This window comes from Vibrio sp. IB15 (assembly GCF_016406055.1).
GTDB lineage: Bacteria > Pseudomonadota > Gammaproteobacteria > Enterobacterales > Vibrionaceae > Vibrio > Vibrio chagasii.
In genome coordinates, this window is record NZ_JAEFCE010000022.1 from 1 (window position 1) to 57,671 (window position 57,671).

47 protein-coding genes, 2 pseudogenes and 1 riboswitch are annotated in these 57,671 nt (G+C 43.5%); of the genes and pseudogenes, 30 read left to right on the plus strand and 19 right to left on the minus strand.

Annotated elements, in window-relative coordinates; translation table 11 throughout:
- The 12 genes and pseudogenes from JC606_RS10330 to JC606_RS10385 all read left to right on the plus strand — a co-directional run.
- A pseudogene (locus JC606_RS10330) lies at positions 1 to 230 on the plus strand (IS5/IS1182 family transposase); the annotation flags it as partial.
- A gap of 67 nt (positions 231 to 297) precedes the next feature.
- A complete protein-coding gene (locus tag JC606_RS10335) occupies positions 298 to 684 on the plus strand; it encodes an NUDIX hydrolase (protein ID WP_137408546.1) in 387 nt (128 codons plus the stop codon).
- A 209-nt stretch (positions 685 to 893) separates the two neighbouring features.
- Positions 894 to 1,658: a 3-methyl-2-oxobutanoate hydroxymethyltransferase gene (panB, locus tag JC606_RS10340; RefSeq protein WP_198778541.1), complete on the plus strand. Its 765-nt coding sequence runs from the start codon at positions 894 to 896 to the stop codon at positions 1,656 to 1,658.
- 141 nt (positions 1,659 to 1,799) lie between these two features.
- The gene (locus JC606_RS10345; protein ID WP_137408548.1) at positions 1,800 to 2,696 is read left to right on the plus strand and encodes a hypothetical protein; all 897 of its coding nucleotides are present in this window, start codon (positions 1,800 to 1,802) and stop codon (positions 2,694 to 2,696) included.
- A 50-nt stretch (positions 2,697 to 2,746) separates the two neighbouring features.
- Positions 2,747 to 3,622, plus strand: a complete 876-nt coding sequence (locus JC606_RS10350; protein ID WP_137408549.1) for an MBL fold metallo-hydrolase — start codon at positions 2,747 to 2,749, stop codon at positions 3,620 to 3,622.
- 132 nt (positions 3,623 to 3,754) lie between these two features.
- Entirely contained in the window at positions 3,755 to 4,591 is an 837-nt protein-coding gene (locus tag JC606_RS10355; protein ID WP_198778542.1) for a DUF3626 domain-containing protein, read from the plus strand.
- Positions 4,592 to 4,695: 104 nt separating this feature from the next.
- On the plus strand, positions 4,696 to 5,196 hold the full coding sequence (locus JC606_RS10360; RefSeq protein WP_137408551.1) for an opioid growth factor receptor-related protein: 501 nt from the start codon (positions 4,696 to 4,698) through the stop codon (positions 5,194 to 5,196).
- A gap of 195 nt (positions 5,197 to 5,391) precedes the next feature.
- Entirely contained in the window at positions 5,392 to 5,829 is a 438-nt protein-coding gene (locus JC606_RS10365) for a hypothetical protein (protein WP_137408552.1), read from the plus strand.
- A 38-nt stretch (positions 5,830 to 5,867) separates the two neighbouring features.
- On the plus strand, positions 5,868 to 6,386 hold the full coding sequence (locus tag JC606_RS10370) for a GNAT family N-acetyltransferase (RefSeq protein ID WP_137408553.1): 519 nt from the start codon (positions 5,868 to 5,870) through the stop codon (positions 6,384 to 6,386).
- Positions 6,387 to 6,458: 72 nt separating this feature from the next.
- Positions 6,459 to 6,890: a GNAT family N-acetyltransferase gene (locus JC606_RS10375; protein WP_116871968.1), complete on the plus strand. Its 432-nt coding sequence runs from the start codon at positions 6,459 to 6,461 to the stop codon at positions 6,888 to 6,890.
- 10 nt (positions 6,891 to 6,900) lie between these two features.
- The gene (locus JC606_RS10380; protein WP_198778543.1) at positions 6,901 to 7,272 is read left to right on the plus strand and encodes a RidA family protein; all 372 of its coding nucleotides are present in this window, start codon (positions 6,901 to 6,903) and stop codon (positions 7,270 to 7,272) included.
- Positions 7,273 to 7,503: 231 nt separating this feature from the next.
- Positions 7,504 to 7,986, plus strand: a complete 483-nt coding sequence (locus JC606_RS10385; RefSeq protein ID WP_198778544.1) for a tetratricopeptide repeat protein — start codon at positions 7,504 to 7,506, stop codon at positions 7,984 to 7,986.
- 98 nt (positions 7,987 to 8,084) lie between these two features.
- Here JC606_RS10385 and JC606_RS10390 read toward each other — a convergent pair whose 3' ends face one another.
- Together JC606_RS10390 and JC606_RS10395 are read right to left on the minus strand one after the other, a co-directional pair.
- A complete protein-coding gene (locus tag JC606_RS10390; protein ID WP_114633623.1) occupies positions 8,085 to 9,113 on the minus strand; it encodes a methionine synthase in 1,029 nt (342 codons plus the stop codon).
- Between the two features lie 69 nt (positions 9,114 to 9,182).
- Positions 9,183 to 10,160, minus strand: coding sequence for a DUF1852 domain-containing protein (locus JC606_RS10395; protein WP_198778545.1), 978 nt, complete (start codon positions 10,158 to 10,160; stop codon positions 9,183 to 9,185).
- Positions 10,161 to 10,478: 318 nt separating this feature from the next.
- Between JC606_RS10395 and JC606_RS10400 the strand changes: the two genes are divergently transcribed.
- Positions 10,479 to 11,288: a sulfite exporter TauE/SafE family protein gene (locus tag JC606_RS10400; protein ID WP_137408558.1), complete on the plus strand. Its 810-nt coding sequence runs from the start codon at positions 10,479 to 10,481 to the stop codon at positions 11,286 to 11,288.
- Between the two features lie 225 nt (positions 11,289 to 11,513).
- Positions 11,514 to 12,515 carry a metal-dependent hydrolase gene (locus JC606_RS10405; protein WP_198778546.1) on the plus strand — a complete coding sequence of 334 codons (1,002 nt, stop codon included), beginning with the start codon at positions 11,514 to 11,516 and terminating at the stop codon, positions 12,513 to 12,515.
- Between the two features lie 122 nt (positions 12,516 to 12,637).
- Here JC606_RS10405 and JC606_RS10410 read toward each other — a convergent pair whose 3' ends face one another.
- Positions 12,638 to 14,110: a carboxypeptidase M32 gene (locus tag JC606_RS10410; protein WP_198778547.1), complete on the minus strand. Its 1,473-nt coding sequence runs from the start codon at positions 14,108 to 14,110 to the stop codon at positions 12,638 to 12,640.
- A gap of 294 nt (positions 14,111 to 14,404) precedes the next feature.
- Here JC606_RS10410 and JC606_RS10415 point away from each other — a divergent pair, with 294 nt between their 5' ends.
- A complete protein-coding gene (locus JC606_RS10415; RefSeq protein ID WP_137408561.1) occupies positions 14,405 to 15,040 on the plus strand; it encodes a LysE family translocator in 636 nt (211 codons plus the stop codon).
- A gap of 117 nt (positions 15,041 to 15,157) precedes the next feature.
- Here JC606_RS10415 and JC606_RS10420 read toward each other — a convergent pair whose 3' ends face one another.
- The 4 genes from JC606_RS10420 to JC606_RS10435 form a co-directional block, all read right to left on the minus strand.
- On the minus strand, positions 15,158 to 16,639 hold the full coding sequence (locus tag JC606_RS10420) for an aerolysin family beta-barrel pore-forming toxin (RefSeq protein ID WP_137408562.1): 1,482 nt from the start codon (positions 16,637 to 16,639) through the stop codon (positions 15,158 to 15,160).
- A gap of 660 nt (positions 16,640 to 17,299) precedes the next feature.
- Positions 17,300 to 17,761 carry a hypothetical protein gene (locus JC606_RS10425; protein WP_137408563.1) on the minus strand — a complete coding sequence of 154 codons (462 nt, stop codon included), beginning with the start codon at positions 17,759 to 17,761 and terminating at the stop codon, positions 17,300 to 17,302.
- Complete coding sequence (locus JC606_RS10430; protein ID WP_137408564.1) at positions 17,758 to 18,558, minus strand: winged helix-turn-helix domain-containing protein; 801 nt, start codon at positions 18,556 to 18,558, stop codon at positions 17,758 to 17,760. The genes JC606_RS10425 and JC606_RS10430 overlap by 4 nt, the downstream gene beginning before the upstream one ends.
- A gap of 314 nt (positions 18,559 to 18,872) precedes the next feature.
- Positions 18,873 to 20,243, minus strand: a complete 1,371-nt coding sequence (locus JC606_RS10435) for an alanine/glycine:cation symporter family protein (protein ID WP_137408565.1) — start codon at positions 20,241 to 20,243, stop codon at positions 18,873 to 18,875.
- A gap of 129 nt (positions 20,244 to 20,372) precedes the next feature.
- A riboswitch (glycine riboswitch) is annotated at positions 20,373 to 20,492 on the minus strand.
- A 608-nt stretch (positions 20,493 to 21,100) separates the two neighbouring features.
- Here JC606_RS10435 and JC606_RS10440 point away from each other — a divergent pair.
- Together JC606_RS10440 and JC606_RS23660 are read left to right on the plus strand one after the other, a co-directional pair.
- Positions 21,101 to 21,835, plus strand: coding sequence for a chromosome partitioning protein ParA (locus JC606_RS10440; protein WP_198778548.1), 735 nt, complete (start codon positions 21,101 to 21,103; stop codon positions 21,833 to 21,835).
- A 324-nt stretch (positions 21,836 to 22,159) separates the two neighbouring features.
- Positions 22,160 to 22,344 (plus strand): annotated as a pseudogene (locus JC606_RS23660) (hypothetical protein).
- 88 nt (positions 22,345 to 22,432) lie between these two features.
- Here the strand turns inward: JC606_RS23660 and JC606_RS10445 are convergent.
- The 6 genes from JC606_RS10445 to JC606_RS10470 form a co-directional block, all read right to left on the minus strand.
- The gene (locus JC606_RS10445; RefSeq protein WP_137408567.1) at positions 22,433 to 23,974 is read right to left on the minus strand and encodes an alanine/glycine:cation symporter family protein; all 1,542 of its coding nucleotides are present in this window, start codon (positions 23,972 to 23,974) and stop codon (positions 22,433 to 22,435) included.
- A 485-nt stretch (positions 23,975 to 24,459) separates the two neighbouring features.
- Positions 24,460 to 25,629, minus strand: coding sequence for an ABC transporter permease (locus JC606_RS10450; RefSeq protein ID WP_137408568.1), 1,170 nt, complete (start codon positions 25,627 to 25,629; stop codon positions 24,460 to 24,462).
- Entirely contained in the window at positions 25,626 to 26,834 is a 1,209-nt protein-coding gene (locus tag JC606_RS10455) for an ABC transporter permease (RefSeq protein WP_137408569.1), read from the minus strand. Before JC606_RS10455 ends, JC606_RS10450 begins: the two co-directional genes overlap by 4 nt.
- 7 nt (positions 26,835 to 26,841) lie before the next feature.
- The gene (locus JC606_RS10460) at positions 26,842 to 27,816 is read right to left on the minus strand and encodes an HlyD family secretion protein (RefSeq protein ID WP_137408570.1); all 975 of its coding nucleotides are present in this window, start codon (positions 27,814 to 27,816) and stop codon (positions 26,842 to 26,844) included.
- Positions 27,817 to 27,819: 3 nt separating this feature from the next.
- The gene (locus JC606_RS10465) at positions 27,820 to 29,268 is read right to left on the minus strand and encodes a TolC family protein (RefSeq protein ID WP_198778549.1); all 1,449 of its coding nucleotides are present in this window, start codon (positions 29,266 to 29,268) and stop codon (positions 27,820 to 27,822) included.
- Positions 29,269 to 29,483: 215 nt separating this feature from the next.
- Positions 29,484 to 29,711: a hypothetical protein gene (locus JC606_RS10470; RefSeq protein WP_061033495.1), complete on the minus strand. Its 228-nt coding sequence runs from the start codon at positions 29,709 to 29,711 to the stop codon at positions 29,484 to 29,486.
- Positions 29,712 to 30,326: 615 nt separating this feature from the next.
- On the opposite strand from JC606_RS10470, the gene JC606_RS10475 reads away from it, so the two are divergent.
- The 5 genes from JC606_RS10475 (at position 30,327) to gnd (ending at position 36,856) form a co-directional block, all read left to right on the plus strand.
- A complete protein-coding gene (locus JC606_RS10475; protein ID WP_443083682.1) occupies positions 30,327 to 31,979 on the plus strand; it encodes an ATP-binding protein in 1,653 nt (550 codons plus the stop codon).
- 62 nt (positions 31,980 to 32,041) lie between these two features.
- Entirely contained in the window at positions 32,042 to 32,737 is a 696-nt protein-coding gene (locus JC606_RS10480; protein ID WP_198778551.1) for a response regulator, read from the plus strand.
- A gap of 425 nt (positions 32,738 to 33,162) precedes the next feature.
- Positions 33,163 to 34,665: a glucose-6-phosphate dehydrogenase gene (gene zwf, locus JC606_RS10485; RefSeq protein WP_009846580.1), complete on the plus strand. Its 1,503-nt coding sequence runs from the start codon at positions 33,163 to 33,165 to the stop codon at positions 34,663 to 34,665.
- Positions 34,662 to 35,378, plus strand: a complete 717-nt coding sequence (gene pgl, locus JC606_RS10490; protein ID WP_137408577.1) for a 6-phosphogluconolactonase — start codon at positions 34,662 to 34,664, stop codon at positions 35,376 to 35,378. The genes zwf and pgl overlap by 4 nt, the downstream gene beginning before the upstream one ends.
- A 29-nt stretch (positions 35,379 to 35,407) precedes the next feature.
- The gene (gene gnd / locus JC606_RS10495) at positions 35,408 to 36,856 is read left to right on the plus strand and encodes a decarboxylating NADP(+)-dependent phosphogluconate dehydrogenase (RefSeq protein WP_017069357.1); all 1,449 of its coding nucleotides are present in this window, start codon (positions 35,408 to 35,410) and stop codon (positions 36,854 to 36,856) included.
- 144 nt (positions 36,857 to 37,000) lie between these two features.
- On the opposite strand, the gene JC606_RS10500 is transcribed toward gnd, so the two are convergent.
- On the minus strand, positions 37,001 to 38,149 hold the full coding sequence (locus JC606_RS10500) for an HD-GYP domain-containing protein (protein ID WP_233090249.1): 1,149 nt from the start codon (positions 38,147 to 38,149) through the stop codon (positions 37,001 to 37,003).
- 401 nt (positions 38,150 to 38,550) lie between these two features.
- Between JC606_RS10500 and JC606_RS10505 the strand changes: the two genes are divergently transcribed.
- Positions 38,551 to 38,964, plus strand: coding sequence for a VF530 family DNA-binding protein (locus tag JC606_RS10505; protein ID WP_061033489.1), 414 nt, complete (start codon positions 38,551 to 38,553; stop codon positions 38,962 to 38,964).
- Between the two features lie 180 nt (positions 38,965 to 39,144).
- Here JC606_RS10505 and JC606_RS10510 read toward each other — a convergent pair whose 3' ends face one another.
- From JC606_RS10510 to JC606_RS10530, 5 genes are all read right to left on the minus strand, one after another.
- Positions 39,145 to 39,336, minus strand: coding sequence for a hypothetical protein (locus tag JC606_RS10510; protein WP_061033488.1), 192 nt, complete (start codon positions 39,334 to 39,336; stop codon positions 39,145 to 39,147).
- Between the two features lie 238 nt (positions 39,337 to 39,574).
- On the minus strand, positions 39,575 to 40,333 hold the full coding sequence (locus JC606_RS10515; RefSeq protein ID WP_198778553.1) for a sulfite exporter TauE/SafE family protein: 759 nt from the start codon (positions 40,331 to 40,333) through the stop codon (positions 39,575 to 39,577).
- Between the two features lie 191 nt (positions 40,334 to 40,524).
- Positions 40,525 to 42,045 carry a tripartite tricarboxylate transporter permease gene (locus JC606_RS10520; RefSeq protein WP_137406501.1) on the minus strand — a complete coding sequence of 507 codons (1,521 nt, stop codon included), beginning with the start codon at positions 42,043 to 42,045 and terminating at the stop codon, positions 40,525 to 40,527.
- A gap of 10 nt (positions 42,046 to 42,055) precedes the next feature.
- Positions 42,056 to 42,556 carry a tripartite tricarboxylate transporter TctB family protein gene (locus tag JC606_RS10525; protein WP_004738327.1) on the minus strand — a complete coding sequence of 167 codons (501 nt, stop codon included), beginning with the start codon at positions 42,554 to 42,556 and terminating at the stop codon, positions 42,056 to 42,058.
- Positions 42,557 to 42,798: 242 nt separating this feature from the next.
- Positions 42,799 to 43,770: a tripartite tricarboxylate transporter substrate binding protein gene (locus JC606_RS10530; protein ID WP_004738325.1), complete on the minus strand. Its 972-nt coding sequence runs from the start codon at positions 43,768 to 43,770 to the stop codon at positions 42,799 to 42,801.
- Between the two features lie 384 nt (positions 43,771 to 44,154).
- On the opposite strand from JC606_RS10530, the gene JC606_RS10535 reads away from it, so the two are divergent.
- The 7 genes from JC606_RS10535 to JC606_RS10565 all read left to right on the plus strand — a co-directional run bounded on the left by JC606_RS10535 (position 44,155) and on the right by JC606_RS10565 (position 57,383).
- Positions 44,155 to 47,325: an HD domain-containing phosphohydrolase gene (locus tag JC606_RS10535; protein WP_198778554.1), complete on the plus strand. Its 3,171-nt coding sequence runs from the start codon at positions 44,155 to 44,157 to the stop codon at positions 47,323 to 47,325.
- 395 nt (positions 47,326 to 47,720) lie between these two features.
- Positions 47,721 to 49,967: an inverse autotransporter beta domain-containing protein gene (locus tag JC606_RS10540; protein WP_198778555.1), complete on the plus strand. Its 2,247-nt coding sequence runs from the start codon at positions 47,721 to 47,723 to the stop codon at positions 49,965 to 49,967.
- 50 nt (positions 49,968 to 50,017) lie between these two features.
- Complete coding sequence (locus tag JC606_RS10545) at positions 50,018 to 50,749, plus strand: hypothetical protein (RefSeq protein WP_137406498.1); 732 nt, start codon at positions 50,018 to 50,020, stop codon at positions 50,747 to 50,749.
- Between the two features lie 73 nt (positions 50,750 to 50,822).
- Positions 50,823 to 51,746: a hypothetical protein gene (locus JC606_RS10550; RefSeq protein WP_198778556.1), complete on the plus strand. Its 924-nt coding sequence runs from the start codon at positions 50,823 to 50,825 to the stop codon at positions 51,744 to 51,746.
- A gap of 283 nt (positions 51,747 to 52,029) precedes the next feature.
- Complete coding sequence (locus tag JC606_RS10555; RefSeq protein WP_198778557.1) at positions 52,030 to 52,719, plus strand: hypothetical protein; 690 nt, start codon at positions 52,030 to 52,032, stop codon at positions 52,717 to 52,719.
- Between the two features lie 341 nt (positions 52,720 to 53,060).
- On the plus strand, positions 53,061 to 55,658 hold the full coding sequence (locus tag JC606_RS10560; RefSeq protein WP_198778558.1) for a hypothetical protein: 2,598 nt from the start codon (positions 53,061 to 53,063) through the stop codon (positions 55,656 to 55,658).
- A gap of 90 nt (positions 55,659 to 55,748) precedes the next feature.
- Positions 55,749 to 57,383, plus strand: coding sequence for a carboxylesterase family protein (locus tag JC606_RS10565; protein WP_198778559.1), 1,635 nt, complete (start codon positions 55,749 to 55,751; stop codon positions 57,381 to 57,383).
- Positions 57,384 to 57,671: the final 288 nt, after the last annotated feature.

Genomic DNA, 57,671 nt, shown 5'->3' on the forward strand with positions numbered 1-57,671 from the left:
TCGCCGTGGGTTGCCAGAAGCTATACGGTTCAAATAAGTATTGGAAAGAGCGGTATGGATACCACAGACGTTCATTGTCAGAAACAGCGATGTATCGAGTTAAACAGTTGCTAGGAGGCCGATTGAGCTTAAGAAATTACAATGCACAGGTGGGGGAAACTTACGCGATGATAAAAGCGTTGAACAAGCTTACTGGGTTAGGTATGCCTGAAACTTGTCGTATTGACTAAAAAGCATGCGAAACAGGGTGGCTCTGTCTCTAAACTGAATTACGCAACAAAGCCAAGGAAAGCTCACATGAAAAACATAGCTATGGCGGTGGTTGTAAGAGAAGGGAAAGTCTTAATCCAAAAGCGTTTTAGACATCGCCAAGGAATTGTTTTTGAGTTCCCTGGAGGTTCAGTTGATCCCGGAGAGTCGGGGCGCGAAGCCGCAATTAGAGAGTTGTGGGAAGAAACGGGTCTTAAAGATTTAAAACTCCTCGGCACTCATCAAGGGCAGAACAACTTCGGTGGTGAGATTCATTACTTCGTTTTGCGCGCGGATCTAAATCATGAACCGAAAATGGTCGACGCAGAAAGACAGCAAACTTTCTATTGGCTAGAACCCTCAGCGATACCTCTTGGTGATTTTTTTCGCGCAGATATCGAGTTTATAGAGAAGCATTTGAGCCACTACACATAGTTTGAGGTTGGGTTACGGATTTATAGACGAAAACTTAATTCCTCTTAATCATTACTCTTCGTGAGTTTAACGCCCACTAACTCAGCGCATTTTCTGAATTTAACCTAATTTGTGGGCGTTTAATCAACACCACATTTTCTCTTCCATAGCTCAATTAAAACTAATAGTATCAGTGCTTTAATAACGCATGATTTTATGAGAGCAAGAACATGAAACACACTCCAAGTTCTTTTATGGAAATGAAAGGGAAACAACGTATTCCGATGTTGACCGCTTATACATTCCCTGTGGCTGCAAGTATCGAATCTGCTGGGATACCTATTATTCTCGTTGGTGACACGGTCGGCATGGTTGAAATGGGCTTCAGTAGTACGAGAGATGTGACCATTGAGCACATGGAATATCATGTAGGGGCGGTGCGTCGAGGTGATCCAAATACTCACATTATTGGCGACCTCCCATACTTAACCGATCGTTCTCCTGAAGTTGCGTTAGTTAATGCTAAAAGGCTGATGCAGGCTGGTGCCGACAGCATAAAGCTGGAAGGGGCAAAACTCGATGTTATTGCTCACCTTGTCGCAAACAATATCCCAGTTGTTGGCCACACGGGGTTAACACCGCAAACGGCAACAAACTTCAAGAAAGTAGGGCAATCTGCTGAAGATGCTCAAACCGTAAGCGAAGAAGCAAAAGCGATTCAAGAAGCGGGTGCGTTTATGTTGGTGCTTGAGCACATACCTTCTTCACTTGGCGAATCGATTACTCAAGAGATTAGCATCCCTACGATTGGAATTGGCGCGGGTGCCTATTGTGATGGTCAGGTATTAGTGATCAATGATGCGCTTGGGCTTGGTAACCGGTGGCCTCCATTTTCAAAACAGTACGCACATTGCAGCCAAACTATCTTTGACGCAGCAAATGAGTTTGCTACGGAAGTAAAAACTAACGTATTTCCAAACAACCTGAGCAAATAACCCCCTTAGTTAATGGCTTTAGGTTGAATCGTAATGCATGGCATTTTCCCGTGCATTACGATAAGCATATGATGTGTATTTGGACGTTCGGTGTTGAGCAATCTTGATTCTCTCACCAAACGTCACTTTCACGGAGGAAACATGACAAGCGACCAACTATTGGAAAAGGCACTTTATAGCAGTGCCAGCATCCATCAACCTCATTCTTTAAAAGCTTATTTGGCTGCGAATTATCTGAATGCTTATTTCGCTAAATCAGACAATGTCTGGCTTAAAACGAGTGAGTTGATAGACCAAACTGAGATTGAGGTTTTAGGCGAGTATTCTGCAACGGTGCTGGCGCCGAAGTTTACGGATTTTCGTATTCATAGGATATTGGAAAGTGGGGTATACCCAGCGGCGTATGTTGCTTTAATGCAGTGGCATGAGAATAAGGGCTTTCAAGATATCTTCTCGCATTACGTTTCGCAGGCTTCTCAAATAAGTGAATATCTTTCCCACAATGTGACCATCTTATTAGCGCTGAATCGTGTTTACCGTGAGTTAGAGCCGTCTCAGATTCCAGCATTCCTTAACCGCTTTACTGAATTTGTCACATCGACCCGCTCTGGTGGCGATCGAAGCACTGACACAAGCGAAGTCGTAGAGCTCGACAAGGTATTACAAGCATGCCTCAAACAGTTTGGTTTCTTTGGGCACAACCTAATTACGCTTACATGGATATTGCGTTGCAAAGAAGAACTGTCGAAAGAGCAATATGACTCGATGCTTTCTAATCTTTATCGACAGGCCAAGAGCCCATTGGAAGATCCAGACGATGAGCTTGATCAAGCTATCTTGGCACAGTGTCAAAGTTCAGATAGCTCCGATGAGTTCTATGACAATGTCCACCGATTGGTTTTCGGGTATACGTCGAATCTACATCAAATAACGTTAGCGGATGCATTGTGTTTTCTTCACGAACAATTCCCTGCACATACTGCTGAGCTAAAATGTGTCGCAGAGTATCAGTGTCGTTTATTAGAAAGGTTAATTTAATTAAGGTGTTGCAGCTAAAATTATGCAACGTCAGCAATCTAGGAGGGGACATGAAAAAGCTATTTATTGGCTTATTTTTACTGGTTTCGACGAGTGTAATAGCATCTGAAAACGTTCCGGAAATGTCGATTAAAAATGGCTATGTTGAACCTTTCCAAATGTTCGATAATGTTTATTACGTTGGTGATAGGTGGGTGTCGTCTTATGCGGTAAAGACTTCAAAGGGATTAGTTCTGATTGATACACTCGATTTCCCTTATTCGCTATGGATACCAATTAATTTAGAAAAGCTTGGATTACAAGATAAGGCAATCACGCATATTTTGGTCACTCACGGCCATTCTGATCATGCTGGTGGAGCGCAATATCTTCAGTCTGAATATGGCTCAAAAGTTGTGATGACGCAGAAGGGCTACGAATTAGCCATTGCTCAAGCCAATAAAAGCAGCGGTAAGAATACCTTTTTGCCTCCCCAAGTAGAGTTATTTGTGCAAGACAGTAGCAGCCTTAGCGTTGGTGAAGACGAGTTTAAGTTTTACCTTACACCCGGCCACACGGAAGGGGACTATTCAATAGATCTTATGGTGAAGGACAAGGGTATATCGTATCGCGCATTTGTTGTTGGCGGACACAGTATAAATACACGAGATCCAAAGCTAGCGAAGCAGTTCTTCGAGAGCATGGACAGAGTCCGAGAGATCGCTTTGCAGCCGCCTGTAGTGAGTGTGAATTTGTCTAACCATCCACATAAGAATCATTTATTCGCTAATCGTGAGAAACGAAATGTCGATGATTCGAATAACCCGTTCATTAGCGAGAGCAACTTCTTTAGCTTCATAGAGCAGCAAGAGGCTTTAGCGAAAGAGAAGCTTAGCCAAGCGGAATTTCGGGTTAGCTCGGAAGCTTCATCCCCTGAGGCGCAGTAGGTCATTTGCCGCTGTCTGCATATCTTGTCTAAGTTGAACTTTGTGTTCATATCTTAATAGGTTAAGTTTATTGTCTGTGTCGTACTATTTGTTTAGTCGGCGCAGTATTCTTTCTCGAAAACAGGAGATTTCATGGCTGACAACGCAGTAGAGCAAGCAATCGAAAACATCCGATTGAAATCACAAGGTACGGATTGTTTAACGAGTTGCTCGGTGACGATCAACTTCCACTCCGATCGTTATACGTCTGACAATAAACCTTTGCTCGAAGTAATTGCTGACGATGGGTGTTTGAAGTCTCAATTTGAAACAGGTACCAGTAACGGTGGTATGACGGCTTATCCCGGTGGTGACCGTTGGTTATGGGAAAAACGTGTATTTGACGGTGCTTACGACAGTGCTCCCGATGCGCTTAGGCCTAAATATGGTGCATTGAACTACAGAAACTACGAAACAGGTGCGTCACCTCGTTTTGGATCCTGTTACTTCCAACTGAAAGCGGAGACCTTGGAACGAACCACGTTTTGCTATCCCGACAGTTTCTTTGAGCCAGAGGACTTCGCCGTTTCTAGGCGTGTGCAGGCATTAGTTGATAAAGCATTGTCATCCGATGTTGATTTACTTGATGATTATATCGAGGCACATGTTCATGGGGTTATCTCTCTGAAAGACGATATTGAATGTCTTGTATTAGACCCTATTTACCGCTCGACGATTATTGAAGAACGCGCGGTGAAATTGGGCGTTCCGATAAAGTGGCACAATGGCTACGAATTAAGCCTAGAAGAGATGAGTCGCTACCCAGATTATCGCGGCCAGTCGTTTATAGAACTCGCAAAAAAGTTAGCGGTAAACGGCAAGATCAATGCGAAAATACTGGGGCTAGCCGTGACAGAGCAAGGTTATGACCAACAAGACGTAAAGAAGGTTTGGCATTACTTGGCTCGGTTTGGTTATAAATCAGAATAAGCTTCTCTAATAGCAAGAGTAGATTGAATTGGGAGGTTGTTAATCGTACCTCCCAGTATTTAGCGGAAACCCGCAAGCAAAAACTATAGTCGGTAGGATTTTAAATGAGTGAGATTGCTCGCTTTATCTCTGGAGAAGTGCCAGACAAAATTGGTCGTAATATTGAACAGTTGTTAGCTTACAATCACTTCTGGTTGGAACACGACCATAAGTACATTCAAGTGTTTTTCCCAATAGATGAAGGGACCAAGTTCAATCAACATGCACCGTTTGTTACTCAAGAAGATAGGAGTATCTTTGCTAATTCAGAAGAGCTTCGCACTGCTCATCTACAAGTGCTTGACCTGATGCTTGAGTTTTGGGGAATGCAGCGAGATGGAAGTGAGATATCGTCATTATTGCCACTTAGCGCTGCCAACCATGTATGGTTGAAGAATCACGACCATAACCAACTTCGACTAACGCGAGCCATTCGCAGTTTATACTTGTTAGGCAATGAAGAGGTTGCAACCAACTTATGTGACTTCTTGATCGCAGCGGCCAATGAAACGGGTTCTGTCTCTGATAAAACGGTGCAATATTGGCGGAATGCCTTGGAAGGTTAGTTTTTCTGTCCAGAGCTTTCGGTACTGCACATAATTGATTCCCAATGCGTGGCAATTTCGTGCGATGCCGCTGTCTCTATATTCAACATTGGAATGCAATTTGTGGTATACATCAAAGTTGATATTATCTCGGTTAACTTATTATTTTTCATTATGTTAGGGTGCTTCTAGTTTTTGTAAGAAGGCGGCTAGATTATGAAAAAGGGATTTGTCATCGCTGTATCAATTGGCTTTGTTGTCTTCTTCCTCGTTGGCCGCGAACTTCAATGGTTCGGGTCCAGTAATTCTGAGTCATTTCCTAAACTGCCGAATAGCCCTCAATTTGTACCATCTACTGACTTTGACGGTGAGTGGCTAGGTCGCCGTGTTAACACCACTGGCAATAATATGTGTGAGCGAACAACCATCACAGGAAACATTCGTGAAGGTAAAGCCACTTTGAGGCTTACCTACAGCGGAACAGCATTAGAGGGTTGGGTTTCAGAAAGCGGTGAATTACGGTTATATGCCAAACATCGCCAATGGGACTATCGCTTTTCAGCAACAGGCAGCGGCATGCGGTTTGATGGTCGTTGGTATTTAACCAATGGCCCGTGCCAAGGGACTTGGTTTATAGAAAAGGTCGATGCTTAGTCCTAATCGCGAATCAGTGAGAACCGAAAGGGTATTAAATGAAAATTAGAACTGCAGAGTTGTCCGATATAGCCGCAATTACTTGCATCTTCAATTTCTATATTGAGAACACTAACGCGCGCTTTGAAGAAGAGAGGTTTTCGTTGGAAAATCGACAGCAATGGTTCTCTCAATTCTCGAGTGATAGTAAATATCAACTTTATGTCGCAACCGAAAACGACTCGCTACTTGGTTTCGCATGCTCTCAACCGTACAGAGCAACATCCGCATTTGAAGATACAGCCGAAGTCACAATTTATTTAGCTGAAGATGCAAAAGGTAAAGGGATAGGCTCTAAGTTGTATTCTCAGCTCTTCGCATCAATCATTGATTTCGGTGTTCATCGCGTTCTTTCCGGTGTGGCATTACCCAATGAGGCATCGATCGCACTACATAAGCATTTTGGTTTTCGAGAAGTTGGTGTGTTCAATGAATATGCAAAGAAAAATGGCAAATACATCAGTTCAATGTGGTTGGAAAAGGCTTTAGATGCGGATATGTCCCTTAAATCCTCTTAACGTTTTTGATTCAATACTTATAACATTTTTTGATGCAGTATTAGGAAGCAACTTGAAAACAAAGGACACAATATGGAAGTAAAGTTGGTCAAAGGTTCAGACCCTAAGTTCGCTGAATCGATCACCAAAACGAATATGGCGCCTTACTACGATACGCGCGGGATCGTTTGGGGTCATGAGCAGTTTTTACGCAGTTGGGACGAGTTAGATAACTATGAAGTTTATGTAGGTGATATGCGTATTGGTGTTGTCCGCTTTAGTTATACCAGTGACATCACGTTCCTTCGAGATTTACAGATATTAGCCGAATACCAAGGTAAAGGTTTTGGCTCTAAGTGTTTGGATTTAGTGATTGCACATGCGAGCAGTCAGGCATCGAATCAGTTAGTGCTGCGTGTATTCAGTGAGAACCCTGCGATTAAGCTTTACCAATCAAAAGGTTTTACAAAAATTTCTGAAGTGAAGGGGCTTGTTGAAATGGAGCTGCAATTAACTGGACTATAAAGGAAACGAAATGGTTGAACGTATAAATTATCAAGGCTTGCCATCAATTGCTGGGCCTTATGTTCACGCGACAAAGCACAACGGTACGCTCTATGTCTCTGGTTTGACTGCTTACGGCACAAGTTCACAGGATCAAGGAATTGGTGAGCAGACGAACGAGATACTTAGTCAGATCAAGCAAATACTAGAGCATGAACAGCGAGCAGTCAGTGATCTTATTAAGCTGACGATCTTTATCTGTGATATGTCTGAACTAGGCAGTCTTCGAGAATTATTGTTCGACTTTTATGGAGAGTATCTTCCAGCTTGTACCCTAGTCGAGGTATCTAAATTGATTCACTCTGATTTAAGAATTGAGATTGAGGCGACAGTGGCCCTGTAATAACTAAAATATATAAAAGCGTCCATAACTTAAGAAGAGTCGAATCACTTTCGCGTGTCGAACTTGGTGTTGTTTTTTGGGTTAGGTTGTACGTAAACCAATATTTCAAACTCTGCTTGTGTGCTAGCATCGTTTACTTCGTGCACTAATCTGCTTATGCTGCCTAGGTAACTCATTAGGCTTAAATTAGAAGCGCGTGTATCCCAACCGCAGAGCTATCAGGTATTAAGAATGGAAACAACTATCTCACAAGCCATTGCGCTTCGAAAAGAACAGAAATATCAAGAGTCGCGAGACTTGTTGGCGACACTATTAAGTGATGAAAACTATGCAGCAAAGGCGCACTTGCAGATAGCTTGGTCTTACGACAACCAAAGTCAAGAACAGCAGGCGATTGAGCATTATGTTTTGTCTTTGCAAGGGAAGCTCTCTTCCGTAGAGCGCTTTGATGCGTTGTTTGGCTTAGCAAGCACTTACCGAAGCCTAGGTCAGTATACTGAGGCTTTAAGCCATTTCGAACAGACGATGGCTGAGTATCCAAATTCGATAGAAGTGAAGCCTTTCTACGCAATGTGTCTGTACAACTTAGGTCGACATAAAGAGGCGACGTCTCTGTTGCTTGAGTTGTTGGTTTCTACGACCAATAGTGAGGCGATTAAAGAGTACCAACGAGCGATCTCCTTATACGCTCAAGACTTGGATAAAACTTGGTAAGCGACTGCGAGTAACACGCTTCACTTAAAAGGAGAAAAGCCTAAGCATCAATGTGATACTTAGGCTTCAAAATTTAATTTTTGTATTCAGAACAGCCGTTACGCTGAAAGTTCTTTACGAACGATCTCTGCGCCAGCACTGAGTGCATTTAGCTTCGCTGAGGCAATTTCGCGAGGTAGAGGAGCCATGCCGCAGTTGGTGCAAGGGTAGAGCTTGTCTGCATCAACATACTTAAGTGTTTCTCTTAGAGTGCTAGCCACTTCTTCCGGTGTCTCAATAGAATCTGTAGCAACATCAATAGCGCCAACCATCACTTTCTTGCCTCGCACTAGTTCAAGCAGCTCAAGAGGTACATGAGAGTTGTGACACTCTAAAGAGATAATATCGATATTCGATTGCTGCAGCTTAGGAAATACCTCTTCGTACTGGCGCCACTCAGTGCCTAATGTCTTCTTCCAATCTGTGTTTGCTTTGATGCCGTAGCCATAGCAAATGTGTACTGCGGTTTCGCATTTAAGCCCTTCAATGGCCCTTTCTAAACAAGCGATACCCCAATCATTCACTTCATCAAAGAACACGTTAAAGGCGGGTTCATCGAACTGGATAATATCAACGCCTGCAGCTTCTAATTCTTTGGCTTCTTCGTTGAGGATCTTTGCGAATTCCCACGCCAGTTTTTCACGGCTTTGGTAATGTGCATCGTAAAGTGTATCTATCATGGTCATAGGACCAGGCAGAGCCCATTTGATCGGTTGGTCAGTTTGCTGACGTAAGAATTTCGCATCTTCAACAAACACGGATTTCTGACGAGAAACTGGGCCAACCACTGTCGGTACACTTGCATCGTATCGGTCGCGGATTTTAACGGTTTCACGCTTTTCAAAATCAACACCATTCAAGTGTTCAATGAAGGTCGTTACAAAGTGTTGGCGGGTTTGTTCGCCATCACTCACAATATCGATGCCTGCTTGCTGTTGTTCATGCAGAGACACACGCAGCGCATCTTGTTTGCCGTCTGTGAGTTCATCGCCTTCCAGTTTCCATGGAGACCAAAGTGTTTCTGGCTGTGCTAGCCAAGACGGCTTAGGCAAGCTGCCTGCTGTTGAAGTCGGTAATAGTGTTTTCATAATAATTCTGCCTGTCCTTAGATTCCAAAAGTGGAGCGTATGTTTCCTATTGCGCGTAAAATCGAACGATTACAGCGCGTAGTTGGCAGACCAGTTTTCTAGTACCGACTGATATGGCTTAATGAAGTTTTCTTCTGCGAACTTACCTTGTTCAACAGCTAGCTTGCTTCGTTCTTCACGGTCATACACGATTTGAGTCAGTGAGTGATCCAAGTTTTTCAAGTTTGGTTGGTAACAGTTACCTGCAACAGCATTCGCGTTGTAGATTTCAGGGCGGTAGATTTTCTGGAACGTACCCATGGTACTGATGGTGCTTATAAGCTCTAGGTTAGAGTAATCGTTCAGCAGATCACCAAAGAAATAGAAAGCCAGAGGAGCAACACTATTTGGCGGCATGAAATAACGAACCTGTAATCCCATCTTCTTGAAATATTGTTCAGTTAAAGAAGACTCGTTAGGTTGGTATTCAAAGCCTAATACAGGGTGTTGATTTTCAGTTCGGTAATAGGTTTTATTATCTGAAACACTCAAACAAATAACAGGTGGTTTCTTAAAGTTCTCTTTGTACGCTTGAGAGTTAACGAAATATTTAAACAGCTTGCCGTGCAAATCACCAAAACCGGCTGGAATACTGAATTTATCTTGGCCTTTATTGTGATCTAAAAGTAATACGCTGAAATCATAATCTCGAACATAAGAAGAGAAGTTATTTCCGATAATACCTTCAATGCGCTCATTCGTTTTGTGGTCCAGAATATTGGTTTTTAGCACTTCAATTGAAGGGAATGCTTCGCCGTTGCTTTCAATGTCCATATCAACAGAAATGATTTCAAGCTCAACAGAGTAGCGGTCGCCCTTAGGGTTGTCCCAATGTGCTAGAGCATTGAAGCTGTTATCAATCATCTGTAAAGCATTACGTAAGTTAGCTTGGCGGCTTTCACCTCTCGCCAAATTTGCGAAGTTGGTGGTGATACGCGTGCTGTCTGAAGGTGTGTAGTTTTCGTCGAGGCTGATGCTCTTAATCGTAAAATTAAATTCGTTATTCATACTGTTCTGACTTCCCAATTCGTTGTCTGACTTACTCTCGGTCTTTTATATCACTGCGTTATTTTTGCTTGTGACCGTATTAAGAGTGCTGGCTATATTCTTTAAATATGTCGCATTAAGTTAATCGCTTAATATTTTTATACTTGGAAGGTGGGAGGATTAACAATGGTAATACTTCACAATCAACATGAGGAATATTCATGATCTATCTGTTTGAAAATCAAAGCTGGTGTCAGTTATATTAATTATCTTGATGGAAATATAACCACATTAATAGTGTGTTATTTAAGACAATTAATTGAATAAGAGATGGATGAAATGAGTGAATTGCTGTTGTTGATTTTCTACTGTGCGTTATTAGGCAGTGGTGTTGGGTTTCTAGCCGGTTTGTTAGGCATTGGCGGAGGGCTGATCATTGTGCCGGTACTAAGCAGCATTTTACTGTATTTAGACGTTCTACCGTCCGACCAAGTGGTTGTTGCTGCAATTGCCACTTCGCTGGCTTCGATTCTATTTACTTCAACCTCTTCAGCGCTAGCTCACCATAAGAATGGAAATGTGCCTTGGAATATTGCGCCTTGGATCATGCTTGGTGTTGCTCTGGGCGCACTGATTAGTGGCTTTATGGCGGCTCTGTTGCCCGAGAAAGTTGTTCGTATTGTGTTTGCCGTGAGCGTGGTTCTTATTGCGATCAAGATGTTCTTAAGCAGCAAAAATGACGCACCTAAGGAACGAAAGCTACCGAATAAAGGTGTATTAACGGTTCTGACGACCATTACTGGCGGCTTGTCTGCAATGATAGGGATTGGTGGCGGTGCATTGCTGGTCCCGCTATTAACGTTCTTTTCGGTCGATATGAAAAAGGCGATTGGTTGTGCGTCGGCTTGTGGCATTGTGATCGCGTTGTTTGGCTCGATAGGTTACATCACTTCAGGCAGCAGCCACTTTGCGCTAACCGACGGTTTTGCTGGCTTTGTTTATCTGCCTGCGCTGCTGGGTATTGTGTGCACGTCTTGGTTCACCGCACCTTTAGGTGCAAAAGCAACAAACCATTTACCCGTTCCAACCATCAAGAAGATCTTCTCAGTACTGTTGGTTGTTATCGCGGCAAGTATGGTGGCTCGTTAATTGAAGATCGTTCAAGTATCAATATATAGAGCAAAACCGAATAAATTGATCAACCACCAATAATGAGAAAAGGGCAGTTTCATAACTGCTCTTTTTTTGTTTATCGGTCTATGCTTATACAGCTATGTACATGAGTATATTGATAAAATCGTTTGGTTATGACAATCCACTGCTATAGCTAAATGTACTTGTTCAGTTCAAGGGAATGCTAAAAGTGGGTGATTTATGGATCCGTTAACGCAGGGCGTGCTAGGTGCTTCTTTGTCACAATCGGCGAGTAGAAAACAACATTTGGTTGTTTCTGGGGTATTAGGTCTGCTCTCCGGGTTGGCACCAGATTTAGATGCATTGATTAAGTCTCAAAGTGACCCTTTGTTGGCTTTGGAATTTCATCGACAATTTACCCATTCACTCTTCTTTATTCCCATTGGCAGTTTGATCTGTGCCTTGGCTCTACATCATCTGATTGCAAAAAGATGTGGGCTTTCTTTTAAACAAAGTTGGCTGTTTTGTGCATTGGGATACGGTACTCATGCACTGCTAGACGCTTGTACCACTTATGGCACTCAACTGTTCTGGCCGTTCACCAACGAACGTTATGCTTGGAATACTATTTCGATTATCGACCCTGTCTATACCATTCCTATCTTAATATTGTTGGTGTTGGCGACATGGAAGCGAACACCTTGGTTAGCGCGTATTGCGTTTCTGTGGGCTTTGATTTATCCGACGTTAGGCATGATACAAAGGGATAGAGTAGAAGCGATAGGATGGCAATTAGCACAAGAACGCCAACATACTCCTATTCGGTTAGAAGCCAAGCCGAGCTTTGCGAATATCTTAGTGTGGAAAGTGGTGTACGAAACAGAATCTCGATACTACGTAGATGCTGTTCGAGTCGGCACCTCCGTTAAAACTTATCCTGGTGATTCGATCGTTAAACTGAATGTTAGTCGGGATTTCCCCTGGCTTGACCTCAATTCACAGCAAGCAAAAGACATTGAGCGTTTTCGCTGGTTTTCGAATGGCTTTGTATCACAAGACCCAAATGATGCGCTTCGGGTCATTGATGTTCGTTACTCGATCGTACCTAATCAACTAAAAGCCTTGTGGAGTATCAAGTTATCGAAGTCTGCAGACGCTGAAGAACACGTTTTGTATGAGACGCACAGGGATAATACACCAGTGTCGAGAGAGATCTTTTTCGATATGTTGAAAGGTAAGTAATGTAGGTAAAGCTCAGAATCTATAGGATATTATAGAGCCCACTTTACTATGAAAAGGCTGAGTCAGTAACTTGCTCAGCCTTTTCATTTATTGTTCTATACAGCCTTTGTTAATTGGATCGATTAAAGGTAACGACTTCTCAAATGATCTTTGAAGTATTGCGCATTCAAGGTTTCACCCGTTGCACCTTTTACCAAATCATTGGTAGTGAGTAGGCTGCCTTTACTCCAAATATTCGACTCTAACCAAGTGAAGATAGGGGATAGGTCGCCGCTTTCAATTACTGAGCTCACATCTACTGTTTTCTTCATTGAAGCCATGAACTGAGCCGCGTACATTGCACCTAATGTGTAAGATGGGAAGTAGCCGAATGCGCCATCTGTCCAGTGGATATCTTGCATACAGCCGTTGGTGAAGTTGCCTTCCGTACTCAAACCCAGGTAAGACTGCATCTTGCTGTTCCATAATTCAGGTACATCAGTGTGCTTGATTTTTCCATTGATCAGGTCACGTTCGATTTCGTAGCGTAAGATAACGTGTGCAGGGTAGGTTAGCTCATCAGCATCGACACGAATGAAGTCTTTCTTCACACGAGTGTAGATCTTCTGGAAGTTATCTTTCTCAAATTCAGAACCAGAGAATTGCTGTCCCGCTAGGTTTGCCAAGTGCCCAATGAACGGGTCGCTGCGGCCAACTTGCATCTCAAAGAACAGCGATTGAGATTCATGGATACCCATAGAACGAGCTTGACCTGCAGGCTGGCCTGCTAGATGTTTTGGTAAGCCTTGCTCATAACGCGCGTGTCCTGTTTCATGAACGATGCCCATTAAGCTTTGAACGAATTCGGCTTCATCGTAGCGAGTTGTGATACGGACATCTGAAGGCACACCACCACAGAATGGGTGAACACTTTCATCTAATCGGCCGTGATTGAAGTCAAATTGAAGTAACTTCATGACTTCTAAGCCTAGTGCTTTTTGCTTTTCAGCGGCATAAAAGCCGTTGGGAGCACTAAATTGCTCGCTTGATTGCTTTTCAATGACCTCATCAATGAGACCTGGAAGCCAAGTTTTAACATCCGCAAACAAGGTGTCTAATGATGCTGAGCTAGTACCTGGTTCGTAGATATCTAGCATTGCATCGTAAGGTGATAGGTTAGCTGCTTCTGCACGAATTTGAGCTTCTTCTCGAGATAACTCTACCACTTCACGCCAGTTTTTTTCGAAACCAACCCAGTCGTTGTTTCCACGTTGACTACGCCATGCATGCTCACATTTTGAACCCGCTAGCGACTTAGCTTCAACCAGTTTCTCAGGGAGTAGGTTAGCTTGCTGCCATTGACGTTTGATTTCACGAAGCGATGATTGTTGTTCATTATTCAGGCCTTCGTTTTCAGCGTCAGAGATCCAATCGGCCAGCTGTGGCTGAGTCATCAATCCATGAATATGAACTGAAAGTTCTGCCATCGCTTCGCTACGCGCTTGGTTACCACCAGATGGCATCATTGACGCTTGGTCCCAACCACAAATTGAAGCTAGATGTTGAAAACGTGAACATTTTTGAGAGTGTTCGACTAGTTTTTTGAATGCGCTCATTTGACTACTCTTAATTTGGTTTCGTTGAATGCCCTTAACACGGAAGATCGATAAGGTTCATTTCTCATGTGCTTTATTACGGCTTCGCTTTGACTAATGCTGTACTTCTCAGTCGAAGATATAGCAATAATAGTATCGAGCGATACGGTGGCTCGAATTTACTATTTTTTAACAAATTAAACTGTACCATTGTGCACAAATTCAGTGACTTGTATAGCTGGTGGTAATTGTTGCTTGCGAAATGTGTAGATAAGCGGTATTGATGATAGAACGCTGAACAAAGATGATAATGATATGGATATTTTGAACTTTGAGGCATTTCTGATTGCCATCACTATTTTAACGTTAACGCCTGGCTTGGATACAGCATTGGTGATTCGCAACACCAGTCGCTCTGGCTTAGCTGACGGCTGTATGACAAGCTTCGGTATCTGTGCTGGGTTATATGTACACGCCTTTTTCTCTGCAGTCGGCATTTTTGCGATTCTTGCTCAATCAGCAGAGCTATTTCAAGCTGTAAAAATGGTGGGTGCTGTTTACTTAATCTGGCTTGGTTTAAGTAGCTTACGTACATTGATGAAAAACGGTGGTGGGTTGAAAGTAGGCGAGCAAACTCAACAAGCCTACAGTGCCAAACGATCGCTAGGAGAAGGCTTTTTGTCTAACGTTTTAAATCCAAAGACCGCAGTCTTCTATTTGGCGTTTTTACCTCAATTTGTTAATCCTGAAGGCTCGCCGTTATTGCAGTCTATGCTGATGGCTTCGGTTCACTTTATCATCGCTATGCTTTGGCAATGCGGTTTAGCGGGGGCATTAAATTCAGCTAAAAATCTACTAAAGAACGCAAGCTTTATGAAGTGGATGGAAGGGGTAACCGGTATGGTATTGGTGGGGTTAGGCGTCAAACTTCTGATGGAAAAGCAGGCTTAGTTTCTGTCTCATTGTGAAAAAAATAAAGCCCTCGCTAGGTTCTTGTTACCAAATTAGCGTGGGCTTTGTCGTCATACACGGTAAGTGTCCTATTACCGTGTATATAGATTGACTGTATTAGTCATCTAAACGAATGTCTAACTCAGCACCTTCAAAGCCTAGATCACTCAGTTCATCGGCATCAAAGTTGGTCGTTACTTGAAGGGGTCCAAGGTCTGTAGTTGTCACTTTATCGCCTTCAATACTGCTTCGTGCGCTTAGAGTATCATCATCGATTGGAATAGGTTTACCGTAAACGATCTCACCAGAGTATGAAGAATCTGCAAAAAAATTACCAGATACGAAAGAGTGGAATGGACGTAAGCTAGCACCTGTTGCGTATTGCATGCTCCCCAGGCTCCAGTGTTGAATAGCCCAACTCCAGTCCCACCAATTTACTTCGCCCGGAATGTAGCGGTGATCCCACTGGTAAGGAATGTTAGCAGAGTTTTCGCTTGGTCGGCCCATTGTGAATGTGTGAGACTTGTATGGTCGGTCATGTGGGTGAGAGTGCCATGCATTATCATCAGTACGAAGGAAGCCATAGAATTCAACATCATAAGCAATATCAGCGTTGAATTGGTAAGGGTATGAGATAGATGAGCGCCACAGATCGATTTTAACTTGAACTTTGGAGTGAGGAGGAACAACTGGATGAGCTTGTTGCCATACTTCTACTGAAGAAGATCCACCATTCTGCTCACCGAAGCTTTGGTTCGCTTCAAGCTTGATATTGACTTTGGTCTCACCAACTAAAGGCCACTTGAACTGATTCTCAACGGAAACGCTTTCTGAAAAGCCGTAATCGTTTGTTTTTGACCAAGTTTGCGACTCCATTACTTTTAGGGTGACCGTATATGATTGCTCAGTATCGGTATTGTTTTCAACCGTTTGCCAAACGGTCTTTACGAGTTCCTTTTCTGACTCATTAACTTCACCGTGCGTGAAGTCCTCATCTGACATATTGAAGGCAAAGTTATCAACAATGATTTTTGTTTTTTCGTTACATCGGTAACCATCACAAGAACCGTTGTTGTTTCCTTCAATAACCCAATGGTCACCGACACGGCTTGTGATCATATCCTCGCCGACATATTGGCCGCTATTCCCGCCAACCCAAGCATAACCGAGGTAATGCGCTAAGTAACTTAGCGGACGGACAAACTCATCTTGAGCATGGGTTAAGCTATACTCAACATCAATTTCATCGCCTTCTTCTATGGCAACAGCGGAGTAGGATGGAATTTCTGATTGTTCGTTAATTGGGTAACAGAAGGTTATATTGTTCGGACCAGTCTGTTTAACCTCACCATGGTAACCCGGTCCCATAATAACCCAGTTGCCTTCCAAGCCAACAATATCCCATTTCCCCATTTGCTGCATAAGAAAGTCTCTGTGCTCTTGAGCTTCATAGTGATCTAAAGGGCGATAATCTGTGCGACAGACATCTTCACCTAAATTGTCACGCACGATTTGATCTGGGTATACTTTCGCGTTTACTCCGGTCGACAGTACAGACAACACTGCTGCTGCCAAGATACTTTTATTTTTACTAATCACAAACAATTCCCTCATTTTCATTTTTATATTGGTAACGCTTTTTATATCTTGCTGATGCAGGACCATTTCACTTTTCCATACTGATAGAAGTAACTATAGTAAAAATACTTGAATTTTCTTTTGAATTAAAATCAGTTATTTAAATTGATAATTATGTCTATTGATGAAAATTTGTGCAACGAATATGAATTTTGTTGGCTCACTTCAAAATGAATTTAGAAAAATGAAGATTTCTTAAGATTCGACTAACGTCAATGTGGATTTGAGGTTGAAAATGCTTCTTTGGTTTTCCGTGGATTACCAAGTAATTACTGTTGCTGGCAATGTCAGGCTGGGATGTGAGATGAGAATTAACGATAAGCTCTATTTAATCGATTATTATTTTCAAAAAAATTACTTGTGAATAGTACTACTTCGTACTTATGAGGCTATTTGGAACTAAGAATGGGATCTTACTTCAATTGTTTCGTTAGTTCTTATTATGAAGTGACGATATATGGAATAGATAAGGGGTGTTTCAATTATGAGAATTATTAGTTTTGAGAATGAAAAATAAGATAAATAATAGATTAAAGGAAAGAGATGGATTTCGAACTGAGTCGAAATCCATCTTAAATAATATAACTTTGAAGGGAGTTTATTACTCGTTAAGGAGGTAATTTAGCGTTTAGCTAACAGCTGAGTACGACCTGTATTACAACTCCGAATAATGGCAAATGCTTCATTCGCACTCAAAATATCAATATTCAACGTTAGTGGATCATTGTTCAACAAAAGGTATGGTGATAACACATTGTCGTTCATTGCCTCGTTTATTTTCTGTACCGACAGTAGGTCTATAGTGCCAGCAATGGCAAAATTAAATGATGTAGAGTGTCCCGCATTTCCTTGAAATCGAAGAACGATAGGGTTTGGTATTTTATCGTCTTGAATTGAGACGATATGCAGAACTTTGTTATCCCTAATTTTTGTGAATCCATCGCTTCGTAATACGTTATCTTCAGAGAGCAAATCGATCATACTATGCTGGTAACTGTGATCTTCAAGTTTGTGAGAATCAGGAATACTCCACACCCCTGCCAATAGGATTAGTGCGGAGAAGACAGCAACAAACGGCATCATAATGACCCCCTTCCTAGGAATAGCTCAATCTCTTTACTGGCTTTGTCCAGTTGTGATGGGTTGTAAAAAATGTTCACTGATTTGCGAGTTACCTTATTGAGTATCGCAAGTTCAGAATAACCAGGTTCTTCGCTGATATAAGCGATACAGTCACATTGGTACTTGTTAAGAAGCCTTTTCAACTCGGGAGTTAGGGTCATTTGTGGGTCTTGAAATATTTGTAGTTGGCCTATCCAATACTCGGTCAGCCGGTCTGATGGTTTTACTTCATGGAGACTCTTGTCGTGAAACTTACTGAATGCCAACGCGATTGATGCTGCTAGCAGCACGCTAGCAGTAAAATAGCACACAAGATTCTTTGAATAGGCAATTTTACGATAGACGGACAGTGCTTGGGTTCCGTTGTGTTTTTCGCCTGAGGTCGCCTTAACTTCGCTGTCAGGTAAAGGCAACGGCGGAGTTGTATCTTCAGGCGCAGTAATGCTTGTATCGTCCACAGTAGATTCGATACAAACACAATGGTCTATGAGGCGGTAACCGACCTTTGGAACTGTCACTATTGGTGAATCTTTGGTCCCAAGCTTAACGAACTTTTGGCGCAGCAAGCTGATACTTTTCGCGAGAGAAGTATCCCCTATGAATTCGTTACCCCAAGCGTAGTTAATAATATCTTGCTTACTCACAATATCGGGCGCGTGTTTAAGAAGAAGCTCTAAGACTCGTGTTTCTCGATATCCAATTTTAATGGAACGATCGTCGTTATAAATACGATTTGTTATAGGGTCAAATTTGATCATATAGCCAACGTTTTATTTTTATTATAATTATCTCAACAATGTTAGCGACTATAAACTGACTTATATATGAATAAAAGCCACATGTTGCTTTTTCTTGAATTTTTTTGGTTTCTTGAAAATACATAATATTTAATATAAGTAATAACTAATTAATCTTTCGCTTTATTAGTGCAAGTTGCTATTTAAAAGTCTTGTAATATTTGGGGTAATTGTTTTAAGTAATCTTTTAGTTAATTAAATTTTTTATTTACTTAGGTAATAAAAAGCCCACATTTGATTGTGGGCTTTGGCTTTTATTTTGCAATTTATCTCGATTAGGCTTTTACAGTTTTATAATCACTAGAAGAAGATAATGGTTTGAAAAACAGCTTAGTTTCTTCGATAACGACGTGGCGTAGCAAGATAAGGCCGATTAGGTTTGGAATTGCCATCAGACCGTTCACGATATCTGCCATTATCCAGATCATGTCGAGCTTCAAGAATGCACCAGAAGCCACCAACGCAATGAAGATAATCTTGTAAGGTAGGACTGCTTTAGTACCTAGCAAGAAAACAACACAGCGCTCGCCGTAGTAGTTCCAACCTAAAATCGTAGTAAACGCAAAGAAGATTAGACCAACAGAAACCAGCATAGGGCCGAGCGTGTCTGCATTCAGACCAATAGCAAATGCATGAGTGGTCATTGCAGCACCAGAAAGGTCAGTCTGCCAAGCACCGGTTAAGATAAGCGCCAAACCTGTCATCGTACAAATAATGATGGTGTCGAAGAAGGTACCTGTCATAGAGACCAGACCTTGCTTCACACATGAATCTGTTTTTGCAGCCGCCGCAGCCATGGGTGCGCTACCTAGACCAGATTCATTAGAGAATACACCACGAGCAATACCCGATTGAATAGCAAGCATGATACTCGCACCAAAGAAACCGCCTGTTGCTGCTGTGTTGCTAAACGCAGAGGTAACAACAAGGGTAATGGCATTCAGTAGTTGGTCTGCATTTGAAACCAGAACGCTCAAACACGCAACGATGTACATCACCGCCATGGTCGGAACCACTTTTCCTGCAACCTTAGCGATAGATTGAATACCACCAAGCGTTACCACTGCCACCAATATTGTTAAAACGATTGCCGACATTTCACGTGGAGCGCCAAATGAGATTTCAGTAGCGTCTAAGATCGCGTTAACTTGTGGGAAGGTACCAATACCGAAACAGGCAACGCCTAAAGCGAATACAGCGAACATTACCGCCAAGATTTTTGAGCCCACTCCGTATTGCAGGTAGTACATTGGGCCGCCAACCATTTCACCATTGCTATCGGTTCTGCGGTATTTTACGGCTAGTAGACATTCAGCGTATTTAGTCGCCATGCCAAATAACGCGGCAAGCCACATCCAAAATAGGGCACCAGGGCCGCCAATCTTGATCGCGGTCGCTACGCCAACAATGTTACCTGTACCAATAGTTGCTGAAAGCGCGGTACACAAAGCGGCAAAACTGGATACGTCACCCGTACCGGATTTGTCTTTGCTAAACACCATTTTTAGCGCGGTTGGGAGGTGTCTAAACTGGAGTAAGCCTAAGCGAAAAGTAAAGTAGATACCTGTACCCACTAGCAGAATAAGCAGCGGTGGTCCCCAAACGAATTGGTTGATGGTTTGTAGTGTAGCTTGTAGGTGGTTCATAGATTCCCCTTAATAAATTAAAAATTTAAGGAGAAGAGGGAAGGCAGTGCAGATCGCAGGGATCGGTAGCACCACTTAATACATACGGATTTCTAGATAGAATTCTTTTGTTAATTAAGGCTTGTTGCTTTCCACTCCTCTGTCCTTTTGCCTGAGAGTTTCACTTAGCGAATCACTTACAGATAAGTAACGGGCACTAAGCTTGCTCCTTCGGCGACCGATTGAACGGTTCTCTCCAGAGGTTCCTCCAACGACAGTCCTCACTTTTCTGGATTTCTCCAGCATAAAGCACCTGAAAGATTTACTTCTTCGGCGGGTCAATCTAACTAAATTTTAATATTTAGTTAAAAACCACTCTCCTGCAGTCTTCATTGGAACAATTACCTGACTTATCAGGTAATCTGTAGGCGTATCCTAGATCATATAAATTGTGATGTCAGCTACAAAATATCTGTTTGAGCAAATGTTGTTCAACTAAATGATCAAACAACGCGACTCTGACGTAACTTGCTTATTTAAATGGTATAAAATAGAGAAACAAGGAGGAGTTATGACTCGACTAATAGCGATTGTTTTTTTATTGGCGTTGGCATTTATACTGTTTCGTTATAGGACAAGCGAAAAAGTACAAAAATGGGTGGTGATAGTTATCGTTAGTAGCTTCCTTTTGTATACTGCCAGCCTAATGATTTCGGAATTAACTCGTTAAACCGTCTGTGAGCAGATGGGATGAACGTGTTACTAAAGCTCAAGTACTTGTGATTTGAGCGATAGGTTTAACTGAACCTACAAAATCAGTATTGGTATTAGTGCCAGTGACCGCGTAACGTTAAACATATTTTTGGGAGTACCCGCTAGTGAACCAGCAACCTGGACAAAGCGAACAAGATGAAGTGGTTGTTATTGAAGAACGCGATAAGCGCAGTCAGCTCTATATCGGTATCGCTGCCGTTATTGGTTTGGCTCTTGGTGGCTTGATTGGTTCTACAGTGACAGCTTCCAAGTGGGAATCCACTTATCAGGTACTCGAAGCTCGTTATAAAGAATTGAGTGAAAGCAAAACACAGTTGGTGTCTTCTGTTGAAGCGAAAGTTGCGGAAGTTGATACTGCAATTGATGCTAAGGTTGAAGCGGCTTTGGCCGAGCAAGCAGAAGCGCATCAAAAAGAACTTCAAGATCTTGCTAAGCAATCTGCCGTGTTAGAGAAAGCAAATTACTCATTAGAGCAGCAGTTAAACGAGCAGAAACAGACATTAGATAAAACAGAGCAAGATAACCAGAAGCTAAACCGTCAGGCAGATATGCAGTCGACTTTGTTTGAACGTTCTCGCGAGCTTTTCCGCAAAGAATTACAAATATCTCAAGAGCTAGAAAAGCTTGAGAAAGAAAGAGATACCATTGAGCAGAACTTAGGATCATTGAAGAAAGCGTGTGATGTTTTCTTAGATGGTACGTCTTGGGACGCGAAGTCTGACGCTTGTGAGAAGCAAGATAACGCGAACTCACGTCTCAGCGACATCAGACAAATGATTGAAGTTCACACCATGGATCTTGAGCAAATCAAAGCCCTAACTGAAGAGATGGGTTTATAAGCTCAAACCTTTAATTCATTCGTCTTTAGCAGTAGCAATTCAAACGCCCACATCATGAAAATGGTCTGGGCGTTTTTCGTTCCAGATGGCTTATTTCTTCTGTTAATCAGTTTTGCAGAATGGTTCATAACCGTTTTCACACTATTACCAAGTTATTCGTGATTAGAGCCGCAAAATGTTTTTAATATGTGATTAATTGAATATTTGGTGACTTTGCACGCGTATTTATAGGGTTGATAAACAGCATAATAGCGGTGTTCTAGGGTGAACATGCGGTCTGTTGTCATTCTTTGATTAGACCATCTCAATGGACAGGGATAAACCATGAATGAATATCTGTGTGAGAATTGCACCGTAGCTTATTGTTTGACGACTGTAATTCGCCATTAACGAAACCATATGTGATTGAAGTAGAAGAGGTAGTGGACCGTATAAAAGTATGCCGAAATCCTAAGCAGCGTGAACAAGAAAATTTAGGTACAAAAAATCCCCACAAGCAAAACTGGTAGGGATTTTGACTAAGCTATTGTTCTGTTCTCGCTTTCTCAAGCAAAGGGTATCGCCAAGACTTTTAGAACAGTGTTAATTGGCGAGTGATTACTTTTCGTAGGTTTTGATTTCACCTGATTTCACACGAGCAACGAATGATTGCAGTTCTTTCTTAACAACAGGCATCAAGAAGTATAGACCTAGGATGTTAAAGATAGACATCGCAAAGATAGCTGCATCAGAGAAGTCGATTACCGCACCAAATTGGATTGTTGCACCAATCACAACGAACACACAGAACATCACTTTGAAAACCAGTTCCGTAGCCTTTCCTTCACCGAATAGGTAAGTCCATGCTTTAAGACCGTAGTACGACCAAGAAATCATAGTAGAAAATGCAAACATGATAACGGCTAGTGCTAAGGTGTATTTGAAGAAACCTGCAGTTTCAGTAAACGACGCCGCAGTTAGAGTTACACCTGTTAAACCTGAACCATCGAATGGACCTGTGTTTAGGCCAGCGATAGTGATAACCAATGCTGTCATCGTACAAATGATTACGGTATCAACGAACGGTTCTAGTAGTGACACTAGGCCTTCAGTAATTGGCTCTTTTGTTTTTACCGCTGAGTGAGCAATTGCCGCAGAACCAACACCTGCCTCGTTCGAGAAGGTTGCACGCTTCAAGCCTTGAATTAACGCACCAATGAATCCACCAACAACACCTTCGCCAGTAAATGCGCCGGTAAAGATTGCGCTGAAAGCAGGGCCAACTTGATCAAGGTTAGAACCGATAACAACTAGAGCCATACCGATATATAGCGCAGCCATCCAAGGAACCACTTTTTCTGTTACCGATGCAATAGAAGGCATACCACCAACAATCACAGAGAAAACTAAAGCAGCTAGTACAAGGCCAGTGATAACACCGTACTCACTTGGGATATCAAAGGCATACGTTAGCATTGCATGAGCTTGGTTAGCTTGGAACATGTTACCGCCACCAAGTGAACCCAAGATACACATCAGTGCAAAGCCGATCGCAAGTGCTTTACCCAGCCCACCCAATCCGCGCTCACTTAGGCCTTGGCTCAGGTAGTACATTGGACCACCCGAAACCACACCTGACGGTAAGATAGTTCGGTATTTCACACCCAACGTACACTCACAGAATTTTGAAGCCATACCAAGAAGGCCACACAAAATCATCCAGAATGTTGCACCAGGGCCACCAATGGCGAGTGCAGCACCTACACCTGCGATGTTACCAAGACCGACGGTTCCAGAAAGGGCAGTAGCTAAAGCTTGAAAATGGGAAACTTCGCCGTCTTCTTTTGAGTTAGGGTCTGTGTACTTGCCTCTAATGATATCTACAGCCATACCGACTCGCTTAAATTGAACGAAGCCAAAGTAAACAGTAAAGATCAACGCAGCGAGTAATAACCAGCCAACAATAATAGGGAAGTTGGCTTCGCCAACCGGTACACTTTTAAATATGAGTCCAACGAACCATCCTGTGTAGTCGTTGAAAAATCCATCAACACTTTTGCTTAAGTTACTGATAGCTTGATTAAATGATCCTTCTTCTGCAAATGCACTGGAACTAAACAATAATATAAACCCAAAAAATAATTCTCTTATGTTTTTCATGGTTTTCCCTGTCTTTTTATTAATTTATGTTTGCTTATGTTGTGTTTGTCTTATATTTCAATAGCTTATTTATTTCTTCGATAGCGACAAAATGCTCTGTAGCCAAGTCGAAATACGAGATAAATATCACTACTAATCACGTTTTATATGGAGATCCTTTTGGCACGTGAACCAATAAGACTATGATATTCGGCTTACCACGTCTTATTGATAACCCTATACATAAAATTAATACCGTCAAAGAAATTTTTACAATAAATTTACAATAATTCGTGTTTTGTCGTCTTTTGGGTATAAGTTGATGATTTTTGAGTTTGAAAAGGCATATAGATTGGCGGTTAAATTGATAGCTAAAATAGATGAGCTTTGATGTAACGCTTGTTTTTGGGAGGTTTTGAAAAGTCTCTTACAAGGGAAGGAGCAAGTCGGAGGTATTAAAAAAGCCCTTTATCAGAGCTTTTTATGTTTGCGATGAGCTAAACCACTCAAAGGCTATTATCGGTAGTGCGGTTAACGATGCTTTTGCTCGACTTGTGGTAGAGCTTCAGTGCAAGCAACGACCCCCAAAGTACAACTTGTCCCCATAACAGCGTCCATTGAGATGCGACCTCTTGCCACGAAGCGCCCATCTGATTCAGGGCTAAGAAACCTTGGATAGCAGGTGTGCTTGGAAACAGTTGTGACAACAGTACTAACCATTCAGGCATCATTTCAATCGGCCAGATAAAACCTGAAGAGAAGATCAGTGGCATTGAACTGATTAACACCACAACCGTGACTAACTCTCTTCGTGGCACTAACTCACCGATAAAAATGCCAATCAAACAGCTGGCCAATAAGAAGGGCAGTAACAAGGTTAAAATCTGTGAGATTGAGGCGAGTAGGTTAATCCCGTACATCGAAAAGCTGGCGCCGAAGTAGTACATCGATAATAAGTAGTAGATCCCTACTAAGGTGCAACTGCGAGCAAGGATTAGTTTGGTTGGATGAACTCTGCACCAATAGCCGAATGTGGATTGAGCATTTTGCGTTGCACCAACCAACCCTGATGCCATGGCTAGGGTTTGCTGAAGGATCAATACAAAGACAGCGGGAACGACGTAATCGATGTATCCCATTCGACTATTGAAAGTAGGTTTTAAATTTAAGCTAAATGCGCTGTAGCCTTTGGCTGCGGATTCTAAAGGTACACCTTCAACTAACAAGTGACTCACCTTAACTTGTGCGGCTAACGTGCCGCCTGCCTTTGCAAGTCCCTCAACTATGGTGCCATACACTAGGAAGTAAGATGCATCACCCGCATAAGAGAGTGTTGGGCTTTTCCCTAGAAGTAGATCTTTATAGAAGTTTTCAGGAATGACGATGAACCCACCAATTTCTTGATTGAGTACAGCCTGTTTAGCGTCTGAGATAGTGGAGTCACGGCGAACCAAATCAATTTGAGAGGTCGCATCGACCATTCGCTCTAAATGGTAGCTGCTTTGGCTCTTGTCTAGGTTTACAACGGACGCTTTCAATTGTTGGGGTACTTGATTGGCGTAAGGCAAAGGGTACAAGAATGAGTAAAAGACCACACCACCAAACACGGTCAGTAATACTACTGGGTTACGCAGAACCGCCAGGAGTTCTTGCTTCAGTAATTGAGTAAAGCTCATTGATTTACTCCTTTATGCTCTGCTTGTGTTGACTGTGCTGCTTGCGCTAAGTGCTTTTTAATCAATAAGATCACTACAAAAGCAGGAATAACGTACCAAAACATTGAAGTGAGGTTCATCAGCGATTGCGCAGCGCTCACACCGTAACTGGATTGAACCGTTTGTATTTCGATGTAATGACTAACAGGCAATAGACTTCTCCAAGCTTGGGCTGCCGCATTCATGTCTGTAACAGGGAAGGTGATCCCCATAAACGCAAAACTTGGCGCTGTGAAAGCACCTGCAAAGCTCATCGCTCTTGCTGGATCAAGCGTCAAGAAGAAGAACAAGCAACCCATAATGATACAACTAATAACCGTTAGTAACTGTGCAATGGTTAATGCCATAAAGCTGCCGTTAAATGGCCACTCCAAAATGCGATAGAACCAAAAGCTAAACGCAATACCAAACCCTAAAAACAGAACAACATAAGGGGTGAGTGTTGATGCTAGGGACTTGATCGGAGAATGCGATAACCACGCTTTTAGCCCACGAGCTCGCACATTTGCAGTGAGTACTAAAATCGTTCCTACCACTATCATGATTTGCCATAAAGCAGGAATAACCGCAGATACCAAGAATTGAGAATAGCTGGTGTTCTTGTTAAACAGCGGAGTGATTTGGTTTTGAACGGTGACAGCTTGCCCCAAGGCGGATTTTACCGTGGTATCTCCGTGGGAAAGCTGTTGAATCACTTCAAGTTGGGCGTTGAAAGTGCCTTGAGCTTGCAAAAAAGCCGAGTTCACCAGTTTACCAATCAATATAAATTGGCTGTTGTAGAACACGGAAACCTGCGGGTTTAGCCCAAGATAAAGGTCTCGGTCAAAATGTCTAGGTATAACGACGTAGCCGTAGATATCACGCTCTATCATGGCTTTTGCTGCTTCACTTGCGGAGCTGTATTTCTGAGTGACCTGCAGGGTAGGTGAGGCATCGACTAAGCGAGTAAACTGCTGCGAAATTTGGCTGTGTTCTAGGTCAACCACTGCAACAGGCAAATCACGAGCGATACCTTGTGAAAAGATCAGCCAGATACTTGCAGCAAGTAGCAAAGGTATCCAAGTTAAGCACGACAACAACCACTTGTCTTTACGGACTATCGCCCACTGTCGAAGTAAGCTGTTTATCGTTTTGTGATGCTCTGGTAAGTGAGTATTAGCAGACATATGTCACCTAAAGCTCAACCACAAGGCTCATACCCATGCGCAGTGTTTCGCTTGTATCAACTGGGCGTGCTTCTACTTCAAATGTACGTAAGTCAAAGCCTTGTGCTGCATCTGTTGAACGCCAAGTTGCGAAATCACCCATCACCGCAATGTGCGTCACTTGGAAAGTGAGCGATTTATCCAGAGCTGGCAGGTAAGCTTCAAACTGTGAGCCTTTCTCAAAGTGCTTGAGCATGTCTTCACGAACGTTGAGTATCGCCCATGCATCTTTCGTATCGATCACGGTCACGACTGGGAAACCTTGTGGTGCCAGTTCTCCGCTACTAAGCAGCACTTGAGAAACCTCACCGCTGAACCAGCTGTGGATTTGTGTGTCTTTGGCGTAGGCTTCGACTTCAGCTACCGCGCCAGCGGCCATTAATGCTTTTTGAGCAGCAGCCACTTTGGTTTCATCGCGAGCCCCTTCTTGTGCTAGCTGATACATTTGGAAAGCCGCGCTTTCTGTGTATTTAGCAGCTTGCCACTGTGTTTGGGCTTCATCACGTTTTTGTTCTGCAACGACGCCATCATTGTAAAGGTTGTTTACTCGTTGGTAGGTTTTGTCCATTAAGTCTGCGGCTGCTTTAGCTTTCAACCATTGGTCTTTAGCGGCTTGAATTTGCTGAGTACGAGCACCATTTTCTGCTTCTTGAGCCAGTGCACCAGCGGCTTTTTGACCTGCTTTTGCTTGCTCTAATTTTGCGTCGATCTCTGGACTTAGAAGGGAGAAGATCAATTCACCTTTCTCAACAGAGTCGCCTTTGCGCACAAATACCTCGTCAATACGACCGGGTACTTTCGAAGAGATGCTGTATTGCTGTGCATCAATTTGACCTTGAAGCTTAACTGGTTGAGGTTGGTACGCTTGGTAAAAACTGTATCCGACCCAGCCAACAATTCCGATACCAACTATAGATAGAAGAAGAGGCTTAATAGGTTTCATGAATTATCCTTTTGACTGGCTAGCGGTATCTGTTTTTGAGTCGAAATCAGACGTAACAGAAGAAGTTAAGTAACTCGAGTAAGCGTTCATTTCGCTGGTTAGCGCTAATAGCTTGTTGAGAGAGATAAGGTATTTGAATCGCGCAGCAGATTGCTGTGTTTTGATGCTCGCAAGGTATAGCTCGGCATCAACCACTTCTAACGAGTTAGAAAGCCCTTGAGTGAATGCTTTTTTACGAAGTAGTAGATTTTCTTGAGCTAATGACAAGCTAGAATTAAGGCCTTGAACCTCTTCAATCGCTTGGTTTGCTTCAAGGTAGGTCTTTTGTACCAATACGGTTAAGTCTTGTTTGGCTTGTGACTTTAGGAATTTAACTTGAGATACCGCACTGTGCGCAGCAGCCACTTTGTCTGAACGACCTGAGGTGTCGAGTAGCGGTACGTTGACACCAATGCCAACTAACCAATCTGGCTTCATTTCACTGGCGAGCGAATCGTCTTCATAGAGGCTGTAATCCCCGTAAAGATAAACCTCTGGGTAATATTTGCCTTTTTCAGCTTTGATTAAACTGCTCGCTTGTTTCTCTTTCGCATCCAGAATCTTAAGACCAGGGTAGGTCATGAGTGTTTGATCAATGAACACATCCATATGAGGTAGGTTTTTGTTGATAAACAGTTGCTCTGAAGGTTCAACGCTTTGGCTTTGACCTAGAATTTGGGTAAGGGCTAATTGAGCAATCTTAAGATCATTCTCAGCTTTAGTGCGTTCAACTACTGCCTTATCTAGAGAGGCGTCCGCTTGCAGGCGTTCTACTCGTGCAATTTGCCCTTGTTGCTCTAACTTGATGGCAAAATCACGATGTTGAGTTAAGCCAGCTTCGACTGCTCGACGCGTTTCTACGACATCTTCAGCTAAGATCACTGAGAAGTAATATTTGCTTAAGTCTTCGTAACGAGCCTGTTTTTCCATTAGCAGTTGGCTTTGCGCTTCTTCGCTTTTACCTTCAGCTGCGGTTTGTGCTGCGGTAATTCGACCACCTGTAAAAATAGGCCACACTGCGCGAATAGAAGAGCTGAAGATATCTTGCTCGGTAATCGTTGAGGTAATGCCACCAAGCGCACTGATAATTTGAGGAGGAACAGGAAGACCAATGGATGGTACACCACTTAAGCTATCGGCAAACTGCTCGCCATTGATAGTGACATCGTTATCAAGGTGAGTGTAGTTTGCGCCTAACGTCACTGAAGGCAGGTTAAGGCTTCCGGTTGCATTTTGAAGGTGTTGATAACGCTCAACGTTAGCTTGTTGAGCCGCAAGAGAGTTGTTGTTCTCTTGGAGTATTTGCCACGCCTCAGAAAAAGTGAGCGTGGCAGCATAGCTTGGCGAACTGATAGTACCGATAAGAATACTGGCAATCGCAAGGCATCGGAATGTCGGTTTGGTCATCTGCATTAATTACCAAATTAGAGTATTAGCTCTAATGTTAACAGGGGGATCATCATTTGTCTTGAACAGATTACCTCATATGAGCAAATAGCATAATCATTCGTTAACATAATGTGAATGCTATTAAGGATTTAGCGTCTATAGACAAAGAAACGAAAAGAGCACGACGAATCGTGCTCCTTAAGTTCAGTATAGAAGAAGTTACTACAAATGGACTGGTGCTATTTAAAGCTTGGGCAATGGTGATCGGCACGCCACACCAATTGTTTTGAACCTTGCATGGTTTGTAATAAATCTCTACCTGACATTTGCGGGAAAGCTAACAACACTTTTAGATCGAGCGGGGATGTCTCGTTCTTCTCATATGCTCTGACATGAGTAAAAGTAGATTGTAAGTTTTTGAACAGCATAGCCTTTGTAAGGCAGATTCCAAAAGTATCGCGTTTCATTGCCTGGTTTCCTTTTCAACAATGTTAATACGTTATGTTTTTTATCCTGTTTCTGTCGGACGTTGCCACTGATCGATACTTCCTGCTCATCAATGCTTTATTCTTGGGTGCTGCTTTTGTCAGTCACCTCTTCGTTGTCTGGCCTGCCGAGTGTGAAATAGCGAGATGAATAGGGGAGAATACTTAATCCGTTTGTTCATCATTCGTAACGGCGAGCACGCAACTTTTATTTATCGATACGTCCAGTGGGTGAAGAGTTGTTGCCTTTCTGTTAACCAAAATTCCGGTTTAAAGCGTTGTCTTAAAATTGCAACGTATAGCTTGGCAATAATAAACTCCTTTATATGCAACCATTATAATTGTATTTATTTTAAACAACCTAAAAAACACCTAAAAGCTTAGTGATCTAGCTCAATATTTATTCGATTTTTTGGGTTTTTCAACTAATCCGTTCTAAAAACGAACGATTTATCGAGGCGAGCAACGTAAAGGAATATCAATTAATAATCTAGTTAATTATTTAGTTGAGCAATAGTCACAAATTCGTATAGGCGGAAAGGTGCTCTGGTTAACTTAGTGTTAACATTGCCTGTTGAGCACTAGGGACGGATTTATATGAGATGGAGTAGTATCAGCTTCCGAAAAAGGTTGTTGATTATCATGACAGTAACTGGCCTTGTTGAGCTGTTGATCCTTTCAGCGGCGGGTTTTGCCTATATCAAACAATCTCAAGAGCAAGAAATGGGGTTGAAAGCGTTGGGTGTGGCTGAGTTTCTTTCGGAATCTCCCCTTGTAACGCGCATTATTGAAGAAAAAGGAACACTGAATCCCGAAGGCGTCCCACATACCCTCCCTGAAGAAACCCAAGCCAAATTCCGAAACCTCACTCAATTGATTGGCGCGGCGTTTATTGTTGTTGGCGACGAAAAAGGTGTTCGTTTGATTCACCCATACGATGACAGGCTCGGTAAACCAATGCGTGGCGGAGACAATCAAAAAGCATTGGTGTTCGGGGAGTCTTATGTTTCAACAGCGAAAGGCTCATTAGGTTTTTCGGTTCGTGGTAAATCGGCCGTTAAGGACGCTGATGGGAAGATAATTGGCGTCGTGTCAGTTGGTTACCTATTGGATTCTTTGCAAGATCGAATCGAACCTTACTTAGCCTTTTTGATTGTGATGGCGTTGCTGGTGGTTGCGGTCAACGCTTTGATTTCGAGTTATGTATCTCGTCGTTTTCAGCGCGCTATTTTAGGCTTTGAGCCTGAAGAGATAGGCCGACTGTATGTTGAGTTAGATGTCACCATGAGCACTGTTAAAGAGGGCATTTTAAGTATCGATAAGAACGGTATCTTACGCTCAATAAACAAAAGTGCCTGCGATATTTTATCCATCGATAGAGATAAAGCACTCAATCAACAGCGCCTTTCTGATGTGTTAGTAGGCAGTGATTTAGAACTGCTGTTATCAACAGGCGACATCGACCACGATGTTGAGTTGTATTTAAACAATAAGCGGATCATTGCCAACCGCAGTCCGATTATTGTTGCTGGTGAAGTGGTTGGGGCGGTGTCGAGTTTCCGACTACGCGATGAGATTAACGACTTAACGGATCAGCTTTCGCAAACCAAAGAGTACGCGGATTTGTTGCGCTCGCAAACACATGAACACCAGAACAAGTTGAATACTATCAGTGGCTTGATTCAAATGGGTGAGTTGGATTCAGTTCAGCAACTGATCGGTCAAGAAACCGCACATTACCAGAGCTTAATTGAGTTTTTAAGAGAGACGGTAAAAGACCCTCTTATTGCAGGCATGCTTTTAGGAAAAACAGAGCGAGCTCGAGAGATTGGTTTGGAGCTTAAAGTTGAAGAAGGCTCAAGGCTTGAGGCACTGCCAGTTTGGTTAAACGCAGAGGATGTCGTGACGATTCTTGGCAACCTCATTGATAACGCTTTTGATGCCACCATGATGGCGGTTAAGCAAGAGGGGCAAATAGCCCCAGCGCGCCGCGTGATTGAAGTGTCTATCAGTGATTTTGGCAATGAGATTATCGTTGAAGTGGAAGATAAAGGATGTGGTTTACCTAAGCACTTGGCAACCGATGCGCTGACTGAAAAAGGCATATCGAGTAAAGCGAAACAAAACCGCGGTGTTGGCTTATATCTGATTAAGCAGCTTACCGACCGGTATCAAGGGCAGCTAGAAATGGTCGATAACAACGATTTTGGTTCACGTATGACAGTGTATTTACCAAAAGAAGAACAATAGAGCACGAGTGATCACATGAAGATCACCTTGATGGAAAAACAATGGTTAAAGGAAGAACATAAATGAACGCAATCACGAGAGTCATGGTCATTGAAGATGATATTGCGATTGCAGAGCTTCACCATCGCTATCTAGAACAGATGGGAGGCTTTGACGTGGTTGGCATTGCCACTACACAGTCTGAAGCGCTTATGCAATTGGACATCTTAAAACCAGATTTGGTGCTATTAGATGTGTATCTGCCAGATGGTAGTGGGATCGATATTCTTAATCACGTTCGAGGTAACAACCAAGGGTGTGATGTGATTTTGATTACCGCGGCGCGAGATGTAGACACCTTACAGACAGCGATGCGCGGCGGCGTGGTGGATTACCTATTAAAACCAGTCATGTTTCCTCGTTTGGAAGCCGCGCTGAAGAAGTATCAGTCACAGTTACAAGAGTTCGAAAGCGTGTCTGATTTGAACCAAGGTTTGGTTGATAAGATGCTGCAAGCCAATGCCAAAGCGGATTCAGGAAAAGTATCAACCTTGCCCAAAGGAATCGATGGCGTAACGTTGGATAAGATCAGAGCTATTTTTCTACAAGCTGATGCCGTTAATATTACCGCCGATGAAGCTGGCGAACGAATTGGTGCAAGCCGTACAACTGCTAGACGTTATTTAGAGTTCCTGATCACTACCGGTGAACTAACAGCAGATTTGAACTACGGTACGGTTGGGCGCCCTGAACGCTGTTATAACAAAGCCAAAAGATAAGGCAGTGCTAACAACGTCCTTTCTATTTAAGTAAAATGTAAAACCAGTTGAATAATCTGGTTTTACACTCCTCACGCTTTATTAAACTACACTCCGCAGACCAGATGCCATTCTTTCTCGACTACAATGTTCGAGAATGCCGATTTGCTTCTTTTTCAGTCTTCGTGAAACCAATGGTCGATTATATTTTGTTCAAAATGAGTCAATATTTAATCGATTGCCTTCACAGTGGTTGATGTAAATCAAATACTCATAGACAATACTGTCCCGAATAGTGGTGATAGCATTCACCCTCGTTTACCAAACGCATTCTCAAGTGTAATAGGCACTTGCTATTGATGTAATAGCCAAGACCTATTATCTATTTTCGTATGTCGCTGATACCTTTGGCGAATACTAAAAACCTTGTTTTTATAGGAAAGATGATGGTAATACCTGAAAACAGCAGCATCGTTATTTTTGGTGCGTCGGGAGATCTAACTTACCGCAAGTTAATTCCTGCTTTGTACCACCTGTATGCTAGCAATCAACTTCCAGAATCCTTTGCGATTCTTGGAGTGAGCCGTACTGAGTACAGCGACGAGTCTTACCGTGAGAAGCTGAAGAAGTCTCTTCAGGAAATGGAAAAAACTGAGCCAGAGACGCTGAATGCATTTATTGAGCATCTGCATTACCAAGCGATCAACACTTCAGATGTAGACGATTACGCTCGTCTAGCACAACGTCTGGATAAGCTTGAGCAAGACTACCAATTCGAAAACCATAACACATTGTTCTACTTGGCAACCCCGCCAAGCCTTTACGGTGTGATTCCAGCAAACCTTGCTGCACATGGTCTGAACGATGAGAAGAACGGCTGGCGTCGTCTGATCATTGAGAAGCCATTTGGTTACGATCTAGCATCAGCTCAAGCGCTGGATGAAGAGATCCATCATCACTTCCAAGAACACCAGATCTACCGTATCGACCATTACCTCGGTAAAGAAACGGTTCAAAACCTTCTAGTGCTTCGTTTCTCAAACGCGATGTTTGAACCACTGTGGAACCGTAACTTCATTGATTATGTTGAAATCACAGGTGCTGAGTTCCTTGGCGTTGAAGAACGTGGCGGATACTACGACGGTTCTGGCGCAGTTCGTGACATGTTCCAAAACCATTTGCTACAAGTGCTAGCAATGGTGGGTATGGAGCCACCTGCACAAATTAACGCTGATTCTATTCGTGATGAAGTGGTTAAAGTGCTTCAGTGTCTTAAGCCATTAGAAGAAGATGATCTGCGGAAAGACTTAGTATTAGGTCAGTACACAGCATCAGATGTTCGTGGTCAGCACCTACTAGGTTACCGTGAAGAGCATGGTGTAGCGGATGATTCTCGTACCGAGACTTACATCGGTTTGAAAGCTCACATCAATAACTGGCGTTGGAATGGCGTTCCTTTCTACGTACGTACCGGTAAACGCTTACCTACACGTGTGACTGAAATCGTGATTCACTTTAAGAACACGCCACACCCTGTATTTGGTCAAGACGCACCAGAGAACAAGCTGATTATCCGTATCCAACCGGATGAAGGTATTCAGATGAGCTTTGGCTTGAAAGAGCCAGGTGCCGGCTTCAAAGCAAAAGAAGTGAAAATGAACTTCTCTTACTCTGACTTGCCTGAAACTCAGATGCTAACGGCTTACGAGCGTCTTCTTCTTGATGCACTTAACGGTGATGCGACTCTGTTTGCACGTACCGATGCGGTAGAAGCATGTTGGAAGTACGTTCAACCAATCTTAGACTTTAAACAAGATCCTCAAGCACTGTTTGGCTATGCTTGTGGTACTTGGGGCCCACAGGAAGCAGATGAACTTCTGCAACGTGATGGCCGCGCATGGCGTTTCCCATGCAAAAACTTAACAGACACGGATTACTGCGAACTATGATCAACCACAAGATCTTTGAAACGCCAGAGCTAGTTGTTGAAAGCCTAGCAAACGAAATGAAAGCGTACAGCGAGCAGGGTAAACCTGTTCACATTTCACTGTCTGGCGGTAGCACACCAAAAATGCTTTTCAAACTGCTGGCGCAAGCGCCATACGCAGAAGGTATTCAGTGGAACAACCTTCATTTTTGGTGGGGTGATGAGCGTTGTGTTGCACCGGATGATGCAGAAAGCAACTTCGGTGAAGCAAACGCGCTTCTATTCTCTCAAGTAAACCTTCCTGCTGAAAACATCCACCGCATTCGCGGCGAAGATGAGCCTAAAGCAGAAGCAGAGCGCTTTGCAAAAGAGATGGCTGATGTGATCCCTTCTGAAAACGGCACGCCTGTTTTTGATTGGATTCTGTTAGGTGTTGGCGCAGATGGCCACACAGCATCACTGTTCCCGGGTGTTACTAACTACCAAGATGAGAACCTGTCTGTACTGGCTTCTCACCCTGAGTCGGGTCAAATCCGTGTTTCTAAAACAGCAAAAGTTTTAGAAGCAGCAAAACGAATCAGCTACCTAGTACTGGGTGCAGGTAAAGTTGAGATCGTTAAAGAAATTCATACTACTCCTGCTTCAGAGTTGCCTTACCCGGCAGCGAAAATCCAGTCTAAAACTGGCGAGACAGAGTGGTTCCTAGATTCAAATGCAGCAAGTGCTATCGCATAAGTGCGACTAGCCGCAAGGAGATATAAATAATGAAAGGTGATATCGGTGTAATTGGCCTAGCAGTAATGGGTCAGAACCTTATCCTAAACATGAACGACCACGGCTTCAAAGTTGTGGCTCATAACCGTACTGCTGCGAAAGTAGACGAGTTCCTAGAAGGCCCAGCTAAAGGTACTAACATTGTTGGTGCTTACTCTCTAGAAGAGCTAGTTGAGAAGCTAGAAGCACCACGTAAAGTGATGCTTATGGTTCGTGCTGGTGACGTTGTAGACACATTCATCGAAAACCTAATCCCACTTCTAGACGAAGGCGACATCATCATTGATGGTGGTAACACTAACTACCCAGACACTAACCGTCGTGTAGCGCACTGTCGTGAGAAAGGTATCCACTTCATCGGTACTGGTGTATCAGGTGGTGAAGAAGGTGCTCGTTTCGGTCCTTCAATCATGCCAGGTGGCGCGGCTGAAGCTTGGGAAGCGGTTAAGCCAATCTTCCAAGGTATCTCTGCAAAAACTGACGCTGGCGAGCCTTGTTGTGACTGGGTTGGTAACGACGGTGCTGGTCACTTCGTTAAGATGGTACACAACGGCATCGAATACGGTGACATGCAGCTTATTACTGAAGCTTACCAGTTCATGAAAGATGGCCTAGGTATGTCTGCTGACGAGATGCAAGCAGTATTCGCTGACTGGAACAAGACTGAGCTAGACAGCTACCTAGTTGAAATCACTGCAGACATCCTTGGCTACAAAGATGAAGACGGTGAAGCTCTAGTTGAAAAGATCCTAGACACTGCAGGCCAAAAAGGTACGGGTAAGTGGACAGGTATCAACGCACTAGACCTAGGTATTCCTCTAACACTTATCTCTGAGTCTGTATTCTCTCGTTGTCTATCTGCACTGAAAGATCAACGTGTTGAAGCTGAAACTCTATTCGGTAAGACAATCACTCCAGTTGAAGGCGACAAGCAAGAGTGGGTTGATGCACTACGTCAAGCTCTACTAGCTTCTAAGATCATCTCTTACGCTCAAGGCTTCATGCTAATGCGCGAAGCGTCTAACGAGAACGGCTGGGATCTAAACTACGGCAACGTAGCACTAATGTGGCGTGGTGGTTGTATCATCCGTTCTGCATTCCTAGGCAACATCCGTGATGCGTACGAAGCAAACCCAGACATCGCGTTCCTAGGTTCTGACGAGTACTTCAAAAACATCCTACAAAGCAGCCTAGCGGCATGGCGTAAAGTAGCAGCGAAATCTCTAGAGTCTGGTATCCCAATGCCATGTACGATTTCTGCGCTATCTTTCCTAGACGGCTACACAACTGCACGTCTACCAGCTAACCTGCTTCAAGCTCAACGTGACTACTTCGGTGCTCACACTTACGAGCGTACTGACCGTCCACGTGGTGAGTTCTTCCACACAAACTGGACTGGTACAGGCGGCGACACTGCTTCTACAACTTACGACGTATAATCGTAGTGAGAAGTTGTTAAGAGCTCAGGCGCTCTAAAATGTGAAAGCTAGAAATCAAAAGGATGCCAATTGGCATCCTTTTTTGTTGGCTCTGATTTAGCTAACGCATGATATTAGATTGGGATCTTGCAAGATAAGTTCGAACTAAGCTGTCATGGCTTGCAGTTGAATGTCGTCGTTATATTGCTTTCTAATTGACAGGAAGCAATCGAGATTTTGCTTCAGAGCTTTGACGCATTGCGGATCAAACATCGAGCCATTATTTGATTCAATGTAATCCATCACTTCACTGATTGACCACGCCCGCTTATAAGCTCTTTTGCTCATTAGCGCATCAAACACATCCGCTAAGGTTACGATTCTCGCTTCTAGTGGTATGGACTGCTCACTTAAGGCATCAGGTAAGCCTGTACCGTCAAACCTTTCATGGTGATGACGCACGATATTCTTAAGGAATTGTATTTCGTCAGAGCACATCGAATTATGGTGGGAGAGAGAGACCACATCATTAATCATTTCTTCACCATACAAGGTGTGATTGTTCATTATCGCTCTTTGCTTATCAGTGAATCGCTCTGTACTAAATAGAATTTTATCGGGAATCCTGTATTTGCCGATGTCGTGGAATGGCGCGTAAAGCCGAATACGATGAATGAACTGATTAGTGATGTCAGCGTTACTGTGTGACAAGGTACGAGCCAACTGTTCGCTGTATTTACCCATTCGAATCAAATGTTCTTTGGTCTCAGGATCACGAGCATGTCCAATATTGAGTGCGATGGCCAACGAAGATTGAAAATGTCGCTGTCGTTCAAACAGTTGAATGAACAAACTAGAAATAACTTGAGCGAGATAGGCGGCATCGCTTTGAACTAATGTTTCATCAAAGAAGTTGGTTGATGATGCGTTAATAAATACAAAGCCAAGGCTGTGTTCTTGGTATTGAATGGGCGTGGTATAGCTGCTTCGATGGCCAAGTTTAATGAGGTTGGAAATCTGTCTGGTTTGGTGAACCGAAGTTAGATCGTTGATGATTCGAATATCGAGGGATTCAGCTAATCGAGAAAGTGCCGATTCTGGTTTGATTTCCTGCTCGATGTGTCGATGCTCAGCCTCTTTACTAAGGGCGTCTGCGACAAAGTAATCTGACGCCTTATTGTCACTGCAAAGTATGACCGAAAGCCGAGATAATATGGGGTAATGTTCGCGAGCTAGCCGAAAAAGGTCATTAACAATGGCGATAATGTCCTTATCTTGAGCCGCTACTCTGTTGATCTGGGAGTAGTCAAACATGTTACAAGCCAACCTTTAATTATAGTTATATCATTGTTTATTATTAGTCTTTTTGTTTCATTAGTCTCGAATAAACCATAGCACTGCGTGCGAATAAAAGATAATAACAATAGTAAATAAATGGTTATTTCAGTGTGTTCTCATTAATTCTGTTAACTTGCACATAGGTAGGTGTTACAACCAATTAATGACCAACTGTGAGGTTATGCCTAGGATGGTTGATGAAGGTTTTTAAATTAAATGAAAAGATAAATAGGATAACTGACATGCTTTATGACATCATAAAGGCATAAAGAAAGGCAATGGACATAATGCCTAAGTGATTGAGCTAGAAGCGGTCAGTGATGACGGTGTTCTAGCGTATATTCAAGGTGGAGAGCTGCCTTGAAAAAGGTAATGTTATGACTGAAGAAGAAAGAATCGAACTGCAACAAAATAACCCGCTACACGGTTTAAAGCTTGAAACCATGATCACTGAATTAGTGGATCACTATGGTTGGGAAATTTTGGATGCGGCAATGCGCATGAACTGCTTTAACACTAAGCCAACTATCGCAAGTGCTGTTAAATACCTTAAAAAGACTGAGTGGGCTCGTGAAAAGGTTGAAAACTTCTACCTTTACCGTTTCAAGCGTATGCCTAAAGCGTCAGACATTGAATACCAGATGCCACCTCGCTCAAGAACGTTCCGACATGGTTTAGAGCCTCGTGAACCAATGGAGTTAACGGTAGAGTCGATTCAAGCTTCACAAGCTAAAGCAGCTTCTGCTTTTAAAGCTCGTCGTGGCGGTAACGGTCGTAACTTCCGTCGTTAATAAGAAGCCGTCGTTAGAAAGAACCGTCGTTAAGAACAAGGCCTCGCTTATAAAGAGGCGTCATTAATAACGCCGTCTAATCAGCTAAAGCGATAAGCATAAAAGACAAAAGGAGCCTAAGTGCTCCTTTTTTAACGTGTGTACTTTATTCAAGCGTGTAAAGCCTGCTGTATTTGAGCCTTAAGCTTCGCGATTTCTCTTTTGGTTCTTCCAAAGATCGGCGACATAAACGATAGCGCTGACCAGTAAGAAGAGCGCTGACACAGAAAACAGAGCGGGCATTTTTAGGATCCACGCGAATGTGGCAGCAAGAAAAGCGACAAAGCAAATGAGTCGACTTGATGACATGACATGACCGAGTTTAATGTTCATAACGCCTCCTAATGAAGTCTCATTTTCGACAGGAGAATTATCCCATTTAGCGTGAACAAAAGGCTAAAAAACAGTCTAAATTGTTATCAAATTTACTAATTAAACGACTGCTTTCACATATTTTAGAGTGGTTATTTTATAATCAATAAAATAGCCATCTGGAGGGTTAGAGGTGAAATTTTATCGGTGGTACTGATTGTTATTAACCTCAATGATCTTGTACTTAAGTGGCACCAATTTAACTATCATAAAAGAAGTAGGCAGTGATTAGAAAACTCGCAATGATCACTGTGTTTCGAACATATTGTTGTGGAATGCGGCGAGAGATCTTCGCTGAGTAATAGCCTCCAACCAATGTCCCCATTAAAACCGCCATGCCAGATGGCCAATCAATCGACCCATTGACGATAAAAAACACAATTGCCGCAAGCGAGGCACAAGCTGAAACCAGCAGTTTGATCCCATTCATTACATTGATATTGGTGTAACCAGCAAGAGCCAAATAGCTTAATGTCACTATGCCTAATCCTGCGTTGAAATAGCCGCCGTATATACACACAACGAGCAGTAATAGTGCTGAAAAAAAAGCCCCAGCGCTGGTGGCGTGTTTGTGTTTTTCTGTGGCGCGCTTAAGCCATTTGTTTAGTGTTCCGCCAAAAGTGAAAAGCAACGCTGCAAAAAGCAGTAACCAAGGTACGGACTGAGTAAATAAAGCTTCGGGTGTGTGTAATAACAAGAAAGCACCAATACCACCACCTAGTACGCACAAAGCAATGGTCAGCTTTAGTTTCTTGGTACCCGATTGGATCTCATGACGCAGTGCATAAGCGCCACTGATGTAGCCTGCACATGATGCAAAGGTATTGGTCGCGTTTGCGGCTATTGGTGGAACACCAGCAAATAATAAGGCAGGGAAGGTGATAAAGCTTCCGCCTCCTGCAATAGAGTTAAGCACACCGCCAATCACGCCTGAGAGAAATAGAACCAACCAATCCATAGTTTTGAGTCCAATGCGTTAAATGACTGGTTACCTTACTTTATTTTGTTAAGAATATCAGAGCTGAGCGTGTTGAAGGTGCTAGTTTGTGAGTTTGCTACCATCTTTAACTGCTGGTTCGTATTGAAAGTCCAAATGAAAAAAGGAGCCAATGGCTCCTTTCGTTGAGGTTTAATTGATTTGGTAGAGCTTTAAACTTCCACTGGTTTTGCTCTAAAGCTTTTAAATAGTTTCACTAGAATTGGGCTAGATAGAACCAATACCGCAAGGATAGTGAATGTCATCGTGATAGGGCGCTCCCACAGGAAGCTTAGTTCACCATCGCTGATCATCAGCGCACGTCTTAGATTCTCTTCCATCAAACCACCTAAGATAAAGCCAAGCAGTAGCGGTGCTAGAGGGAAGTTAGCTAACCTCAACGCAATGGCAGCCATCGCAATAATCAACATTACAAATACATCCATGGTGTTGAAAGAGACCAAGTAAACACCTGTGATTGAGAAGAACAAAATCATTGGTAGCAATACGGTTCTCGGTACAGCCAACAGTTTAGAAATGTACGGGATAAGCGGTAGGTTCAAGATAACCAGTACGATGTTACCAAAGTACATAGAGATGATTACTGACCAGAATACATCTGGATGCTCAACAAATAGACGAGGACCCGGCTGAATACCGTAAGCGATTAACGCGCCAAGCATGATAGCTGTTGTACCAGACCCAGGAATACCAAGCGTTAGCAGTGGTACGAATGAGCCGCTTGATGCTGCGTTGTTTGCCGATTCGGGAGCAACAAGACCGCGAATGCTTCCTTGACCAAATTCTTTCTGTTTGTCTTTTGGTGCAAGGCTACGCTCCATGCCGTAACTTAGGAATGCCGCAATAGTGGCACCTGCGCCCGGTAGTACACCTGTAAAGAAGCCAAGGATTGAAGAGCGAATGGAAACCGGCGCGACTTCTTTGATCTCTTCTTTGGTCACTTTCATGCTACCGATATCAGACATCTTTTGGCTTTCTTCAGCACTGGTGTCTTTTTCTGGTTTAAGAATGCCCATTAAGGTTTCGCCCAGAGCAAAGGTTGCCATCGCAAGTAGTAGGAAGCTAAAACCGTCCATTAAGTCTGTTAGGCCGAATGTGAAACGCTCGACCCCAACACCTTTGTCGATACCTACGGTTGATAGCATTAAGCCTAAGATAGTCATCATCCACGCTTTGATAACCTGACCCGGGCCAGCAAATGCTGCTACAGCAGAGAGACCTAATAGCATCAGTGCAAAGTAGTCAGAAGACTGGAAACTCAGTGATACGCTTGCTAAAGCCGGAGCCGCGATTAATAGCATGATTGCTGAAAGCGTACCGCCAGTAAAAGAAGAGTACGCAGCAAGGGCTAGTGCTTTACCTGCTTGGCCTTTTTGCGCCATTGGGTAGCCGTCGAAAGCGGTTACAACTGTTGAAGAACAACCTGGAGCGTTGATTAGGATTGATGACGTCGAGCCGCCAAATACCGCGCCATAGTAAACACCCGCCATCAAGATAAGGCCAGAAGAAGGATCTAGACCGTAGGTGATAGGGATCATTAGAGCAATCGCTGAGATTGGACCTAATCCTGGAAGCATACCGATGAAGGTACCAACGAAACAGCCCACGATAACCATCATGATGTTCATTGGCATCACGGCGGTCGAAAGTCCTTGTAAAATTCCGTCTAACATAATGTTGTCCCTACCAAAGAGTGAAGATTAAACCAGGCTCTAGGTAGATATCTAAGCCTTGAGTTAAAAGAAGAAAGAATGCGATCACGAAAGGAAACGATGCGCCAAACAAGATTGACTTGCGGCGCTCTCCCAGTAGGTAAAAGCCAGCAAGCAAAAAGAAACTTGTTGCTAAAACGAAGCCTAGGTATGTCAGTCCAACGCCGTAAAACGCCATTAGCACTAAGAAACCAATCAGTAGTTTCCAGTTCAAAGGCGCGGTTTCACACTTAAGCTTTTTGTCTGGTTGGCCAGTAACAAGCAAAATCAGTGAAAGGCCGATGCCAATGAAAGTCAGTAGGGTAGGCAATGTTCTTGCAGTAAAGGGTTCGTACTCATCACCGGGAAATAGCGGAATTAGGGTAGTTTGGTAGCCGTAGCACAAGCACGCTAGCATGAAGATCATTGCGCCGAGACGATCACTCGAAAGCAGAGACTCTTTGCTAAAAAATTTGGTTGGTAAGTCCGACATATCCAACTCCGTTTGGGGTGTGTAGAAAGTAAAAAAAGCCGTATATGAGCGAGTTAATGAGTAATGTCTGGGATCACTAACCGAAAGTAAGCGAATTACAGTGCTGCTTTAGCCACTTGCGTCTACAACGAATCGGCAAGCTTTGGTAATACGTTACGAATAAACAAAGGAGTTTTAGTAAACTCATGTACGGCGAAACAAGGAAAGAGTAAGAGGGCACTATGACCCTCTATCGTTATTGGTTACTTCAAAAAACCTAGCTCACGCATTAGGTCGCCCATCTGTTTTTCTTGATCTTCTAAGAAGGCGTAGAAGTCTTTGTCGGCTTTGTAGTTATCGATCCAACCGTTACGGTCACGAACCACTTGCCACTCATCGGTTTTGTACATTTTGCCTAACGCTTCGTTCCACTCATCGATCTTCGCTTGGCTTGTATTTGGAGCAGCGAAGAAACCACGCCAGTTCGCAAATACAGTTTCATTGCCGTACTCGGTTAGTGTTGGGATATCTGGTGCTGCTTCAAGACGTTTTGGTGCCGTTACTGCCAGTACTTTTACTTGTCCTGATTTAGACATCTCTAGTACTTCACCAAGACCGGTTGATAGGAGTTGTGTCTCACCAGAAAGCAGTGCTGCCATCGCTTTACCACCAGCATCGTAGGCGATGTAACGAACTTTCTTAGCATCAAAGCCTTCACCTTTAAATGCCGCTGCAACCACTAGGTGATCCATGCTACCTCGTGCAGAGCCACCAGCGATTTTTACCTTACGAGGGTTACTTTCGAATTCTTTTACTACGTCTTCCCAAGTGTTGTATTTAGAATCCGCAGACGCAACGATCGCACCATAGTCAGCAATCGTTGCAGCAACCGGTGTTAGGTCGCGGAAAGATTGAGGGAAGATACCTGTTAGTGAGCGAACAACGATAGGGGTGGAGTTCACCATCAATGTGTCTTCTTGACGTTGTGCCGTTTCAATTAGATGAGCAATTGCTTTACCGCCGCCGCCACCAGATAGGTTTTGGAAAGAGACATTTTCTACGATGTCTGATTTCACCAGTACATCACCAGTACCACGCGCTGTCATATCCCAACCGCCACCAGCGCCGCCAGGGATTAGGAAGTGGATTTTTTCTACGTCTGCAGCAAAAGTGTTGAAAGAAAAGGTTGCTGCGATAATAGAAGCCGCAAGAGTAGGTTTCAGTGCCTTGAACATGGTTCACGTTCCTTATGTAGGGGATCTCTTCAATGGAGAGAAACTTATGTTTTATATCTAGCTGCTAAACATCACTCTCGGGTGCTGCTCAGCAGATGAAGTTAAAGTTAACGGCGTGTTAACAAAATGTCTTCAATGCGGCGATATTGGGAATAAAGAACTTTGGGTGAATAAAGTTCATAAAGTTCACGGGAAGTGATAAGAGATTCATTTATATTGATAAATATCACTTAAATTAGAGGATAGTGCGACGTAGAGAACAGTATAAGAAGCGTACAGCACATAGGTCTAAGTTTGTATTGAAGGGGAAGATATGACGTAGTAAAAAGATAAATGTTTCACGGATGTTAAATTTCTAGGCTGGAATTATTCAAGGATAGAATAATGACAAACACAAAAATCTCATTACGGGTGACCGTTGGCGGGATGTTTTTACTTGCAACGGTACTTACGGCAATTGTTGCTGTATCACTTCAATATTACTTTAGCAAAAAGATGGCTACTGAGCATACCTTGTCTAAACTCACCATGGTTTCTCAGGATTTAAGCGAATACATAGGTAGTGTTGATTTAGATGCGATAAACACAGCACATTTACTTTCTTCAGTGAATCGCTCAATGAGCGACCAGATCTCAAGGGAAGAGTCGCGAGATATTCTCTCTGAAGCCATAAAAGGCAATCCGCTATTCTACAGTCTTTATATTGGTTCATCCAACGACAACTTTTTCCAGATCATTAATTTGGAATCCTTTCCTCAGGTTAGAGCAAAAATAGGCGCACAAGATAGCGACAGTTGGGTGGTCATTGACATTAGCAATGGCGAAAAAGGTCGTATTCGTCAAACCAGATACTATGATCTTGATTTTAACCTCAGGGACTCCAAAGCTGAAAAAAGTAATTACTTCCCAACCACAAGACCCTGGTATGTCTCTGCCAATACCGAGACTGTCGAGAAAACCCAGCCATATCTCTTTCAACACCTCCAAATTACAGGCCAAACATATTCATTAGCGTTTGAATCCAAAGCAACGAGCGATACTCAACATGTGATAGGGATTGATATTGTTTTGTCTTCGTTAGCGAGTAAGCTATCTGTGAGTGCGTTGGGTTTAGATGAAGCTAGTCAAGCTGAATCCTTTCTATATTCTAAAGCGGGCAATATTATTGCGTCTAATCGCAATTATCAGTCGAACAACACACTCCCTCAAGCGAATCAAATTAATTGGTCTTCACAGCAACAAAGCATAATAGACAATACATCGCCTTTATTGTTTTCAAATCAAAGTGACCGGGGACCGATGGATTTTTCAGTATCAGGAAAACCACACGGTTATGCGATTGATCTATTGAAAATGATCAGTGAGGTGAGTGGAGTGCAGTTCGAATTTGTAAATGGCCTCTCGTGGGCGGAGTTAACAGGAAAATTCCAAAAGGGAAGTATTGATGGCTTACACTCGGTTCAAAATTACGAAAGTAATGGCATTATCGGTTTATACACTGACCCGATCTATGAACTACCGTTTGCTGTAGTCACGAAACGTGATGCTCCAGCAGTAATTAACTACCGAGAGCTTGATGGAGAGAGCGTAGCTATTGTATCTGGATGGTCAATGACACCGAAGTTAAAAATTGATTTCCCAAAGATTAAGCTTTTGGAGTTTAAGGATATTGAGGCAGCGCTAGACGCTGTCGACAACGAAGAGGTTTTTGCGGTAATTGATGTTAAGCCTGTACTGTCATTTTCATTGGATAAGTTCTTCCATCAGAACTTGAAAGTGAGTGAAGCGCTGCTTGATCTAAAAACAGACTATCCTAATCAATTCCATATTGTTTTGCAGAATAAACACCAATTGCTGTTACCTATCATCAATCAAGCCATCAAGTCGCTTACTGATGAGCAGAAAACGGCGTTAGCTCAAAAGTGGTTTGATCATCAGGCTATGGATGCGGGTACGACTATTCCTTACACGGAACTCTATGAAAAAACCGCAACAGCGACCGTCGAGGGGGAGATGGTTGAGCTAAACCTCAATGGTGAACTTAAACACCTATATTTGAAGAAGATCGATACGGGTGAGCACTACTCAGAATACTTTGCTGTGGTTATCCCTGAAGCTGAAGTATACAGCGCAGTTAACAAGCGAGTAGCGACCTCGGTTAGTGTGACAGGTTTATTAATGAGCCTCACCTTGCCTGTAGCGTGGTTCTTTGGCGCGCCGATTGTGCGGCCAATACGTAAGCTCAAAGTTGAAACTAACAAAGTAAAGCAGCGCGACTATGACAATGTGTCCGTGCTTGATACTCCTATCAAGGAAGTATGGGAACTATCTGTCGCAGTTAAAGACATGGCCACCGAAATAAAACAGCACGAACAAACGCATGAAGCCTTTGTAGAATCTTTTATTAAGCTGATTGCACAAGCCATCGATGACAAGTCTGCCTATACCGCAGGGCATTGTAACCGTGTACCTGAGCTCGGATTGATGTTGGCAGAAGCGGCTGAAAAATCTCAATCAGACTACTTTAAAGACTTTAAATTTGAAAATGACGATGAACGTCGCGAGTTTAGAATAGCTGCGTGGCTGCATGATTGCGGAAAGATCACCACGCCAGAACATATCGTCGATAAAGGCTCTAAGCTAGAAGCTAACTACAACCGTATTCACGAGGTGAGAACACGATTTGAGGTGCTTTGGCGTGATGCAGAGATTACGGCTTTGCGTAAGCAGCTTGAAGGTGAATTGCCAACGGATCAGATAGCCGAAGAGTTAGCTATAACGAAGAAAAAGTTACAAGACGATTTTGCGTTTATCGCGACATCTAATGTGGGTAGTGAATTTATGAGTGATGATAAGGTTGCCCGTATTCATTCTATCGCTGAAACGACTTGGACGCGTAATTTTGATGACCAATTGGGTTTATCGCCAATAGAGGCGATGAATAGGATACCTAACTCCAGCTTACCCGCTAAAGAGCAACTTTTAAGTGATAGACCAGAACACATAGTGAAACGCGACCGACCATTAGAGTTTGATCCTAAGCATCAAATAAAAATGGATGTTCCTGAGCACTTGTACAATCTGGGAGAAATTTATAACTTAAGTATCTCACGTGGCACTTTAACGGTGGAAGATCGATTCAAAATCAATGAGCATATGATAGGTACCATCAAAATGCTTGAAAGCCTGCCATTCCCGAAAGAACTTAGCCGAGTGCCGCGCTATGCGTCGACTCACCATGAAACGCTTAAAGGTACTGGTTACCCAAGAAAGCTGACTGCCGAAGACCTTTCAATCCCTGAGCGAATTCTTGTGATATCGGACATCTTTGAGGCGTTGACCGCTGCTGATAGACCTTATAAGAAAGCGAAGCCAATCAGCGTTGCCATCGACATCATGCACAAAATGGCTTTGGATGAACATCTCGACATAGAACTGTTTAGGCTGTTCCTAACGAGTGAGACCCACATTCGATACGCTGAAACGTATTTGAAGCCAGAGCAAATAGACAGCGTCGACTTGTCGAAATATCTCCAGAAAAGTGCTGCAGCTTAATACCCCGAAATTAGAAGGTGCTTCGCTACTCGATGCAAATTAGGTAAATACGCGGTTTACCTTTAACTTGGCAGGACTTAAAAGCGCACCCAATTGGTGCGCTTTTTCTATGCAATATCACTATGTGTCAATAAGTTCGCAGAAAAACAAGATGAAAAAAAATCTCATTTTTTGAAGTAACAATTTATTGATTGGTTACCCATATTAATAAGGAGTTTACTTGGTAATTTCATCAATAAAAAACTAAAAAATTTCTAAATTACACACCTTTTAGCCATCACTTCACCTTCCAAATTGTTGAATTTAAGTACTTTTCATCTTTCACGGTGAATCACGCGGTAATTCACGCTTTCTTGATTAAGATTCTGAAAAATTTTTGAAGAATCCATTTTGTCATGTTTAAGCCACGAACCATTAATGCTGTGTTCTTACTGCCATGTAGTTTGGCTGTGAGCCTAGCATGTTATGCAAACCCATTAGAGGGCGACCAATTAAAACCCCTAGAGGTAGCTTCAACCGTACAAGCTAACAATGCGCAAGTTAGCAGTGAGCAAGCGACGGTGAAAAATACCTTTGTCACGTTTTCAGCTTATCAAGTCGATGAAGCGCTGCTAAATGTCATTACTAGCATGAGCACCTATTGTCGTGAGGTTGAACTAGGGAAGGACGAGCTTCAGTGTGGTCCATACAGTGATGCGGAGTGGAAAACGGTAGAGCCACTTATTGCTGAATTGACCGATCACCAATATCAGACCCGCAAGGGGTTAGATAGTACTTCGTTGCCAAACCTGGCTTTGGACGAGGGTAAGCTTAACGAAGCTAACCCTTATGTTGCTCCCATGACTTCTGAACTCGTGACCATTGCTCAACAGCAGTCTGAGCAGGGCAACATTCGCGCCTACCAAGAGCAAGTACCATCTCGTTTAGTGGCTGCTGGTGTGAGTGAAACAGAAGACTGGTTATCTGAAGCTTTTGGTGGCGCACAGTTTGATTTAGGCGTCTCTTTAGCGAAAGGCGGCAAATGGCAAGTTGATCAGGTTGAAAGCCTGTTCCCTTTTTGGCAAGCCGACAATAAATCTTTGTGGTTTATTCAAGCGGGTGCGGTGTTTAACCAAGACGACTTCCATGGCCGAGACTTTTCGCACATTGGTACGGGTTATCGTCAACTCGCTGAAGATGAGTACTACGGGATAAACACCTTTATAGATTATGACCATCAGCGCTATCACCGAAGAATGAGCTTAGGTGTTGAGTACGGGGTGGGTTACGGAAACATGAGCTCCAACTTCTACTTTCCTCTGTCGAATTGGAAAGATTCGCCGGACGAGTATGAAGGGATGAACAGCCTTGTTGAAAAACCTGCGAAGGGTTGGGATCTCACGCTAGAAAGCTATCTGCCGATGGATACACGCTGGAAGTTAAGTGGTACAGCGGGTCAATACCTTGGTCGATACGTAGAACATCGCGATGGCAGTAACCCGACCAAAAACCCGTTGCGTTTCGAGTTAAACACCGAGTTTAAACCGACCAAAGAGCTGGCGTTCTCGTTGGGATACCAAAACGAGGAAGGGGCAAGTGAACAGTGGATAGCTGGTGTTAACTATACCTTGTCTCTTGGCGGTTTTTACGAGCCTGAGCGCCGTGAAGTTTTCCAAAGCTCATTACCAAAACAAGACCGTTTAACGGACTTTGTTGAACGTGACCATAACATTGTTTTGGAATACAAACAGAAATACGCAGAGATCAGTATTCGTCTGCCTGAATCTGTGGTGGTTGCAGAAAACTCTCAGCAGTCATTAGCGGAGTGGATGGAGGTGAAAGGGGGACCTGACATCGTCTCTTACACCTGGTTAGGTACTGCTAATCCGTATCTGAACAGTCAGAGTGCTTCGGTACCTTTATTTACCGCGCCAAGCTACCGCTATGACGGAAACAATACACTGTCGCTTAAGGTGAGATACAAACTCAAAAGCGGCCAAGTGAAAGAGTCTAACACCATGTCGATTACGGTCACTGACAGTAAGTTTCTTGAGTCAATTTCGTTTGAACCAGAAACCGCGACCGCGGGTGAAAGCATCGTTGCGAGTGCCTTATTGAGCAAAGCCGTTGCCGATATCCCGGTGACCTATCAAATCACCGCAGAAGACTTAACATCTTTGACGTTGAATGGGGAGACGTTAGAGCTGGAGCCGAACCAAGCGAACTTCGTTTACCAAACCGTCACCAATGAAGAAGGCATTGCTGAGCTGGTTTTACTGAGTCATGTGGCGCAATCCGTTACGGTAACAGCAATTTACGACCAGAACGAACAAGACGCAAAGCAAGGCAATATCGAGTGGTTAAAGGGCAGTGTCTATCGTGTCGACCTGTTTCATGAAGGGCATCATCTGAATGAAGACCTATTTACGACAGAAGCCATCACGGCTTATGTGTTCGAAGATGAAGCGGCGGTCTTAGACCTTTCTCAATACTCGTTCCAATGGTTCCGAAGAGAGCATGATACTCAAAACGAATTCACCAAGGTGGCGAACGCCAATCAGCAAAAGTATGTGTTGAAAGGCGAAGACCAAGGGTTCCAGTTCAAAGTCCAAGTGACAAAGAAAAAAACGTCGGATTCAAAGTCGGCGACAAACAACAAGTAATTCATAACTAACAATAAAACATGAACGTTTTCGTTCACAAAGGAAAGACAATGAAAAAATCAATGATCACTATCGGCCTACTTATGGGTGGTTTTACAGCAACAGCAGCTTGGGCTATCGAAAGTGTTGCGACTGCACCTGTACTGGGTCACCAGCCAACAGTAACGGCTCCTGTAGTAAATACGCCAGATATTCTATGGGCACCAGCACCTATCGAAGTTAAGTTTGATGCACCGACTCTTGAAGACCAAGACGATGATGCCATCACCAAGGTGACGTACTGGCTAGAAGATGCGAGTGGCACCAAATACGCAAAAGTAGATGAAGCGGATATCAGCGAACTGGACGACGGTGTCATTACATTTTCAAACTTCACTGAGTTAAAAAACAAACAATTAAACCTAGTGTGGCAAGTTCATACTCAATACGGCTACCCATCAACAACGCTTGTGTCTAATGAAATGACTTCGAACAATTTTACGGTTGGCGCGAAGACGGCTCTTACCATCAGCGGTACAGCTGAAGTGGGTCAAACTCTGACGGTACACGCGGATGACGGTGCGGTTGTTGACCTGGCTAAAGCAGATGTGACGTTCACACTGACACCAAACGCAACAGACACAGCTGGCCTTTACCCGCAAGGCGATGCTGAAGCGGCGCTTCAAGCAGCGCTGGTTGATGCTGGTGATGACCTAACATTTGTTCTACCGAAAGAGGCACAAGGTTACACGATCACTGCGTCTATGAACGAAGCACCAATTACGCGTGCTTCACTACGTTAATCCTTTGAGATTGCTTTAACCACTAACCAAGCGGGCTGTTTTCAGCCCGCTTTCTCTCGATAGGGGTACAACCATGATACGTCAATCCATCATCACTATTTTGGCTTTATGCTGTTCTTGGTCAGCGATGGCAGAATGCCCTGAAAACCAAGTTTGCTCTAACCACACGCCAGCCATTTCAGGCCACGGTTACCCAACTGATATGCCTGAATGGAATGTCGCACCGAGTGAGAACAACACCATAGGCACTGGCCCTATTTCCGTTCGTCCTATTCAAGATCTCGATCCCGATGGCGATGAGGTCATTGCTGATTCAAAAAACTACCAGTGGTGTAATGATAAGGGAGAGTGCTTTGCGAATTCGCCAACCCTGACCATCAACCCATCAGACATTGATAAGGTGTTTAATAAAGGCGTGGGCTTTAAACCTCTGACCGTGACATACAGCGGCAAGGTTGAAAAGGGCTACCCAGAAGCAACGCGCACTTTTGAAAGTGAACCGTTACCCGTGGCACTCGAGTACCCACCAGATGGCACCAAAGGGATCTGTTATGAAGCGCAATCAGTCAATACTATGGAAATCTCCGTTGGCAATATTGGTTCAAATGTACCAGGAAGTCGACAGTACAGGTTGAGCTTTGAGGCGCTGGCGTTTGATTCTGTGCCGGGCGTGATTGAAACTACAGAATCGGCAACTGCAGCAGTTGTTAATTTCTACCCCACAACCCCCAAATTTAAAAGCAAAAGGCTACCCGAAACGCTGGTTGTCGACTTCTCATACGATGGCAAAAACCCGATGCCGATTACGCTGACTAAGTTGCCGATCCCTCCTTTTGTTGGTTATGTGTTGTATCAAATACCAAGTGGTTCAGAATTGGATTACCCGAAGACAAACCCTGAAATAACCATCACAAATCTTGCCTTTGATTTTAATATGGCGGGCAGTGACCAAGACAGACGAACAAGCATGGTCCATTGCCAGCAGTTTGAGCGCTAACCATCGCGATAGTGCTCATTGAGTTTGCCATGCATTGTAGTTTGCGATCGCTGAGGGCACATAGATGATTGCCTTCAGTGACTGTCACCAGCCGTTTTTATACCTATCAGCTTTGGATACTATTTAGTGTGGGATGGCAGGCTTGTTCTCGTCGTTGTATTCCACTGACTCAGTACGCATAAAATCACGATTCAACGCGACAGCTTCTATAGCTCCTAGAGCAGGCCGACTTGTGCCTTTTAATCACTTTACCTTTTATTTAACCACCAAGAGACCAACAACCATGAAATTTTCTCCTATTTACGCGGCGTTGCTCACCAGCTTAGCCGGCATTTCAGCAGCCCATGCTGCTCAAATCAGCCAGAACATTGCTGATGAATACGGCGCGGCAGGTATCAGCCCACATTTAAAGTGTTTGGTTGCCAACCCTCACGGTTACAGTAGGTTCTGCGCTGCCAATATTAAACCAAAAGGGTTGAGTCTAGAGCCAAATCAAACCATTAAGATCACCACACCGGTTTCTTTCCCTGCGGCTGAATGGTATCCAGAACAGGCGCCATCTAAGGTGGTGGTTCGCGGGACTGATGCTCACAATTCTACCTGCTCAAGTTTAGGAAATAATGAGTGGTCTTGTGAACTTCCCGCTTCAGGAATTCATAGTACGGGGATGCAGGTAGAAATTTGGGTGGACGGTTTTTCGCGCAGAATGTGGGGCGGCGAACTGACCGTCGACGACTTGGTGGAGCCGGTAGCGATGGAGGCGTGTATTGATCGCGCGATTGCCTCGATTGAATTATGGAAACATCAGGGGTTTGATAGCTACCGTTATACCGCAGAAAAGCTGCACTTAGCGCTGGAAGGGCTACCGACTATCCCTTACCAAGACACCATCGATGAAAATGCTCTGATTCTGGACATTTTACACACCTGCGCCTTGCAAAGTGACAAGGTGCCTGCGCTTCTTAAGCCATAACACTGGCGACTCGTTCACTGAGTGAGCCCGCTTTTTACGAAGCGGGCTGAATAAGCTAACTCATTGAATTAACAAGCTCTAAAAAAAACTCATAAAACCTAAACTAACGGTAATTCACTGTATTTCACGCCAAATTAAGCACAAGCTTGGCCTGTCTTTAAAGGTCGCTGCCTGTTGGCTGTGATGTCCAATAGCCGCCATTTGGCCGAGCCTATTCAATGACATTCGTTGCCAACGAACTTAACTTGATTGAATTTTAAGGCCTTTATTCACTATCAACTTTTTACTCATTACTAAGGGTGGTTTCCCCCCTTTTCATAAGCAGAGAGACTGAAATCTTAATGAAATTTTCTCCTATTTACGCGGCATTGCTCACCAGCTTAGCCAGCATTTCAGCAGCCCATGCCGCTCAACACACTCAGAACATAGCGGAAGGTTATGGCGCAGACAATATTCCGCCCAACAAGCAGTGTTTAGATTTCAACCCTAATGGTGCCAGTGCATATTGTATTGCGAATATTAAACCGGAGGGGCTTACTCTAGAGCCTAATCAAAAGGTCACGATCACCACGCCGGTTTCGTTCCCGGATGGTGTATGGTTCGGAGAGCAAGCGCCAAGCAAGGTGGTGATTCATGGCTCTGATAATCACAATTCTACCTGTTCAAGCTTGGGGGATAGCCAGTGGTCGTGCTTGATGCCTGAGTCTGGTTTCCATAGCACGGGTGTTCAGTTAGAACTGTGGGTGGCCGAAGGCGCGCGCAACAAGTGGGGCGGCAACCTCACCATCGATGATTTGATCCCTGATGCGCCTACAATTGAAAACGCATCCGCTACATTTGTACCGGCAAAAGGTGAAAACCTGACCCGAGACGGCAAAATGTGGTTAGCGACCCAAACGCCAATCAATGTCACGTTAGACTTTGATTTAGTTAACGGCAGCACAAACAGTTTTGCTAACCAACCTATTCGAGTGCTACTGGAAAAAACGGTCGGTACTGGCGAAGATAACACCACAACAGAGTGGGTAACGCTATCAGGCCAAGCTAGCAATATCACAAATGGTCACAACACCATCACTGGTCAGGTTATCCCTTCACAAGGTTGGGATTCTGCGGCGTTCTACACTGTATCGCTGGGTTATAAGCTGAACGACAATGACACACCGGTTTCTTTTGTCGATCCGCAAGGCCGCACCACAATGACAGGTCAAGGCGCTTACTTGAGTGCATCGCCAATGCGTATTGTCGATTCTAACAACCCAGACAGTACCTGTGTGTTGACACAAAACACCCCGGAGTCGTGTGACTTTATTGCAAACGGTAGCGGTGTAAAACTGACGGGTCTTAATGTATGGCAAGATGATGACAATCGACAAAGCATCCAAGCGGGCACCCAAACTAAAACGTTACAAGGTGGCCACGTAACAAACGACGTCGCGTTCGATCTTCAAACCACAGGCAAACAGACGTTTACTTGGAACAACGTTTCTACGGTTGTGACGTACAACACTGATGCCAGCCAAATTGTGCTTGCCGATGCTGATGCAACGAACGATGTGGTTTACGACAACGCATACATTAACGGTGCCGTTACTAAGGTGACAAACAAAGGTAACCGAAATGGCAGCCGTGAAGCGCGTAATACTGGTATTCAAGTTTCACTTGATACACTAGATCACAGTGCCATTTCAGGTTTGGAAAGTGTTACTTGGTCGGCAGAGTATCCGCTGGTTGAGTTTGTGAAGGTATACGCTCCTGAGCTACCAAGCCTAGTAGAAGAAGGTTTGAAACTGGTAGAGAAGGCAATCAATGGCACTATCTTAGCGAACTCTGTTGAGTTCTCTGAAGATGGTCAATTCTACTTAGATGTTGCTTCTCTTAACGATGGTATTACAGACGCAATTGCAAACTTAGGCAGTCAGTACGACCAGTACTTCCCACGTTTTGCAAACGTTGTACTCCCACTGGATCTTGTCGCGCATTACCGAGTACACGGTGTTGATAAGGTGAAGTCAAAACGCTTCAATATTGCGATTGGTGACCGAGGTAAGCGTATTGTTAACTTCGATAGCAATGGTAACGTACGGTGTTTGACCAATGTTGGCGGTAAGTTTGCTTTCCAAGATTGTGACACATCACAAGCGGTAAATGAAAATACCGACCCTAATGTGCTGTTTAAATTTGTACCAGCGGCGCCAGGTACCATCACACACCCGACGAATGTATTCCAAGTTCGCCCAGCGAGCGATGATACACAGTGTTTAACGGTGAACGGTTACAGTAGTTACAATGTGGTTAGCCAAGGATGTAATGTAGACGCTGGTGTGTCTCAACTGTTCTCTTTTAAAGCACAATCTGATTTTCACCTAGAAGAATCGATTCTTGCTTCAGGCAATACTGCAGAGATGACGATTTTTTCATTGTGGAATGGCCGTGTCTTTGACCGCAGTGCCGGTGGTGCTGGTGGTAGTCAATGGGGCGATTTGATTGTTTTCTCGAGAAATGGTGACAAGGGTTCAATGAACCAGCACATGTTTGTTTCTCGTTTCGGTATTCAAAATGAAGCGAACCGACCACAAACTGTGCCGGTAGATTTAACTATGAGATGTCAAACGGGTGGTTCATTCCTGAATTACTGGAGCCGTATCCAGCTGACGGCGACCAACAACTCAGATTACGACGCGTATGTTCGTGTTAACTGGAATGAGCGTTGGGAACTGGTTCGCGCGGGCACAACTCGAATGGTCGATAACCGTTTAATGTCTATGCCAGTGGCTTTCGATCAGGTGTATCGTTTCTTCCCAGAGTTTAACCCACACAATGCATTCTTCTCTTTGCCAGCGAATGAAACGAAGTGTGAAGCGGGAATGGGCCGACCAAATCTTGATTTCACTGAGACGAAGAAAGGTTACAACGCTTGGACAGTCGCTCCTGAATAATCGTTTGTAAGCATAGGGAGCAAGGTGACAAACCTTGCTCCTTTTTTGATTTTTACGAATAACACTGATTCTCTATTTTTGAGTAAACCGATGAAAAATACATTATCAATCTCGATTGCAAGCGCCGTTCTAGCGTTAAGCAACCAAGCTATTGCAGCACCAAGCGTGGATATTGAAGGGGCGACACTACAAGGCCTAGCGCATTCGCCGGTGGGCTATTCATCACAAGTCGATGCGTTTATGGGCGTAAAATATGCTTCAGCAGAACGCTTTCAGGCCCCCAAGCTTAATCACTTTAAAGCGGGCGTTCATTATAATGTGACTTCTGCAGGGGATATCTGCCCGCAAATACCTCACACAATGGAAGCGAACGGCGTAGTACAAGAAACACAAAGTGAAGACTGTTTAAATGCGAACGTTTGGCGCCCATCTGGGGTTGAACAAGGCGAAAAGCTGCCCGTTTATGTGTTCATTCATGGCGGTGCATTTGAGCTAGGCTCTAGTACAGTTAAGCAGTTTGATGGCGCGAAGCTTGTTGCTAAAAATGCAGATGAGGGTACCCCGTTTATTCTGGTTAGCATGAATTACCGATTGGGTATTTTTGGTAGCTACTACAGTGAACAACACTCTGGTAACTACGGTATCCAAGACCAGAAGGCAGCGTTGCAGTGGATTCATGCCAATATTGATAGTTTTGGTGGCGATGCCGACAACATTACTTTGTTTGGTGAAAGTGCAGGTGCGATGTCGATTGGCATCCAATTAATGGATGAGCAACAAAACTCTCACCTGTACCAACGTGCCATCATGGAAAGTAATCCATATGGCGTTAAGTACAAAGATGCCGAGTCAGCGAAATGGGTAGCGGGTATTGTTCAAGATAAGCTTGGAAAGGACAAAGACATTTCTAGCGTGCCTTTTGAAGAGATCGTGGATGTCCAAGTTCAAATGAAAGCGGCGGCAACGCAGCTGAATAGCTTGACTAGTATTACCCCTAAAACAGCGGGTCTGTTATCTTGGGCACCCTATGTCGATGGAGAGACTGTCCCGTATCAGCCGAGTGAACTAAAATCGATAAATGGCGTTGATGTGACTCTGGGTTTCAACCAAGATGAGTCGAATATCTTTGTTGCGCCGTTTGATGCGCTTCTTGATTTACCCGGCAGTTATAACTCACTGATTGATCTGTTTTTCGGTGCAGATAAGGGCTCTAAGCTGCGTAATATCCCGGAGTTCAAATTAAGCTTCTGGAATAGCACCGCAGCAAAGCGTAAAACCAATGCCCGCAAACTCATGAATCAAGTGCTGTTTGCGTGTTCATCTCAACAGGTTGCGCAAAACTTGGCTGCAGGTGGTTCGAATGCGGCGCTGTACCAGTTCAACTATCAACCTGATTTTAGCCTGTGGCCTGACTACTACGTAGAGAGCTTTGCCAAAACGTGTAAGCCATCTGAGAGTTCATGTCATGGTGCAGAGCTTTCTTTTATTTTCGGTAATGAGGTGAATGCGGTATCCGGACCTGCAGAATTTTCTAGCAAAGATAAGTCGGTTAAAAATGATCTTATGTCGCAGTGGTTGCAAACCTCCACATTCACACCGTACGCTTCAGAAAAAGATAATGTGACGGTTTTTAACACTAAGGGTGAGTTTGTTACGGAAAATGATTGGGACAACACGCTTAATGCCAGCTTATGTGAACAAGTAAACCAAGTGATGGTTTTTTAGTCATATTACACAAGGATAAACCAAAAGCCTGATCACTATTATTCTAAATTATTTGTTAGTTAAATGGTTAGGTATCAATCAAAAAGCCACAGTTTATGTATAAAACTGTGGCTTTTTTATTTTCTTGGTAAATCAAATAAATTTCAGGTCAAATAGTAAACGTTTTTCCTCTATTTTTGCGTAGTGATATGGGGTAATTAAATCCTTTCTAGGATTCATTTCAATTCTGATTGGGCGACTGTGTTTATCAAGTTGCTTACTAGGTATAATTGATCTGTGATTACAATC

Excerpts from the sequence above, each read along its gene's own strand:
- JC606_RS10335 (WP_137408546.1), top strand. The coding sequence starts at position 298 with ATGAAAAACATAGCTATGGCGGTGGTTGTAAGAGAAGGGAAAGTCTTA.
- panB (WP_198778541.1), top strand. The coding sequence starts at position 894 with ATGAAACACACTCCAAGTTCTTTTATGGAAATGAAAGGGAAACAACGT.
- JC606_RS10345 (WP_137408548.1), top strand. The coding sequence starts at position 1,800 with ATGACAAGCGACCAACTATTGGAAAAGGCACTTTATAGCAGTGCCAGC.
- JC606_RS10350 (WP_137408549.1), top strand. The coding sequence starts at position 2,747 with ATGAAAAAGCTATTTATTGGCTTATTTTTACTGGTTTCGACGAGTGTA.
- JC606_RS10355 (WP_198778542.1), top strand. The coding sequence starts at position 3,755 with ATGGCTGACAACGCAGTAGAGCAAGCAATCGAAAACATCCGATTGAAA.
- JC606_RS10360 (WP_137408551.1), top strand. The coding sequence starts at position 4,696 with ATGAGTGAGATTGCTCGCTTTATCTCTGGAGAAGTGCCAGACAAAATT.
- JC606_RS10365 (WP_137408552.1), top strand. The coding sequence starts at position 5,392 with ATGAAAAAGGGATTTGTCATCGCTGTATCAATTGGCTTTGTTGTCTTC.
- JC606_RS10370 (WP_137408553.1), top strand. The coding sequence starts at position 5,868 with ATGAAAATTAGAACTGCAGAGTTGTCCGATATAGCCGCAATTACTTGC.
- JC606_RS10375 (WP_116871968.1), top strand. The coding sequence starts at position 6,459 with ATGGAAGTAAAGTTGGTCAAAGGTTCAGACCCTAAGTTCGCTGAATCG.
- JC606_RS10380 (WP_198778543.1), top strand. The coding sequence starts at position 6,901 with ATGGTTGAACGTATAAATTATCAAGGCTTGCCATCAATTGCTGGGCCT.
- JC606_RS10385 (WP_198778544.1), top strand. The coding sequence starts at position 7,504 with ATGGAAACAACTATCTCACAAGCCATTGCGCTTCGAAAAGAACAGAAA.
- JC606_RS10390 (WP_114633623.1), bottom strand. The coding sequence starts at position 9,113 with ATGAAAACACTATTACCGACTTCAACAGCAGGCAGCTTGCCTAAGCCG.
- JC606_RS10395 (WP_198778545.1), bottom strand. The coding sequence starts at position 10,160 with ATGAATAACGAATTTAATTTTACGATTAAGAGCATCAGCCTCGACGAA.
- JC606_RS10400 (WP_137408558.1), top strand. The coding sequence starts at position 10,479 with ATGAGTGAATTGCTGTTGTTGATTTTCTACTGTGCGTTATTAGGCAGT.
- JC606_RS10405 (WP_198778546.1), top strand. The coding sequence starts at position 11,514 with ATGGATCCGTTAACGCAGGGCGTGCTAGGTGCTTCTTTGTCACAATCG.
- JC606_RS10410 (WP_198778547.1), bottom strand. The coding sequence starts at position 14,110 with ATGAGCGCATTCAAAAAACTAGTCGAACACTCTCAAAAATGTTCACGT.
- JC606_RS10415 (WP_137408561.1), top strand. The coding sequence starts at position 14,405 with ATGGATATTTTGAACTTTGAGGCATTTCTGATTGCCATCACTATTTTA.
- JC606_RS10425 (WP_137408563.1), bottom strand. The coding sequence starts at position 17,761 with ATGATGCCGTTTGTTGCTGTCTTCTCCGCACTAATCCTATTGGCAGGG.
- JC606_RS10430 (WP_137408564.1), bottom strand. The coding sequence starts at position 18,558 with ATGATCAAATTTGACCCTATAACAAATCGTATTTATAACGACGATCGT.
- JC606_RS10435 (WP_137408565.1), bottom strand. The coding sequence starts at position 20,243 with ATGAACCACCTACAAGCTACACTACAAACCATCAACCAATTCGTTTGG.
- JC606_RS10445 (WP_137408567.1), bottom strand. The coding sequence starts at position 23,974 with ATGAAAAACATAAGAGAATTATTTTTTGGGTTTATATTATTGTTTAGT.
- JC606_RS10450 (WP_137408568.1), bottom strand. The coding sequence starts at position 25,629 with ATGAGCTTTACTCAATTACTGAAGCAAGAACTCCTGGCGGTTCTGCGT.
- JC606_RS10455 (WP_137408569.1), bottom strand. The coding sequence starts at position 26,834 with ATGTCTGCTAATACTCACTTACCAGAGCATCACAAAACGATAAACAGC.
- JC606_RS10460 (WP_137408570.1), bottom strand. The coding sequence starts at position 27,816 with ATGAAACCTATTAAGCCTCTTCTTCTATCTATAGTTGGTATCGGAATT.
- JC606_RS10465 (WP_198778549.1), bottom strand. The coding sequence starts at position 29,268 with ATGCAGATGACCAAACCGACATTCCGATGCCTTGCGATTGCCAGTATT.
- JC606_RS10470 (WP_061033495.1), bottom strand. The coding sequence starts at position 29,711 with ATGAAACGCGATACTTTTGGAATCTGCCTTACAAAGGCTATGCTGTTC.
- JC606_RS10475 (WP_443083682.1), top strand. The coding sequence starts at position 30,327 with ATGAGATGGAGTAGTATCAGCTTCCGAAAAAGGTTGTTGATTATCATG.
- JC606_RS10480 (WP_198778551.1), top strand. The coding sequence starts at position 32,042 with ATGAACGCAATCACGAGAGTCATGGTCATTGAAGATGATATTGCGATT.
- zwf (WP_009846580.1), top strand. The coding sequence starts at position 33,163 with ATGGTAATACCTGAAAACAGCAGCATCGTTATTTTTGGTGCGTCGGGA.
- pgl (WP_137408577.1), top strand. The coding sequence starts at position 34,662 with ATGATCAACCACAAGATCTTTGAAACGCCAGAGCTAGTTGTTGAAAGC.
- gnd (WP_017069357.1), top strand. The coding sequence starts at position 35,408 with ATGAAAGGTGATATCGGTGTAATTGGCCTAGCAGTAATGGGTCAGAAC.
- JC606_RS10500 (WP_233090249.1), bottom strand. The coding sequence starts at position 38,149 with ATGTTTGACTACTCCCAGATCAACAGAGTAGCGGCTCAAGATAAGGAC.
- JC606_RS10505 (WP_061033489.1), top strand. The coding sequence starts at position 38,551 with ATGACTGAAGAAGAAAGAATCGAACTGCAACAAAATAACCCGCTACAC.
- JC606_RS10510 (WP_061033488.1), bottom strand. The coding sequence starts at position 39,336 with ATGAACATTAAACTCGGTCATGTCATGTCATCAAGTCGACTCATTTGC.
- JC606_RS10515 (WP_198778553.1), bottom strand. The coding sequence starts at position 40,333 with ATGGATTGGTTGGTTCTATTTCTCTCAGGCGTGATTGGCGGTGTGCTT.
- JC606_RS10520 (WP_137406501.1), bottom strand. The coding sequence starts at position 42,045 with ATGTTAGACGGAATTTTACAAGGACTTTCGACCGCCGTGATGCCAATG.
- JC606_RS10525 (WP_004738327.1), bottom strand. The coding sequence starts at position 42,556 with ATGTCGGACTTACCAACCAAATTTTTTAGCAAAGAGTCTCTGCTTTCG.
- JC606_RS10530 (WP_004738325.1), bottom strand. The coding sequence starts at position 43,770 with ATGTTCAAGGCACTGAAACCTACTCTTGCGGCTTCTATTATCGCAGCA.
- JC606_RS10535 (WP_198778554.1), top strand. The coding sequence starts at position 44,155 with ATGACAAACACAAAAATCTCATTACGGGTGACCGTTGGCGGGATGTTT.
- JC606_RS10540 (WP_198778555.1), top strand. The coding sequence starts at position 47,721 with ATGTTTAAGCCACGAACCATTAATGCTGTGTTCTTACTGCCATGTAGT.
- JC606_RS10545 (WP_137406498.1), top strand. The coding sequence starts at position 50,018 with ATGAAAAAATCAATGATCACTATCGGCCTACTTATGGGTGGTTTTACA.
- JC606_RS10550 (WP_198778556.1), top strand. The coding sequence starts at position 50,823 with ATGATACGTCAATCCATCATCACTATTTTGGCTTTATGCTGTTCTTGG.
- JC606_RS10555 (WP_198778557.1), top strand. The coding sequence starts at position 52,030 with ATGAAATTTTCTCCTATTTACGCGGCGTTGCTCACCAGCTTAGCCGGC.
- JC606_RS10560 (WP_198778558.1), top strand. The coding sequence starts at position 53,061 with ATGAAATTTTCTCCTATTTACGCGGCATTGCTCACCAGCTTAGCCAGC.
- JC606_RS10565 (WP_198778559.1), top strand. The coding sequence starts at position 55,749 with ATGAAAAATACATTATCAATCTCGATTGCAAGCGCCGTTCTAGCGTTA.